The organism is Bradyrhizobium mercantei (assembly GCF_001982635.1).
In the GTDB taxonomy this organism is placed as follows: domain Bacteria; phylum Pseudomonadota; class Alphaproteobacteria; order Rhizobiales; family Xanthobacteraceae; genus Bradyrhizobium; species Bradyrhizobium mercantei.
On sequence record NZ_MKFI01000016.1, the window covers coordinates 1 to 42,153 of the forward strand.

Below are 42,153 nucleotides of genomic sequence, written 5' to 3' on the forward strand. Positions count from 1 at the left end.
CTTCCTGCTTCAGCACGTACGGGTACTGTGCTGAAATTCGGACCACCGCTAACTTGATATCGGGGCGATGCGCAATGTCCGCGACGCTTCTCAAATGCTTCGGATTTCCGGGGAGAACATATAGTCCGATCTGGGCTGCGTAAGTGGGCGTCGAAAACACCACTGCTTTGCAGGCGGCTTCAGTAATACTGAGGCCAGCCCCAACGTAGTCGAATTGACGGCTCTGCAATCCAGGGATCATGGCGGTCCATTCCGTGAGCGCCGGCGTAAGCGAAGGCAGGCCCATGGCGCTGAGCACTATGTTCTGCAGATCAACCGAAGCTCCTGTCGCCTTCCCGTCCGGAGATATGATCATGGAGGGGGGGAGCGACGCCAGCGCCACCTTCACTTGTCCGGCTTTGCGGATCGAAGCGAGAAGAGAATCGTTCCCTTGTGCAAACGTGGGAAATCCATAGACCAAAAGTGTGAGTAGGAAGACGGGCAACGAGAGCTTTGCTATCGCACGCAAGGCATCTCCTCCTTCAGATTTGGCAATGCCGATAGCAGTATCGTGAGCGAGACCGCTTCGGCGAAGCCAATACCAATTTCGGATCTGTAAATACCAAAAAGGCATTGATGCGAGTTCTGATACAGCTAACCAAGTGCACGGAATGCAGGGGCTTTTTCCGGCGAGGCCGTGTGAGCCTAGTGTTCGCGTTCAGTACAAGGGCGTCACCCCCGGGCACTCGTGAGCACAACCAAAAGATTGCGCCGAACTGCTAGGCCCTGAAGGTCAATCTTGTTTCGCAACAGACAGACATCAGATAATCTTGTCACTTCGTGGCAGTACCAGCCGCGGTCTGAAAATGAGCCTGCCGCGGCGGAAGTTGGGAAGCAGGACTGGGCTAAAGGCTCTTTGAGCGTAAGCATACGACGAAGGCCGCCTGATTGACATGCGCGAGGGCACGGTTCCTCTATGATGGCGTTGCGTGAAGGTCAGGCAGCTTTGGCGTAGAAGATTCATTCCCAAGCCGGCAAGCCCGTGCAGACGCGACGCGGGAAGCTCGTCTTCGGAAGCCGTACTTGAAGCGGATGGTCATCTGCTCCGAGGTGCGGCAACCAGCGTGACATAGCGCTCGACGCGCGCAAGCATGCCGGCTGCAAACGTCGCAGTTACAACAGCTGCGTCATCGGCGCAATCGTGTAGCCGCTGTTGTGATCATCGTCAGCATGACGACGGCACGGTGGCGCCCCGCTAGTTGCCGAAGCTCCAGTTGCGCCTTTCCAATGCGATGCCTCTCAATGCGTGTCTCAGCACAATTGTTGGAAGCGGGACGAACTCGTCCCAGCGTCTGAGCATGTAGTTGATCGGCTTTAGGACCTCAGAGGAGCACGAGATGCTTTCGCGCTGACGCAGCAACCAGGCGTGTCCTTGAGAAGCGACTTGCCCTTTTCCTGGCGTACGGCGCGCCATCCGTCGGCGCTCGGTCACGGCGGCTTGGCATCGCGCTTCCCCGAAGGACAAGCGCCGACTTGAGCATCAAGTTTGATAAGATGCTTTTGGACCGTGCAATCGGATCAGTTACCTTTACGCAACCAACGGCCAAAGAAAAGGTCAGGGGCGTCCGCTTTTCTCTAATCCAGTACTAAATAGCCCGCAGACAGATCAGAGATCGGTCGTCTCGCCGACCAACGACGTAACCTGAGCGCACGTCGCATCATTGCGCACCTTCCTGACAATTTCGACATACGGCACCGGTGGAGGACATGGCTTAGTGTCAATCACGCGTAAGCGGTCGGATGCAATTACCGGCTCAAGATTCGGCGCGGCAGGTAGCTGATGCCGCGTCCGACGATCGTCAGAGCCGCAATTGCTGAGGGCTGTTGCCCGGCAGTGTGCTAACGATCTCGACTCCGTGCTCGCGAATGACGTCGCCCAGCCCAGGTGCATTCGCCTGATTAATGATTGCGTGCTACGTGATCTCCTTCAATGACATTGAGCACGCAATCGGGGTATACCCTAGCCTTGCACATCCAAGCTATTGAACAGCTCCCAACGAGACGACGTGTAAATTCCGACTGTGAAAGATGTCTGGAACGATCGCGAGATCTAGCCGCTCCTGCTCGACACCTGCAACAAGCTCGGCGCTAGTGCTGACAATTGGCTCCAGCATAATAGATGCCGCGAGGCGCCTTGCCCGGTGAGCGAGAGCATGCAGACACGTCATGGCCGTAAGTTCGGTTGTGCAGATCCGAAACGCCCTCGACACCTGTGACGATTAGTTTCCAAACGTCAGGAAGCGGCTTTGCGGCGAGAGCATTTCTTGCGTAAGGACGAGTCATTGCTCTCCTGCTTACGCCAGGTGAATCTTTCTCCAACCGCGGTTGAGAGCATCACGCCCAGAACTGCTCGTGGATCCGCTCGGAAATTGAAGAGTGCGTAGTTTGAGGTGGTGACCCGTTCGAGAGCTGACAATTGACCAATAGAATCCTTGCTTCAGAGAAAGCATCTTACCACCAGCGGAATTCAAGTGGACGAAAGGGGCTTCTCTTTCATAAAGCGAAAATGTCGCGAGCTGTTAATTCGGTTTACGAACTGCGCGCGAGAAGTCAACTTAGTCGCCCGGAAACGACGCTCGCTTTCGAAGGATGAGAGGGATCATGTTGCTCGCCGATAGGCTAGACCTCATTTAGCCATCGCCCATATTGCCGCGCTCGAGGTCTCATTGCTGGCGACGATTGCATTTGCAGCATGGTGGGTGGCGAGCCAGAATTCGTAGCGCCGCCCCGTTCTTCGAAGCAACGCATCGCGCCATGTTCCGTCGCTCAACTGACCGGCGACGTGATTCGTGTCGTCCTCGGCCCGTAGGACGATTTCTTTAGCTCAGATCAGATCGAGGTTTTCTGTACGAGCCCCTTGAATGCCGCCTCACAGGTGCAACACTGATCCATGGGTGAGCTACAACACCGCGTCGGACGGAATTGTCATGGGTGCAATTCAGTTAGCGACGGGCAGCCAATGGTTCTTATGGCGGATAGGCAGCCCGACGGGCGGCGACCCTAAGATGTTCTGCAGGTTCAACCCGGCGGTCAGCAAACAAGCGCTGAACGCCATGCCGGCGACGTTCAGAGGCCTAAAACTTCGCAAGCGAACCGAGGTGACGCTGGACAATATTCCCCGCGAGCGAAGCTCGATGGTTAGTGAGATTGCTTATTATGGGCGATAATCTCGCTCAGCAATGTATCCGCTGGTACGCTATATGAACTACCTTGGCCAGTTGGTTAAAGCGAAAGTACAAGCGCTTCCATCACCGTTTAGAACTCGCCCGTCTTCCTGGAGAAGATCGCGTGAGAACCGTAGACTATTTGTGCACTGGCGACGCGTTGACGACAAGCTTGCCTGATGGGAGCCGGTTGAGGCGAGCGTCTCACGCCCGGCTCTGCGAGAGGCTGGAGGGCATACTCACTCGACAGCACGACGTTAAGGCACGGCCGGATGCAAAAAGGGGGAGCACCAGCAGATTTATTGGCCGGTCGCGCTGCGGGCGAACCACGAAAATCCACGCAATCGATGACGCTAAAGGCCATATCCTTTGCGTCCCTCTGACCCGCGTGAATTATCCAAATCCGCATTCCAACATGCGTCATCCTCGGCCGTTGTAAGTTTAAGGTACCAGATAACGGAGCAACAATGCTTATCTGGTATCGATTTCTCGCGAAATGGTATTGGCGATCCGAAAGCCAACTCGCGTAGCTATTGTTTAGTTCAAAAACCAAACGAAAAGTGGTCGAGATGGCCTTCCTCCCAGTCCTATCCTAGCCCCGAGCAAGATGAGGCCGTTGGAACCACCGTCATTGTCGCCGACGACTGTTGTGGCTGATCCCGAGGAGAGCACAGTCGCGAAAAGCAACTATACCAGGGGATAGGCCATGTACGAGTTCAGAGAAGAAACCCGCGCGCTAGTAGATCTTGTTCGGAGGATTGTCAAAGATCACCAAATGCCGCTCGAAGCGCGCGTACTCAGAGGCGAGACGTTGACGCAAGCGGACTACCAACAGGGGCGTGAAGCGGCTCGTAAGGCCGGGCTGTGGGGGCTCCGGCTGCCCCCCGAATTCGGCGGGCCGAACCTTTCGCTAGTAGATCGACTCGCTGTCGTTGAAGAAAACCGCAAATGCTTAACGCCGATTCGATTTGGCGGTGAAGTCATCCCCAACCTTCTCTACGCAACGCACGAGCAGAAGACTCGCTATCTCGATCCATTCCTATCGGACGCCACGGCGATTTGCTTTGCGTTGACCGAACCTGGCGGTGGCTCTGATCCGGCTCGCAGCCTTTCGACCCATGCGAAACGGGACGATGATGGTTGGGTCATCAATGGATCAAAGATCTGGATAACGGACTTCGATCATGCAGACCGAGTGTTCGTCTTTGCTCGCACCAGCAAGGAGAAAGCTGCTAATAATATCTCGATGTTCGCGGTCGAGAGGGATAACCCCGGTCTCATCGCGCGCCCGGTGGCGATGCTCGGCGTTGGGCACGTGACGCATCAGCTCACGTTCGAAGATTGCAGGGTTGACGACATTGCGCGCATCGGCCCGGAGGGAGCCGGATTCAGGGATGCTCAAGATGCCCTAAACCCAATGCGTTTCGAAATTGCCGCAGTCGCCCTAGGTATAGCTCAGCGCTGCTACGAAATGATGGTGGATTATGCCAAACAGCGCGTAGTATTCGGAAGCTCACTTAGCGAGAAACAGTCGATTCAGGCAATGATCGTCGACTCTTGGATCGAAATACAGCAGAACCGTCTTATGATGTACACGTGTGCGGAGAAGCACGATCGCGGCGAGGATACGCGTATCGGAGCAGGCGTGATGAAGATGACGGGCAGTGAGATGGTAGGCCGCGTGATCGACCGCGCAATCCAGATCCACGGCGGCGCAGGCTGCACGTACGAAAGTCCACTCGCGCACTGGTACGACAATCAGCGTATGGCGCGAATCTATGACGGCGCGTCCGAGGTGCTCAAGTATCGTGTGATTGCTAGGCATCTATTGGCATGACGTGGGCTCCAGAATCTAGTCTGCAGACGGTGAATCACCGCTTCCGGTTGAGCGACCACGAGGACGCCGTCCGCTAGGGCGTCGTGCACGATTTATCGCCTGGTCACAACGATGATGAGGCTGACAAAGTTAGGCCGTGTAGGCCTGAGACCGAATTTCAAACGATGACGACGAGTTCGAGTTCAAAAAAATGGAGAGGCGAGTGAGCGAGGCGTCCCAGCGGATCCTAACCGAGCGTCGCGGCCCAATACTGATCGTCGCATTTAACCGCCCCGAGGTCAGGAATGCCGTCGACTTCGATTCGTCGAAGGCAATGGAAGTCGCAATGGATCTCCTCGACCGGGATGACGAGTTGTTCGTCGGTGTCATTACTGGCGCGGGCGGCAATTTCTCTGCCGGTGCGGACCTGAAGGAGGTGGCCAAGCACGGTCCGATTCCGCAGCTTGCCCGGGGTGGTTTCGGAATCCTCAAGCGCCCGCCGCGCAAACCGCTAATCGCGGCGGTCGAAGGTTACGCGGTTGGCGGCGGTTTTGAGACGTGTCTAGCATGCGATCTAATTGTGGCAGCGCGCAATGCGAAGTTTGGTCTACCCGAGGTCAGACATAATGTTTTGGCAACTGGGGGCGGACTTTTCAGGTTACCGCGCCGCATACCATATCACCTCGCTATGGAGCTTGCACTCACCGGTGCATTCAAGGACGCGCCCTATTTGGAACGATTCGGCTTTGTGAACCGTCTCGTGGAGCCAGGAATGGCGCTTGATGAGGCCATCAAGCTGGCCGGGTCATTGCTCGTAAACGGACCGATCGCGTTGGCCGCGAGCAAGGAGATCATCTTCCAGTCTTTTGACAACGAGGACGACTGGGCAAAGCAGATGCCGATCGCCAGAAAAGTCCTAGATGCTGAAGACACGCGCGAGGGGCTGAAAGCGTTCGCTGAAAAGCGCAGTCCAGTGTGGAAAGGCCGGTGAGGGACTACTGCCTTCTAAACGGCGCCGTTTGTCTTCGGCTTGAACTCTAGGTTGTCTAATTTATGTCCGGCTCGACACCAAACCAGCTGAGGTACCGCGTAGCGAATGCGTTGCGCAGCATTGAGGCGCTGGAAGCCAAATATGAAAGCGTCACCGTCGGACAGCTGGTTTCTCTGCGGGCACGCACACATGGTTCGACAACGGCTATCGACGTGTTCGAACGTGGCGAACGCGCGACCTACTCCGAGATGGATACTCGATCCAATGGGTTTGCCCATGCTCTTCGCGCATTCGGAGTGCGAAAAGGCGACCGCATCGGAGTGATGCTGCCCAATCGAATTGAATTCGTTATCCTATGGTTCGCAGTCGCAAAGCTTGGGGCGGTAATGGTCCCGATCAACATGCGCTACACACCTAGAGAGGTCGAATACGTTCTCAGCGATACACAGGCTAGGTTCGCTGTCGTGGACGAAACTGCATGGCCGGTGTTCTCCGCGATGGATCCGTGGCCGAAAGATTTGGGCGATAAGCGAGTGCTTGTTGTTGGACAGATGTCTTCCCGCGGAGCTATCGTTACCATCGATTCCTTACTCGAGAGCGTCGACGATTCGCCTGTGAACGAAGAGGTTGGCGCTGACGATCCGGTAATCATCCAATTCACTTCGGGGACGACGGGCTTTCCGAAAGGCTGCATATTGACCCACGAAGTCTTAAGCGTTGCTTCGTACACCAACGCTTACTTGGATCGTGAGATATACGAGAGGTATCTTAGTTGGGCGCCTGTCTTTTATGCCGAGGGGCAAGGACAGATTTTGAAATCATATCGACGGGGCGGGACGCTGTACTTGGCCCAGAAGCTCAGTTCGACCCGCTTCGATGATTGGCTTACCAGTTACCATATTCAGTGGTGCGCCATCCCAGAGCAGATCGCCCGCCAATTGGGAAACGTTGCCGCCGCGTCCACAAGTCTGAAGGAGGTCCAGCAGAATCTTGGATGGAGTGCTAATTCGATATGCCAGTTCCGCAGGCAGCTTGGCGTCCCTGGCTATCATGTCTACGGAATGACCGAAATCGGATGGGCTACTCGGACCCCCAGCGACATCGACGAGATGGACACTTCTAGCTCTGTGGGAATTCGCGCACCTTTCCGCGAACTGCGACTGGTCAACGACGATGGTAGTCCCACGCCGGTTGGCGAAGTCGGCGAACTGTGGGTAAGGGGTCGTGGGATCTTCAAAGGATATTGGAACAATCCTGAAGCGAATGCCAAATGTTTCGAAGGCGGATGGTTCAAAACCGGCGATTTATTCCGGTGCGATGATCTCGGCTTCCATTGGATCGTCGGACGGAAGAAGGACATGATCCGGCGCTCGGCCGAGAACATCGCCGCACGTGAGGTGGAGGCCATTATCCGCGAACTTCCCGAGGTAGCGGATGTAGCTGCCGTTCCTGTGCCCGACGAAATGCGAGGCGAGGAGGTCAAGATCTACGTGGAGGTGAGAGCGGGCGGGGCGGCAGACGATGCGCTGGTACAGCGCATTCTGGAGCATGCTCGTGCGCGCCTGGCTGTCTTTAAGGTGCCGCGCTACGTGGCTTTCATTCCGGCTCTACCAAGAACCTCAAGCGACAAAGTGCTCAAACGGGAGTTGATGGCCGTTCCCGATCCGATCACTGGCGCTTACGATAGCGACGAGAAGCGCTGGCGCTGAAGTCGCTGTTTCGATCAGATTGTCGCAAGCGCCCTGCAGGCGAGAGTCGCACTTCATGGGCTCGATCAGTGAGCATTCCAATAGGAGAGAAAGTCGAAGAGCATGCCCGAACTCCTCAAGCCTGATCTTTATGCCCTGAAGGGCACCACGTCCGCCCCCGAACGTCCGTCTCTCAAAGGAGGGAAGTGCGCGCACTGCGGCTTTGTCTTCTTTCCGATGCAAGGTTACGGCTGTGAGGTTTGTGGACGAAGCGGCGATTGCTTGCAGTCACTCGCTCTTCGCGGCTCTGGAAGTCTGATCGCGTCTGCAAGGGTGCACATGCACAACCCCGTTCCAGCGGCCGCAATGGCTGATGTCAAACCTCTCGAGGCTCCTTTCACTGTCGGTACAATCAAACTCGATGATGGGCCGACGATCCGCACTCTCCTGGTCGATGCCAAGGAACGGGCTCTGAAGCCTAGACAAAGGATGATGAGCAAGCTGGTGCCAGTCGGCAGCGGTGCCCGCACAATTCTCGATCTTCGCTTCACACCAGCTTCGTGATTACCAAGCAGGTCCTAGATCATCATGGGTAAGTCGCTCCGGGACTTGCGTCCTGTCTATGTTGTCGGCGTCGGCTGGCACCGATATCAACGTCCAAGTGAGACGCCTTACGTCGCGCTCGGGCTGCATGCCATCCGGCAGTCTCTGGCGGACGCCGGAATCGCGTGGACTGATGTCGATACATCGTATGTCGCAACTGGCTTTCTCGGCATGGCACCGGGGCTTCCGATGCTGCGCTATCTCGGAGCCTCCGGACGACCACTGGTGCACGTCGAAAACGCCTCGGCCTCAGGTTCGGCCGCGTTCCGACATGCCTGCATCGAGGTGGCAGCCGGAGTGGCGGATGTTGCTTTGGCCGTCGGCGTTGATAAGCCAGATACCGCGCGTCATGTTCGCACCGGCATCTCTAGTTTAGCCGATGATGCAATTGCGTTTTTCACCCATTACGCGTTGTTGTTGGATCAATACACGCAGGAACATGGGGTAACGCCGCAGGATGTGGCGTTGGTCGCAGTTAAGAATCATCGCAATGGCGCGCTCAATCCCAATGCCCATCGCCAGCAGGAGCGCTCACTCGATGAAATCCTCGGCGGCAAGCTGCTGTCAGGCTCGCTGACTCCGTTACAGTGCTGCCCTGTCGGCGAGGGTGCGGCGGCTGCGATCATCGCTTCCGAGGAGGGCATCAAGCGGCTCGGCATCAATTCAGGTCGCGCAATCCGCGTTGCTGCTTCGGCTGCTTGCAGTGAGCGCGCCGGGCTGGCTGGACCTGCCGACGTGACGCTCACGCAAGACACTGTGGCCGACGCTCTACAGCAAGCGGGGCTCAAACCGCAGAACGTCGACGTACTCGAAGTACACGACGCATTTACTATCGAAGAGCTCCTGTATCTTGAGGCGACGGGCTTCTGTAAGCCCGGCGAGGCGGTTCAGCTGCTCAAGGAAGGTGCCTTCGAGATAGGCGGAAAGATGGCCGTCAGTGCCTCCGGTGGCCTGATCGCCATGGGTCATCCGGTCGGACCGACGGGCATCGGGCAGATCGGTGAGATCACGATGCAGCTTCGGAGCGAAGCCGGTTCACGTCAGCACAAGGGCGCGAGAGTCGGATTGGCTCACATGATTGGCAACGGCCCCATCTGTTACGCGCACGTGCTGCAGAAGCCATAGGTCACGGCTGCGCTGCGGCTGATACGTCTCTGGAAGGAAAGGAAGTAGCGCATATGAGCAAATCTTGGACTCTAAAAGCAACGGGGTACGTGCATGAGTGACATCTTGGATTTGGGAGGCCGAATTGCCTTCGTGACTGGAGCTGGCCAGGGCGTTGGTCGGCAAATTGCACTCCACTTGGCTGGGCACAATTCCGGCGGAGTTGCGGTGAATGACTATGTGCTCGACCGCGCCGAAAAGGTTGCGGAAGAAGTTCGTGCCGCCGGCGGAAAGGCGTTGGCCATACAGGCCGATGTGACAGACCTAGAGAGCGTGAAGGCGGCCGTAAAAGTGACCGAGGAGAAGCTCGGCAAGATCGGCGTCCTCGTCAACAACGCAGGCAATTTTGGTGCGACGCCACATGCCGACGCTGAGAAGCCGTTCTGGGAAACCGGACCGGACGCCTGGAACAGTTCGATCGGTGTCAATTTTTACGGCGTGATTAACTGCACCAGTGCGTGCGTGCCCGGCATGATTGCGCGCGGCGCTCCAGGCCGCATCATAACGATCATCTCGGAGGCTGGCCGCTACGGCGACGTAGGGTTGGAAGTATACGCCGGCGCAAAGGCCGGAGCGGCTGGCTTCATGCGGGCGGCAGCGCGTGCGCTCGGCCGCTACGACATCACCGCCAATTGCGTGGCGCTTGCGGGAATGGCGACGCCGCCGGTCGAACAAAACATGAAGGCTGATCCCGAGCGAGCCAAGAAGGCATTGCAGAAGTATGTAATTCGTCGTCTCGGCCGTCCTGACGAGGTCGCGAGCATGGTATTGTTCCTAGCCTCTAACGCCGGCAGCTACGTTACCGGCCAGACGTACGGAGTCAACGGCGGCTTCGTCTTCGGGCTGTAGGGAATGGGAATGAGCTGGGCATTTCAACCAATTCCGTTGGCGCGGATTGCAAGGGGGCGGCCTAAGACGGTCCGCCCCGCAGGTTCCTCGCGCATCGGGATCGTGAGTTGGACGTCGAGCAAATTGTTGACGGCGACCTTTTCTCTATCTGCCTCGGATTATTCTGACCATATCAACGACCGTCCATCACGGAAATCGTTGGCCGAATGCCAGCTTGAGTTCTACATGCCGGTGATTGACAGGGCGGCCACGACCGTCGAACGTTATCGGGCCTTGACCGAGGTGCTAGACGAATTCGCCTGTCTCTTGAGAAACGTTAAGGTTGCCGATCAGCACGGAAAGCCGCTCGCCGCTCTGCCCAACTTCGCCGCTACGAGGTCGACCGTATCACCACTGTGGGAGCTTAACGATCGTCTCCATTGCCGCGAGTGTCCCGGCGTGGGTCTAGCCAAGCTCGAGGTCGATGGAGAGGCGATCTTTAGTAGCAGTGCGGCGTCGACAGGCTTCCCGGAAGACTTTATGCGCGTCGCCGGAGAGCTTTAAGAGCGGCGATCCTGAAACATAGAGGCAAGGACGATGGATTTGGGGTTCACTGAAGACGAGCTCGCCTTTCGCGACGAGGTCAGGGCATTCTTTCGCGCGGCAGTTCCTGCTGATATTCGCGAGAAGCTTCTCGCCGGCGCACATCCCAGCAAAGACGATATGGTGCGTTGGACGCGAATCCTTGCCGCGAAGGGGTGGGGTGTGCCTCACTGGCCGGCCGAGTATGGCGGTACGGGGTGGAGTCCAGTCAAACAGTATATCTATGTTGAGGAGATGAGCCAAACGCCTGCGCCCGCGCCGCTCCCGTTCGGCGTGAATATGGTGGGACCGGTCATCTACACCTTCGGCAACGAGGACCAAAAGAAGCGCTTCCTTCCGCGCATCCTCACACTCGAGGACTGGTGGTGCCAGGGCTTCTCCGAACCAGGGGCGGGTTCCGACCTCGCTTCGGTCAAGACGCGCGCGGTGCGTGACGGCGACCACTACATCGTCAACGGACAAAAAACCTGGACGACCCTTGCCCAATTTGCCGACTGGATCTTTTGCCTCGTTAGGACCGATCCAGCGGCGAAGAAGCAGCAGGGCATTTCGTTCCTCCTGATCGACATGAGGTCGTGCGGCATAACTGTGCGTCCGATCCAGACGCTTGACGGTGGGTATGAAGTTAACGAGGTCTTCTTCGACGACGTCCGAGTGCCGGTCGAAAATCGCGTCGGTGAGGAGAATCGCGGTTGGGATTACGCTAAATTTCTGCTCGGCAACGAACGCTTCAACATCGCCGGCGTCGGGATTTCAAAGGAGCGCATTTGCCGCATCATGGACCTCGCTTCCCGGGTCCGTTTCGGCGGCGAGCGGTTGATCGATCAAGCTGATTTCCGAAAGAAGGTCGCCGCAGTTGAAGTCCGCCTGAAGGCGCTCGAGATCACTCAGCTTCGCGTCCTCGCTAACGAATCGAAACGGCAGAAGGGCACGCAAGACCCGGCAAGCTCGATCCTCAAGATCAAGGGCGCAGAGATCCAACAGGCGACTTCGGAGCTTCTGATGAACGTCGTCGGCCCTTATGCGCTGCCTTATCAATCGGAGGAGGATTTCGAACGCCGCAATGAGCCACCGATCGGTCCCGACTGGGCGGCGACGATCGCGCCTGCATATTTCAACATGCGCAAGGTATCGATCTATGGCGGGTCCGACGAAATCCAGAAGAATATCATCGCCAAGGTGGTCCTCGGCCTCTAACGCTTTTGGATCGTGGATTTAATAAAGCCGCGAAGTGCCTAATTTTGTACGAGATTTGGGGCCGCTGCCACGGCTCGGTTCTTCAAGGGGAATTCCGGAACATGGACTTTGATCTTTCTGAGGAACAGCGGCTTCTGAAGGATAGCGTCGAGCGGCTGATGCTCGAGAGCTACGGCTTCGACGAGCGCGGGAAGTATCGTTCCGAGCACATGGGCTTCAGCGAGGCAATGTGGGCTCGCTATGCCGAGCTCGGGCTTCTCGCGCTGCCGTTTTCAGAGGAGTATGGTGGCTTCGGCGGCGGCGCAGTCGAGGCTATGATTGTCATGGAGGCGTTCGGCAAGGCGCTGATCCTCGAACCTTACTTCGCGACAGTGGTGCTTGCCGGCGGTATTTTGCGGCACGGTGCAAGCGAAGCGCAAAAGACCGAGCTGATCCCGGCGATCGCCGCCGGGCGTATGAAGCTCGCTTTCGCTTATGCCGAACCGCAGTCCCGCTATGACCTGTTCGACATTGAGACGCAGGCGAGAAAGGACGGTGATGGTTGGATCCTCAATGGCACCAAAGGTCTCGTCCTGCACGGCGCTGTTGCCGACAAGATCATCGTGTCGGTGCGTACTGCGGGCAGATCGCGTGACAAAGACGGAATCGCCCTCTTCTTAGTGGACGGTAATGTACCGGGCCTCGTGCGCCGCGGTTATTCGACCCAGGATGGCCTGTGGGCAGCCGAGATGACGCTAAATAATGTGCGGGTTAAGGCGGACAACGTTATCGGCAATCCGGCAGACGCCTATCCAGTCATTGCACGAGTGGCGGACGAGGCGATTGCAGCGCTTTGCGCGGAGGCGATTGGCTGTTTCGCTGCAATGCAAACGATCACGCTTGACTACCTGAAGACACGCAAACAGTTTGGCGCCACTCTTGGCTCCTTCCAGGTTCTGCAACACCGGGCGGTCGACATGTTTATCGAACTGGAGCAGTCGTGCTCCATGGCCATGTATGCCACGATGATGGCCCGCGAAAACGGGACTATGGAACGTGAGCGGGCGATTTCAGCGGCGAAGGCCCAGATCGGCGAGTCTGCTAGACTGATCGGCACTCAGTCGATCCAGCTACATGGTGGTGTCGGTATGACGATGGAGTACCGTATCGGGCACTATTTCAAGCACATCACCATGATCGACACGCTGTTCGGCGACGCAGACTATCACCTACATCGGCTCGCCGTTCTTGGAAGCATCATTCGCGAGAACGCTTGAGTGACGACCGCCGGATGTTCCGAAAGCCGGTCAGAGGGAAGAAGCAGCGCAGCGCAATGATGAGGAGAGGAATGAATGATCGCCAAGAGTTCGCAGGCAGTGAGGATGTACGAGTCACGCGCCGTTCGGCGGCACTAATAAAAGTCGAACGCCTTCTGGAGAACATGTCGACATGTTTTCAACAGAAAGCCGATCTGAAAGAACTCCATGACTGAATCGCAAGGCGTCGAAGCCTTCCACCAGCTCGAACTCAACACCGGGCGCTTCCTGATCCAGCGTTGTACTGGGTGCGGCAAGCACGTGTATTACCCGCGCGAGGCCTGTCCGCATTGTGACAGCACATCGCTCGACTGGATCTCACCAAAAGGTGGTGGCACCGTCTACGCGGTAACCACCGTCCGGCGCAAGCCCGCAGAGGGCGGAGACATCAACGTATCTCTAGTCGACCTTGACGAAGGTGTGCGCCTCATGGGCCGAATCGACAACCTTGCGCCCGGCGCAGTGAGTATAGGCCAGCGAGTGAATGCACGCGTGCAAGTCAAGGATGGCAAGGGGCTGGTCTTGTTTGATGCAGTGGATGGAGGTGCGTTATGAGCACCTTAAGGGGCTTGCGCGGCAGTGCCGCAATCGTGGGCGTCGCTACTTTCGGGAATGGGCTGTCGCCCGGGTTTACCGACATGGAGCTGCTCGCACGGTCGGCCCACGCAGCCGTCGAGGATGCCGGGCTGAGGATGAGCGACATTGATGGCCTATGCACCGCGAGTGGAGGTGCGTCGATGTGGCCGCTGCCGGTCATTGAGTATCTGGGTCTGAACCCCCGCTACATCGACGGCACCATGCTCGGTGGCTCGAGCTTCATCGCACACCTCCTGCCCGCGATGCAGGCGATCCGCTCGGGCCAGTGCAGCGCGGTTCTCGTTTGTTATGGCAGCGCTCAGCGCACGAGCACAGTCGGTCGCCGCGAAATGGGCCAACTGCGCCGCTTCGTCGATCCGCAGCCATATGAGTACCCGTATGAACCGATGCTGCCGGCTTCGGCGTATGCCTTGGCCGCATCGCGTCACATGCACGAGTTCGGCACTACGCGCGAGCAGTTGGCGGACGTCGCCGTCGCCGCGCGGGCATGGGCCCGTCTCAATCCGGATGCCTTTATGCGCGCCCCGTTGACACGCGAAGACGTCTTGAAGTCTCGAATGGTGTCGGAGCCGCTCAGCGTACGTGATTGCTGCCTCGTGACGGACGGCGGCGGTGCATACGTACTGGTGAGTGCTGAACGAGCGAAGTCGCTGCCGAAGAAACCAGTATATGTGCTTGGCAACGCGACTGCCGTGTGGAATCGGCAGATATCGTCGATGCGCGACCTCACCGCCACGTCGGCGAAGCAATCGGGCGCTGATGCATTTGCGATGGCAGGCATGAAGCCAAGCGACATCGACGTGCTCGAACTCTATGACGCATTCACGATCAACACCATTTTATTCCTGGAAGACCTTGGCTTTTGTCCGAAGGGCGAGGGCGGGCCCTTTGTGGAGAGCGGAATGATTGCACCAGGAGGTAAGCTGCCAGTCAACACCAATGGGGGCGGCCTGTCGTGCACGCATCCTGGCATGTACGGTATTTTTGCGCTGATCGAGGCCGTGCGGCAACTGCGGGGCGAGGGCGGCGATCGTCAAGTGATAGGCGCGATGACGGCACTGGCGCATGGCAACGGCAGCACCTTGTCCAGCCAGTCTACCGCTATTTTGGGAACGGCCGAGACACTATGATCCGCCACCTCGCTGTTTTCATAATTCCATAAGTCGGTCTTGCGCATCTCTGGAAAAAAATTCCGCGATGCGAGGGCGGACGACAGCGATGAGCGGGCTCCGGGCGCATCAGTCAGGGCTAGAACCTTTGGCTTTATTCGCTGGGCCTTCGGCCGGCTACGCGCTCACGTGTGACCGACTAAACTGACCGGCTCGGAAATATCCAGCGCGTCCTCCTTCAAGCAAGTTCCGGGTCCGGACGATATCGTGGCGTTCGCCACGGATCATGTCGTACCAGGTTTTTGCTATGGCCGGTCTCGCGCACGATCTGCTTGATCGGCGTTCCGCCTTTTCGACAGGCCCAGGATAGTTGCGTTGGTCTCTTCGTGGCGCAGATAGCCCTCTACTGGAGGCGCTCGGCCGCGGTGAGCAGTTTGGATTCGATTGTCGTTGCCCCGATCGCGCTGCGGATCTGAAGCATCGATTTGCGGACGGCATCGAGGAAGGCCCGACTGGCGTTCTCCATTAGATGCCACCGACCCGCGACCTGTACCGCCTGCGGCAGGTCCTTTGCCGCAGCTTCGCCATCCCCCATCACGGTCACGGGCAATGTTCGTGATCGTGGGATGAGCAGCCAGCCAGGCTTGGGCGGTCGCGGGCTCACGATTCGGCAGCAGCGTTCCAGATTGCAGATGATGCTGGCATATCGGTGATTGCGTCGCCAAGCCCATCATCGATGCCTATAACCCTGAGCGGGTCAGCCGGCGGGCGGCTGCGGCGTGGGACCACACGCAGCAGCCTGTCTTTGCTCACCGGTAGCATCAGCCGCTTTGCGAAGCCTGCTGCTGGTCGACCGCCAAGCGCCAGGCCGAGGTGGTGGACGATAGAGTCCAGTCTCGCCGTGCGTCGCGCCGACGCAGCCAGGACGCCTTCGGCGAAGCGCTCGGTGAAGATTTGGTGCCACCACAGGACAGCCTCGCAGCGGAAGCGGCAAGCGATCACCAGGAGGTCTACAATCCGTCCCAAGCGGAAGATCGGTCACGCGCCGTCGATAGCAGCCTATGCCGAGTTGTCGGTGACCAAGGTTTCTCTTGAATGGGGCACTCCATTTGTTTTACTACTTGAGCGAACCGCCAGGTCAAATAGATGAGCAACGACGCTGACGGGGCGAACTCGATGGTACGGGGGCTCTGTAGGTTTGTAACTATCCTGAAAGGGGGCCATTCGACGCGGACGTCGAAAAACCGTTCCGCACGACGGACACAGACCTGCCCATCGCAACTCTCGAGATTCCACAGGCACAGTCGAAGCCGCAATCCCGAGGTCTAGAAGTTTAGACGATCGGTACAGCTATTCGTTGTTTGATCTCCGTTGCCTCTTTTCAATCGAATGATGACGCCGCGTCGAGTTCCTGGGCGCATTCCATCACCTAGTATGTCATTAGCGCGCCGAGGCGGTTGGCTCTTCCGCAATCGTTTCGGTGAGCACCCTACGTCCTGGCGCCATTAGAGCAGGTTCAAACGAAATTGTGCTTTGAGCCATGGCAGCTGGGCTAATGCGAGGAACCGTCTCGCCATGCGCGGTCACCCTCAGCAGCGAACTGAAGAGAAGGAGCTTCCTTGGCGCACCTTCGCTCGCAAGACACGGAACTGCCGCGAGGCCGGGTCGCCATGCAACCAAAAATGTTATGCTTGGCTGGCAGACTAACCCGTCGCAGGGCCATCGCGTTCGGAGATCTCAATAGCGCGATCTACCATCTGACCACAGAGCCCAAGGTAGTTTGCCGGATCGCAGTAGTGCAGGATCTTTTGCTTGCCGCCCAACGCCTCGACTACTTCAGGCACTCCTGCCAAAATGTCTGCGAGCTGCCTTTTTCCTTCAATCGCGAATCTGCAGGCATCGTATACGATGTCGTGCGCCTTCTGGCGTCCAAGCGACGGGGCTGCAGCCATCATTACAGCTTCTGCGACAATGAGACCTGACGTCAGGCCAAGATTGTCCCGCATACGCTGCTTATGAACGACAAGGCCAGCGAGCATAAACTTCGCACTGGCCAGAGAGGCGGCCGTCAGCAAGAAACTCTCCGGTAGAGAAATCCACTCGAGGTGCCAGGGCCCGGTCGCGCGTTCGAAGTCATGAATCATGCCGTCGAGCATCGCGGCCACGTGTTGGCGCACAGATTTTGCTGCGGCCAGCATCAGTTCGCTTGAGATCGGGTTGCGTTTCTGCGGCATCGTGGAGGAGGCTCCTCGTCCGGGAACGAAGGGCTCTGACAACTCTCCGAATTCTGTGGCCGACATCACCATGACGTCTGTCGCGACCTTGCCCAAAGTGCCGGTAATCAGGCCCAATAGACATGCGGTTTCTGCAATTCCGTCCCGCGCGACATGCCAAGTTATGGGAGCTTGGTGAAGTCCCAGTTCCTCGCAAAACAGTTTCTGCATCTCAAGGCCGCCGGGTCCCACTGATGCAAGCGTTCCTGCCGCACCGGAAAATTCGCCTAGGAGGACACGGGGAAGGGATTGTTTCACACGCTCGATGTGGCGATCTATCGACGAGAGCCATACCGCGGCCTTATAACCAAAGGTGACCGGCAATGCCTGCTGCAGATGGGTTCGCCCGGCCATAGGCGTGTCGCGGTACTTGCGAGCCATCGAAACCAAGATGTCGCGCAATTCCTCAAGATCCCGCAGAACGACTTGCAACGCGGCGCGGATCTGCAACACATTCGCAGTGTCCATGATGTCTTGCGTTGTAGCTCCCCAATGGACGTAACGCCCTGCTTCGCCGGCAGCGACAGCGAGCTGATGGACGAGGGGCAGGATCGGATAACCGACAATCTCTGTCTCGTGGCGAAGTTTGTCGAAATCGATGCGAATATCTTTGGCAGCCGATTGAATAGCTTCTGCGGCCGCTGCCGGAACGACATTCAGTCGAGCCTGCGCGCGGGCGAGCGCGACTTCGACCTCGATGTACCTGTCGACCAGCGCCTGGTCAGAAAAAATGCCACGCATTTCTTCAGTACCAAACATGCCTCTGAAAAGAGCCGAGTCGAAAACCGTACTTCCCACGTGATGCTCCATCATACGAAGTTGCTCGTCTTGACTTTCTAATCCGAAAAAGCCATCGTTTCAAATATCGACAATATGTTCCGGAAAACGGAATGGAGGGCGGACGTCGAAAGGCTTGAGGCCTTCGAGTCACATCGGCGAGCTTGGTTCAGACGGGACAGTACGCAGCCTCTCATCCTATTTGGGGTCGGCAATGAACTTCGACAGCAATTCAGACCATGAAGCGCTACGCGACAGCGTGCGTGAGTTTTTCGAACGCGAGCTCACGGAGAATCAGATCCGGGAGATGGATCGGTCTCGGAAGATCCCGCAGACACTGTGGAAACGACTTGCAGAACTTGGTTGGCCGGGCTTCACGGTGCCGACGGAATATGGAGGGAGTGGCGGCGACGTGATGACCAGCGCCATTCTCTGCGAGGAAATCGCTCGACACTTTCCATCGCTCGCAAACTATTGGGTAATCACTTCAATGGCTGTTCGCGTGCTCAGCGAGTCCGCGAACGAGAAGATTCGGGCGGAATACCTACCAAAATTCGTCACGGGCGACTTTCTGATGAGCTTCGGGATGACGGAGCCCAGCGGCGGTACGGATATTATGGGCCTTAAGACTCGCGCCTCGCTCGAGGGTAACGAATGGATTGTGCGCGGTCAAAAGCTCTACACTTCACTGGCAGACGACGCTAAAGCGATCTTGGTTCTGTGTCGAACAGCGCCTCCCGAGGGAGGTAAGCGGTCGCGAGGATTATCACTAATCCTCGTTCCAGTGCCCCAAGAAGCGGTAAAGATTCGACGTCTCGAGCTTATGGGGCAGCGGGCCGGGTGTACGTGCGAGGTGTTTCTTGATGACGCAAGGGCGCCAGCCGATGCAGTGGTTGGCGAGCTGGGCAGAGGATTTCATACCCTCCTTCGCACACTGAACGACGAGCGGATCATCTGCGCGGCATTGTATGTGGGTATCACCGCAGCAGCATTGGACCTGACCGTCCAGTATGCGAAGGACCGCATGGCATTTGGGCGGCCGATTGGCGCATACCAAGCCGTCCAGCATCCGTTGGCCGATGTCGCTATCGAGCTGGAACAGATACGGCTGTTGACGACAAAAGCAGCCTGGTTGCATGCGAACGGCCGCGAATGCTCTTCGGAGGCGGCCATGGCGAAACTCGCCGCAAGCGAAGTCGCCATCCGGGCTACTGATCGTTGTATGCGCGTGCTCGGCGGCTTCGGCCTCGTGGAGGAATCTCCGCTTGAGCGTCTCTTTCGGGATGCACGGCTGGGGCCGTTCAGCCCAATTTCGAACGAGATGGTTCGCAATTTCATTGGCGAACGGCTTGGCCTTCCTCGCAGCTACTAGGGAGTGCTGCACCTAATCGATCGAAGCCGTGTGGCCGAGCGTTAAGGCCCCGCTCCCGCAACGTTTGAACAAAAAGAACCTCTCATGAGTGATGAGAGGGGGGCGCGAAGCCTTCCAGCAGCTTGAACTCAATACGAGCAGCCTTCTGATCTAGCGTTGTTGTTCTTACAGTAGGCATACATACTATCCACGGGAGTCGTTTCCCCACTGCGGGGGAGTGTTTTTCGTATCGACTTCTTCGGATGGTATCGGCACGGTCAATGCGGTTACGACTGTGCGCCACAAGCCGGCGGAGGGCGGCGCTATGAATGTCTCGCTCGTTGATTTTGACGAGGACGTTCGGTTGATGAGCCGCGTGGAGAATGTCCCGACCGATACCGTCAAGATTGGACAGCGTGTCAGGACCGCATTCGCGTGGACGTCGGGAAAGGCCTAGTCGTGTCTGATAGCATTGAGGGAAGGCCAGACGTGAACTCGCTGAAAGAACTGCGCGGCAATAGTCTGTATTGCAACGTTCGGCAACGGCACGTCGCCGGGCTTCACAGATCTGGAATTGTCGGCTCTTTTGGCACGCGCCGTCGTTGCCGATGCGGGCGTGACAATGAAGTCGAGCGCTGGAGCCTCGATGCGGACTATGGCGGTCATCGAATATCTTGGACTGAAGCCGCGCAACGGCACGGTGCTTGGAGGCTCAAGCTTCGCCGCACCATCTGTTGCCGGCGATGATGGCGATCAAGTCAGGTCGGTGCACTGCAGTGCTCGTCTGTTATGGAGTACGCGTCCGGCGGGCGCCGTCTTGTCTGACACGCTGTAATTCGCCAAGCGTGTGACCTTACGTATGGTCCGGCCGCGCGTTGCCAGAAGATTCGTCGAATTGGCGGCGGCGGTCTTGCATCAATGTATCCGGCCTTTGATGGAGCGATTGTGCTCCGGGCCATCATGGATATCAGCGCGCGTGCGTTCTGATTAGTCTACAGGCCTCGAACGGGGCATTAAGGTCACCAGTGTTCGCACACGCTCGGAAGACCGATCCTCCATTTTGTCTTGTCTTCTCGCAGACCTCGGCTGGAGACCGTTGATGCGGCTATGTCATCGCCTGCTCCTGATATTGCGTAGTTCCTTTGTTCGGACTAAAGGGCCGTTCCTTCGTCCCGGCCCGCAGAACGTCGGTCGCGTCGCGCGCAGGGGCGGTCAAGGCCGGCCGTCGCTCTTGGCTTACGGCTGACTGGACGTCGCCAGGCCGCGCCTTGACAGCGCCGAGCACGGCGGCGAGGATCAGGCCGGTCGGGCGTCTGCATCGCCGATCCTCGTCATCTCGAAGGCGCGTCTTTTGGCCAGCACCGCCCAGGCGATGCGGGCAAGTTTGTTGGCGAGCGCGATTGCGAGCACATTGTGGTGTAGCCGCTTCTTGGCGGCTTCGATCCAGGTCGTAAACCCGTAACGTTCCCAGTTTTTTATCCTGACCAGCACGACCCATGCCGCTTGTACGAATAAAACGCGCAGGTAGCGATTGCCACGCCTCGAGACTTTGCCAAGGATCGTGCGGTCTCCCGTCGAGATCTGTTTGGGCACCAGTCCAAGCCAGGCGCCGAAGTCGCGGCCTTTGGAGAATACGTCTCCAGTGCCGATCGCGGCCACCATGGCGCTCGAAATAATCGGCCCGATGCCAGGCACCGTCATCAGGCGCGAACATGCCTGATCTTGACGGGCAATTGCTTCGATCTCTTCGGAGAGACCATCGATGCGCTGATCCAGTCGGCGCCAGTCGACTGCCAACTCCTCGATGACACGCAACATGCGTGGCGACAGGGCATCGGTGCGCGTCGCAAGAATGGTGGGCAGTTCTGTGCGTAGGAAGCCGATGCCCTGTCGCATGGAGATCCCGCGCTCAAGCAAGAAGGCGCGGATCTGGTCGATGATGCCGGTGCGTTGCGACACCAGTCGCTCGCGCACACGATGCAACGCCTGCAGGTCCAGCTGCTCCGCGGTCTTGGTTGCGACGAACTTCATCGTCGGGCGCTGCACGGCTTCGGCAATCGCTTCGGCATCATTGAAGTCGTTCCTCTGTCCCTTGCTATAGGGGCGGACGTATTTGGCCGGCATCAACCTTGCATCGTGACCAAGCGATGCGAGTTTGCGGCTCAGGTGATGTGCGCCGACGCAGGCTTCCATGCCGATGAGGCAACGCGCCATATTGGCGAGCCGCGCTTCCACTTGGCCGCGCGACCACTTTTGCCGCAGCACGATGGCGCCGCGCGTATCGTGACCCACGACGTGGAACGAGTTCTTACCGATATCGATGCCGATCACGGCGATCGCGGTCTTCGGTGTAGAAATGGTGTGGCTCCTTGTCTTTGGCGCCCCTTGCCAGCTTCGTTTACTGGCGAGGCAGGATCACGGCCGGACCATCCCATTAGTCTTGCTTTAAGGTCATCAGGCGATGCGGGTCGAGGTTTTGGGCGGGCTGGAGCGTCGGCGGCGTTGGTCGCAGGATGACAAGGCACGGATTGTCGAGGAGACGCTGGCGCCGGGTGCAAAGGTGACAGCGGTTGCGCGTCGCAACGGAGTAGCGGCCAGCCTGGTGTTTACCTGGCGTCGACAAGCGCGGACGTCCGAGCAGGTCCTACCGTCTTTTGCGCCGGTGCAGATCGCCGCCACGGAAGCGGAGGAAACTCCGAAGCTTTTACCTGCGGGTGATAGCCGAGGGCGGTCTGTGGTGGCCGCGCGTATTGGATTGATCGAGATCGACCTTGGCAACCGGCGACGCATCCGAGTGGACGCGCACGTTGATCCGGAAGCGCTGGCGCGGGTCCTCGAGGTTCTTGAGCGCCGATGATTGCCATACCGGGTAATGTGCGGGTGTGGCTTGCGACCGGCCACACCGATATGCGCCGCGGCTTTCCAAGCCTTGCGCGGCTGGTCCAGGAGAGCTTGAAGCGTGATCCGCATGCCGGCGATCTCTACGTGTTTAGGGGCCGCCGCGGCGACCTGATCAAGATCATCTGGCATGATGGCCAGAGCGCGTGTCTGTTCACGAAGCGGCTGGAGCGCGGCCGCTTTTTGTGGCCGTCAATGGCGGACCGCGTGGCGACGATCAGCGTTGCGCAGCTCTCTTATCTGCTGTCCGGCATCGACTGGCGGATGCCGCAGGCAACCTGCGTCCACAGGCTTCCGGTTAAATCGAGCGGGATTTTTTGCAACGAATATGGTTGATTCGTCATCGTGACGACGCCCGCCGATCAGCTTCCCACCGACCTTGCCGCAGCACACGCGATGATCCTTGCGCAGCGCGAGAAGTTGACGCTGGCCAAGAGCGAGGTAACCGTCGGCCGGCTGGAGATCGAGCGACTGAAGCTGATGCTGGCCAAGGCACGGCGCGAACAGTTCGGGCAATCTTCTGAGCGTGGCAAGCTGCTGGTCGAGCAGCTCGAACTCGGCATCGAGGATCTTGAAGAGACCCAGGCGGAGCAGGAAACCAAGGCCGAGCGCAGCGCCGGAAGTCGCTAAACAGCAGTGCGCGCAAAATCCACGGCCGCCGCGACGTCCGTTGCCGGACAATCTGCCCATCGAACGCGTCGTCGAACCCGCGCCTTGCGTATGCGGCAAGTGCGGCAGCGAGCGACTGCACAAGCTCGGCGAGGTGGTCTCGAAGACCCTGGAATGCGGGCCGCGGCGCTGGAAGATTATCGAGCATGTCCGGGAGAAGTTCTCCTGCCGGGATTGTGAGGCGATCACCGAGGCGCCGGCGCCCTCCCATCCGATCCCGCGAGGCTTTGCCGGGCCGAGCCTGCTGGCGATGGTGCTGGTCAACAAGTTCCTGCTGCACCAGCCACTGAACCGGCAGAGCAAGACCTATGCCCGCGAAGGAATCGAGATCGACGTCTCGACCCTGGCGGATCGGGTCGGCGCCTGCGTGGTGGCGCCAACCTCAAACCGGCCGATATCGATGTTCTGCAACTCTATGACGCGTTCACAGTCAACACGATCCTGTTCCTTGAGGACCTAGGTTTCTGTCCAAAAGGGGCGGAAACGGTGCGATTGGACCGGGCGACTAACCTGCCGGTGAACCCGAACGGAGGCTGGGGTCTCGTGCACGCAGCCCGGCATGTACGAAATTTTAGCGTTGATCGAGGCGTCCGCCGGTTGCGCTGCGAATGCGGCGATCGGTAGGTTAAAGCGGGCAAGGACTGCGCTGGCGCATGGCTGCACTCTCTTCAGCCAACCCACTGCGATCTTTGGTACGGAAGAAACTGAAGGAATGCTTTGCTGAAGGCTCACCATCGGCAACAGATAGCGGGAACTACCCAAGTCCGTTTATCATTTCTATTCAGCTCAGCGAATGGGGTTCTAAGTGGGAGCGGTGGGAGCCCTATTCACGCGATCTAATCCGATCGAATGATGCGGGCCTGTCGCGATCTGGGTCCCTTTCAGGCGCTCGCCAATCGAAAGCGAAGATGCAAGGCTTAGCGCCGCGTCCTGCAGCGCCGTCAATCGCTTGGTCATTTCTTTGTTAGTGATGCGCTCAACGGGCCCCGTCATTGCCACCGCATAAAGCACGCTGCCGTCTGATAATTTGACGGGAACTGCAAGCGCAGCATGACCTTCGTCAATTTCTTCAATGCACGTGGCATAACCCTCCCGGCGGATGTTTGCATACTGCTTCCGTATCCACTCCATGTCGTTCCTGGTCTTGGCCGTAAGAATAGGCAGTTCGCGCGATAGCACGCGTTCGACTAGACCTTCTTCCTGGAACGCCATGATAGCTTTGCCGGAAGCGGCCGCATTGACTGGCATCTCGTAGCCGGGCTGCGCATACCCCCGCCATCTGGCGTCAGGAGAGAGCGAGGACGCCACGACAACCTGCGTGCCTACCAATCGTGACAGATAGCACGTCTCTCCGGTTTGCTCCGTCAATGCACGCAAATGTGGACTCGCAACGGCCGCAAGCCAACCGTCGTCAGCGGCCGTATGAAACATTTTGATCAATCGATCGCCTAGCTCGTACGGCCTATTTCCCCCGCCTTTCGCCATGCCACATCTTGCCAGGCTTTTCAGCAAACGATGCACGGTTGGCTTTGGAAGTTCGAGAAGGGCAGCGATATCAGCAAGCCTCAGAGATCCTGAAAAGGCGGCAAGCATTTCCAGTACCTGGACATAGCGCTCGAGCGGGCCGGACGCATCTTTTTCTTTTGTAGCGTACATTCTCGCACCTCCGCATCGCATATCGGCGCCTTGACTTTCACATGACGATGGTATCAGATAGCGAGACAGAATTCCATAAAATGAAACGCGCGTCAAACGACGGATTGCAGGAAGAACGCGACAGAAACTCCTGCAGTTTAATGTTGAGGGCGGGCGCTGTTCTTCTTGCGGCAAAAGCGGAAGCAAAGCAGATCTATATCGGCGCAACCGTGCCGTCGAATCCGACTGGCAAGGTCGAGCGTGGCAAACTGAAGGATCTTGTTACGTCTTGGCTCAAGGAGCCGCTTGGATGAGGAAAAAGTTCGCGCTGCGCCAACTCATTCTACTCCTGACTACCGGTCTGACCGAAACTGCACGAGAACTCTCATGACAATCACTGCAATTCAGGTGAAAGACTTTCCTTGGTATGACTACTCGAATTACACCTTCTCGCTGGGCTTGAAGACTTCAGTATCGACTTACCTGTCAGGACATACCGCGTCTGAATTCGATGTGGCGGCCCGTCGCATCGTAGTGCGTGGAAGCATGACCGAGCAGGTCCGAACGATTTACGCTAAAGTGGCGACCATTCTCGAGGGAGGCGGCCTTGGCTTAGGTGACGTAACCCGGATTGTTGAATACGTTCGCTCTGATGCCCTCGATCGCTATGCTGAAGTGACCGCGGTCCGCCAGGAACTCTTCAGCGACGATCAGATCGTCGTTAACACGGTGCCGGTGAAGAGGCTACTCAGACCCGAAGCTTTCATTGAGATTGAGATCACCGCCTTGCCGGCTGAAGGTGCGACCCATAGCGCCGTGTTCCTCCCAACAATTTTGCCGCTGGACAAAAATGGCGATGCCATGGCCGTAGGCGACGTGGCGGCGCAGACGGAATGCATCTTAGAACGGGCGTCGACTATGCTTAAGACGCTCGGCCTTGGACTCGATCGTGTGGTCAAGACTGCAACCTATATGACGCCCGCCGCACTCAAAGACTACGACAACACTCAGAGCGTCCGTGCGTCCCGGCTCGGCCCTGTGTTTCCTACAGGCGTGGAAGTCGTCGTGCCGAGCGTGTCGCACCCGCAGGCTCTGGTCCAGTGCGACATAATTGCGACGCGTGAAAAGCCGCTTCTAATCAACCCTGGCTGGAGGTACTACGACGGACTGCCACTGAGCCCAGCAGTCAAGGCCGGAAAAATTCTGTACATGTCCGGCCAGCGCGCGACGGATCGCAACACAGGCGAGGTGTTGTATCCGGGAGATATCGTGGCGCAGGCCGACAACATCTATGGGAACATTCTGACTCTGGTGCGCGCGGCCGGCGGCGAGGTTCGTAATATCGCCAAGACTATCGAGTATGTGACGACCGCATCTTTGGATCGCTATCGCGATATCAATAACGTCCGTGCCAAGGTGCTTCCCAAGCCGCTGCCCGCCTCGACGGGGCTGATAAGCGAGAGGCTGCTGCGGCCGGAAATGCGGCTCGACGTCGACGCAATTGCAGTCTTGGATTGAGTGATGCCGTTGCTAACTGACGAACTCAAGTTGTGGATCGGACGTAAGCCTCCGCCGCTGCTCGCCAGGAAGTGCTGCGCGGGTATTCGCCGGCAATCAACAACGTGCCGGTCCGGGCCGCTTCTGCAGCCTACGACATCATCGCCACACGCTATGCGCCGCAGCTTGTGGATGTGCCGGATGGTTGCGTTATCGGGCCCTTTCTTACAGCGCCGGCGTTACGGCGGGGTGACTGCTGTACAAGTCGGGCTTCGGTTCGATGGACCTTGAAAAGGAGCAATCCCTGCACGGAGGAAACCGGTTGGCAGAAGCTGACCAGATCTACGACAACATCTTTAAAGTAATTGAGGTCGCTGGCGGGCGGCCCGCCAATGTGATCAAAACGGTGGAATATCTGACCATCTGGGGCGTCGAGGACTACAAGCGCATTTCCGAAGTGCGTGAGAAACTTCTTGCGGAGCCATACCCGGTAACGACTACAGTGGCTTGTGACAAACTTGTGCGCCGCGAACTCCAACTCGAAGTCGTCCCTTTCGCGATTTTGGACTAGACCAATGACCTTGCTCACGGACGAACTTATTAAGGCCTGGGTTGGCAAAAAAGTTCACTATGAGGCGCGCGAGGAGCTCAGTCGGGCCTCGATCCGCTACTTCGCGCTCGCGCTAAGAGATGAGAACCCGCTGTACCTGAGCGACGAGTTCGCCAACGCGATGGGATATCCAAGCGTGATTGCGCCGCCCACCATGGTAGTCGAGACGTGCCAATATGCGCACGCCATCCCTGACGAAACGGGGTACATCGGTCATGAATGGCGCATCCTCAAGGAAGGCTTTCGGACGATCCGAGCAGGTAACGACTACGAGTTTTTTCGGCCGGTGCTCCCGACAGATCGCGTTTCGGTGACATGGACGCTCGAGAGCTTAGAAGAAAGGCCATCTGCGCGTGGGGGCACCCAACTATTCGTGGGTTCCGTCGGTCGATTCTACGACGATAGCGGACACCTGCTGGCCGTAAATCGCGAGACGATTGTTCTTCAGCCAGTGAGGCCAACCCAATGAGCGACGCGAGGGATGAACTTACCGTCACCGTAGGGCAAGAGCTGCCCCCCCTTATAAAGGCTTTCACCGCTGTCGACCTGATGGTGTATGGTGCCGCAACTTGGGACTGGTATCGCATGCATTACGACGAGGTCGCGGCCAAGACTTCGGATTTCCGCGGTGTGTTCGTAGATGGCCAACAATGGGGAGCAATCTTTGCACGCCAGGCCGTAGACCATCTGGGACCCTGCAGTTTTGTGACCAAGATGAGCTTGAAATACAAGGCAATGGCTTTTGCCGGAGACACCGTAAGCGTCAAAGGCACTATAGCCGAAATCAAACAAGAATCTAGACGCACCACGATCGTCATCACCCACGAAGCGAGGCGCGGTGACACCGTACTTGCTTCCGGCCGGACTGACGTGCTCGCCTCGAGAAAGTGAAGGTTCAGCCGTGAAAATTGGTCGCCAAAGGGCCCCAGACCAATCGATCTGCAATCCAACGCAGATACTATCATTGTTCGCGGGCACGATCTGCTGTCGGATCTCGGTGAAAAGATATCGTTCACTGAGCACATATGGTTGTTGTTACCGGCGCGCTCCCAAACGGCGGCCAGCGTCGGCTGCTTGATGCAGTCCTCGTTTCAATTGCTGGAGCACGGCATCGTCCCCGGTGTGCGGGCGGCTCGCACGATGCTGTTTCTCCAGAGGCTCTGCAAGGTGCCGGTGCCCCGGAACTGCTAGGATGCGGGCCGGTCATACTCGGAGCCGCGGAAGCCGGGCTCTTAGATGAGATCGTGCAAGATCAATCGAAAGAGGGCGGAGACTTCGAGGCCGCTGCTACCCGGATCACGCGGTACCGAGAATCCCGCAGCAAATGGGATTTGGGCATCCACTGCACAAGACGGCCGACCCGTGCGCCGGGTAGTGGCGACACGATTGCGTCGATGACGCACCTGTTGTGTCGGCGACGTTCGCAGCCGGCGCGCTTTCGCGCGTCGATCGCAACGTGGCGTTGATTCCCGCACCGAGAGACAGAGATGCATCCGGCCCAAAGGCGGCATGTCCAAGTTAGGTCGATCACGCATGGGGCGAGAAAAACAAACTGTGCAAGATACCGGTCCCTGGACGGAACGAAGACGATAGAATTGCGGCGCCAGATCCCTGAACTCGCCAATAGCGAGCGGCTCTGGATTCATGCAGCACGCCCGACAGCCGCCGTAGTCGGAGGCGCAACCATAAGCGATGTTAACCGGGCGCATCCGCGCACAATCTGGCAGAGCAGGGGATAGCACGGGCGTGACTACGGTCGTTCATAGAGTATTTTAATGGCGTCCACGAGGCGGTCGCGATCCTCTTAGCCGCGGTTAAGCGCGTCGGCCTCATCACCATTGAAGAACTGCGAGAGATCCGGGATCGCTTCCATCCACCACAGGTTATGCTACGGATGACCAACGCGGAAGCTAAACCGTTGGAGCGGCTCGCCAGGAATGACCGCTCCAGCGTCTTGGTCACATCTCACCGATCTTCGCCAACCGCGATCCACCGCAGCAGGCACGGTTCGTGGAGCCTCGATGACGACGTGCTCGCGTTCGATGTCATCCGGCCGTGGTTCGCACAGCGGCCGCTTGCACATGAAGAGGCAGACGTCCTGCGTTTTCGCCGCTGCGAGCTGCCCGGCAGGCCATCTGCGGTCACGACCTCCATGCGAGCGACGCGACACAAGATGAGGCGGCCGTCCCGCATTACCATTCACGCCACTGGCCGCGACTCATGGCGCTTATCATCACAATCGCGCGCTTGCACCGGCGCTATGATCTATTCGCGCTCAAGGCCGCTGGCGGGCGCGCATCTGGGGTTAACTCCGACCGGTCTTGACGGCGCCGCGCCTCCTTGCCCAAGGCTGCGGATACCGAAGCGAGCGCGCCGACACCAGATACAACTTAAGAATGATTTTAACTCGAGCCGATCGGGAGGTCGTGCTTGGCCTGTACCTGAGGGTGACTTGAACCGGTCAAACTTTGCGATCGGAGCTCAAGTCTGGATTCTAGTTTCGCGGGTTGTTGGCAAGAAATGTTTCCCTCGAGCGGCCGTAGAGCCCGCGACAAATCCCGCCGGCCGACGAAAGGTCATCAATTCCAAGTTGGTATCGATCCTTCCAAAATTGGTATTTGCCTAGGCGCGGGGCGCTTTATTACCGTTCAAAAAGAATTTATTGATCAAAGGGGTAGCGAAGGGCATGCACGCGAGATCAAGCTTCCTCCTGGCGCTCCGAGGCGTGCGCGCAACAGCGCTTACACTTCTGGCCATGTCATGGGATGAAATACCCTTGCGACTGGATGGCGACCGTTTCGAATTGGTGAGCGTCGACCTCCGCGCGGGCTGCCTGCTGGCGGCTAGCTTTGGAATCCGATCGATCGGGCGCGCTAGCGGAGTGACGTTCTAGATGTCGGACATTCGTCTCGAGGGGATATCGAAGCGCTACGGCGATTTCGCGGCGGTAGACAAGATCGATCTCGCGGTTTCGCAGGGGGAGTTTGTCACCATTGTGGGTCCGAGTGGGTCGGGCAAGACGTCTCTGCTGTCGCTGATCGCCGGGCTCCAGCAGCCGACGGCGGGACGTATTTTGATCGGCGGTCGCGATGTTACCAACGCGGCTCCGCAGGCCCGCAATATCGGATTGGTATTTCAGTCGTACGCCTTGTTCCCGCACATGACGGCGATAGAGAATGTACTCTTTCCCCTGGGCGTGCGCGGCATCAGCGGCTCGCAGGCGCGCGACCGGGCGCTTGAGGCCTTGAGGCTCGTGCAGCTTGAAGGGCTTGGCGATCGGCGTCCTTCGCAGCTCTCGGGTGGTCAGCAGCAGCGCGTAGCCCTCGCGCGCGCCGTTGTGTTCAAGCCCGACATCCTGCTCCTCGATGAACCGCTAGGCGCGCTCGACCGCAAACTGCGGGAGCAGTTGCAGATCCAGCTAAAAGAACTGCAGCGCGCTCTCGGCGTGACAACCATTCTGGTGACGCATGATCAGGAGGAGGCGCTGTTGCTTTCTGATCGCATCATGGTGCTCGACAAGGGGTGTCCGCAGCAAGTCGCGACACCGGCCGAATCCTATCTGAGGCCCGTTAACCGTTTCGTGGCTGAATTCCTCGGGAGTGCAAACTTCGTCGGCCTCTCGGACGGCCGCTGCGGGCTCTTACGTCCTGAGCGCGTGCGCGTGGCGTCGAATGGTGAAGGCAAAGCGGCGCGTGTCGTCGAGGCGATCTATCTCGGGCAAGCTGTGCGCTATCATTTGGAGACGGATGATTTAGGGTCCCTGTTGGCGATCGCGCCGTTCCTCGACAAGGCCTTCGCCAAGGGCGAATGTGTGGTTGTTTCGTGGGACGCCGCCGACCTATGGCCATTAGCTTAGGGTAGCTCAAAGGAGTTCGTAACAGGAGGGTGGAGATGATCAATCGGCGGCGTTTGTTGGGTATGGCTGCGGTCGGGGTGCCGGCCATCAGCATTCTGCGAACACGGAGCGCGAGCGCGCAGGCCAAGGAAATTCGCGTGGCGGAGGACGGTGGCGTCGCCACGAAAGCTTTCCAATCGGGTTTCGTCGAGCCTTTCACCAAGAAGACCGGAGTTAAGGTCACGCTAGAAAGTCCAAATCCTCTGGGTAAGCTGCGCGCCATGGTCGAGGCCGGACAGACCGGCACCGTTTTGTATACCGGCCTCGGCTCGGTTAACATGCTGGCTGCCAAGCGACTCGGACTGATCGACCCGATCGATTGGGGGGCCGTCGATCCGGCTCCTATGTACCCGGAGGCCAAGAAGGATTACGGCTTCGGCCACCAGTACTTCTCTACCGTCATGGCGTGGAATGCTGTCGTGAAGGCTCCTAAGAGTTGGGCTGACTTCTTCGACGCGAAAGCCTTTCCTGGCAAGCGCGCCTTGGTTGATTTGCCTCAATACAGCCTGCCGTTCGCCCTCTTGGCGACCGGCGTGCCCGTCGACAAACTGTATCCGCTTGATGTCAATGCCGCTTTCAAAAAGCTCCGTGAATTTAAAAGCCACGTGTCGGTGTGGACGGCGACGACTCCACAAGGCCCGCAGCTCTTGCGGGACAACGAGGTGCAGTATGCCGTCTGCTCTGGGAGCAGAGTCGTTGGCGATCCCGCTTTGGGCATGACCTGGGATCACGGCAGGCTGGATGTCGGCTATGCATGCATCGTCAAGACTTCTAAGCCTGAGGATCGTGTGGCGGCATACAAGCTTTTGCATGAGATGTCGTTGCCTGAGAATCAAGCCAGATACGCAGAGATCTTTCCGGTTACTGGCCCCAATCCCGATCTCGATCAGTATCTGCCCAAGGATAAGCTCTCGACGTACCCGGCCAGCAAGCAGAACAAAGCGGTACAATGGCTCGAGAACCCTCAATGGTGGAACGAAAACGGCGAGGCCATCAATAAGAAATGGCAAGAATTCAAGCTCGGCCTGTGACCGCAGTCGGTTTCCGTTTTACGAACCATGACGTGTAACTTCGAGAAGGGAGGCGTAGGCCTGATGTTGGCCGGATCAAGATCTGACAGTCTCAAGGATTCGTCTCTGGGAGTTTCGCCCTCTACCGTTCATCAAGCGGTAGCCTCACCCTCTTGCGGAGAAGGCGCGCTTCTCGTAACCCGCTCTTCGGGCTACCACTTCATCGTGCCTGGCTTCGGCTTCTTAATTCCCCTTCTGCTGCTGATGGTCGTCGTGTTCGACGCGCCGATCGTCTACATGCTGGCACTCGCCTTCTGGGATAAGGCGCAAGGGTTCACATTGGGGTACTATGGAGACGTATTTGAGGCTCCGGTCTATCTGCGGGTCCTTGCCAACACCGTGCGCATCTCAGTGGTCGCTACGATTGTCAGCGTCATCATTGGCTATCCGCTAGCGCACTGGATCCGCGGCTTGGGCCGTCGCGCCAAGATGGTCGCGCTTGCCTTGGTAGTGCTGCCGTTCTGGGTCAGTGTTCTAGTGAGGACCTACGCTTGGATTGTCCTTCTTGGGAATGACGGTCTCGTCAACCGCGCGCTCCAGTGGCTGGGGCTAGTCCAAGCCCCCGTGTCATTCCTCTATAACGAACTCGGGGTGACCATTGGCATGACCAACGTGCTCCTGCCACTCTTGGTGTTGCCCTTGTACGCTGCGATGGCTCGCGTCGACGACCGGCTGCTGCAGGCGGCAGCCTCACTTGGTGCCCCGCCGAGCACAATTTTTTGGAAGGTTTACTTCCCACTGACGCTGCCCTCGTTGGCGGCCGGTACATTGCTGGCCTTAATCTTATGCCTCGGTTTCTACATTACACCGGCAATCCTGGGCGGGGGGCGTGTTCCAATGATCTCCAATGTACTCGATACGCTGATCAACGTGTATCCGAACTGGGGGCAGGCATCGGCGATCTCGACGATCCTCTTGGTCGTCACGCTGCTCATCTTTGCAATCTATCGCCGTATAGACCAAACAACGTCGACGAAATGAGTATAAAGAGGGTCACATGATCGGTAGTTCGATCTGGGCACGTAACATCCTAGCAGCGGTAGGAATCTTCGGCCTTGGCTTCCTGACAATCCCACTTGTGATTATCGTCCCGATGTCGTTCTCCTCCGCGACGGCGCTGACCTTTCCGCCGCCCGGGCTCTCGCTGCGCTGGTATGATGCATTCTTTGGCGACGGGCGCTGGATGGACGCGATGCGGACGTCGATAGTGCTGGCCTTGATCTCGTCGATCGCGGCGCTCACGCTCGGCGGTCTTGCGGCCTATGGCTTGCGCCGTCGAGCCGTCGCTGGTGCCAGCTTAGCAGAGGGCAACTTCATGGTGCCCCTATTCGTACCAACGATCATCACAGCCGTAGCACTCTATCTCGGCCTTGCCAAAATGGGCCTGTTAGGCAGTTTCCTCGGTCTGGTTGTCGCGCATACGATCCTCAATGTTCCAATCTGCGTGATGGTTCTTGGTGTGGCCATTCGCGAATTTGATCCGCGTCTTGAGCAAGTAGCGTGGAGCCTCGGCGCATCGTGGCTCCTTACAATACGTAGGGTCGTTTTACCCAGTCTGGCACCCAGCGTTTTTGCGGCATGGATCTTCGCGTTCATTGGCAGCTTCGATGAGGTGATTGTGACCTCGTTCATCGCCGGCGCGTATGAGACCGTGCCGAAGGTGATGTTCAACAAACTGATTCTCGAAGTGGATCCGACTATCACCGCCGTCGCAACTTTGCTCATCGCCTTTACGGTCCTGGCGTTAGCAATCGTCGCGGTCGTTCGCGCTCAATCGGACAAGTTGAAGTCATCGGTGATCATGCAGTAACAACGCTTCTTTGAATAAGGATAGCGAGTACGACTCACGATCTGCTCTTGTGGCATCACTACAGTTCCGGGTGCACTCACGGTTACGCTCATCGCTGCGGCCGACATGTAAGTTAAGAGGAGAACCAACGTATGATGGTGCAGACGGTGACTGGAAAGATTCCCGTCGAGAGCCTAGGACGCACACTGATGCACGAGCATCTGTTGATCGCCTTTCCTGGCGTCTGGTTCGATCCGCTTGTGAAGTTCGACCGTGCGGAATTAATCAAGGAGGCAGTCCGGCGGCTAGTGCAGTTGCGCACTGAGTATGGTGTGCGCACTTTCGTCGACCCCTGTCCGATCGAAACTGGCCGCGACGTCACCCTGATGAGGGAGGTTTCTGAAAAGTCCGAAATGCAGATTGTCTGCACCACTGGATTTTATTACGAGCACATGGGAATGCCGATCTACTGGCGCGCTCGCACAGTCGATGAGATCGCCGAGTTATTCGTCCGCGAGATCACCCACGGCGTCGCCGAAACCGGCGTGAAGCCTGGCGCGATCAAGGTCGCGACGGGGGCGCCCGTGGTCACTGAGCAGGAGAAAAAGTTTCTAGCCGCAGCCTGCATCGCACAAAAAATTACCGGTGTGCCTATCATCACTCACACGACCGAGGGGTGCGCTGGGCTTGAACAGCAGGAGCTGTTCGCAACTGGCGGCGTTGCCGCCCATCGCTGCCTGATCGGCCATTGCTGTACCAGTCCCGACTCCACCTACCATCGCCGCATCGTCGATGCTGGCTCTTACATTGGTTTTGATCAAATCGGTATGGATGGTTACCAGCGCGACGACGTTCGTGCCGATAGCGTAGCAAAGCTCGTGCACGGCGGTTTTCATTCGCAGGTCATCTTGAGCATGGACCGCATCTGCGGCCGACTCGGGAGGTTCAATCGCCAGCTCACTGCCGAGGAGATCGCCAAAAACGAGCAACTGAAGTCGAAGGGGCTCTATCAGGCATACACCTACCTCTTTACCGACTTTATCCCTATGCTGCAGGCCCGTGGTGTCAGCTTGGCGGACATCAATTCGATGCTGGAGGATAACCCGCGACGGTTTTTTGCTGATGAGGTTCCGACACAAAGGGTGGCAAGTTAGGCAGCGTTGGTCGAGCGCAGGGGCGGTGCGCGGTTCTCGCGTTTCGTAGAGGTAAGGAAAGCTAAATTTGGACTCCCGTCATTGCGACGCAGCGGCTAACCAGCAGCATTCGCCTGGTGTTCGAAGCGGAGAACGCGGTTGCGACAACCCGCGTATCTTGGCGGCAGTCAGATGGCGAAAACGAACCCAGCAGCTTGCGGCGTTTCAACGCTTGGGTTCTCCAAGTTCGAATGGGGGAGGATCCTTCCGCAGTATTGCTGGATCGCTGGAGAATAAAGCCACTAGCCCGTCGTGGTCTTCATCGAAGGCCGAAATTCAACAAAGTCAGTGAAAATGTCTATGGACGTAGTCAGGTATGAAATCCGCAATCGCATCGCACTGGTGCTGATCACAAACCCGCCCGTCAATGCTATCTCGCCCGAAGTTGTATCGGACTTGCGCAAGGCGTTAGACGCCTTCTATGCCGATGATGAAGCCGAGGCACTCGTCATCCATTGCGAAGGACGAACTTTTATGTCGGGCGGCTATATTACGAGTTTCGAGTCGCCCGATTTCGATACTCGGCCATTTAGTTCGCTGCTTGCGCGGCTCGACGCGTCTCCACGTCCAGTTATTGCAACACTGCACGGGAGCGTCCTGGGCGGCGGATTGGAATTGGCCATGGCCTGCCACTATCGGCTAGCTTTGTCGGAGACCCGTTTTGGCATGCCGGAAGTCAAACTTGGACTGCTGCCCGGTTCGCAGGGGACGCAGCGACTCCCGCGCCTGACTGGAGTGCCGCTCGCTCTCGATCTGATCTCTACCGGCCGATTCATCTCCGCGCAAGACGCACTCGCCGCGGGTATCCTCGACGAGATTGCGGATGGAGAACCACTTGCCCTCGGAATTGCAGCGGCCGAACGCCTGGTCGAAGCTAAGGTTCCGGTGCGACGCTCAAGCACCTTGAAAGTCTCTGCCGACGCTGCGACTGAACAGGTTTTGGCCGTCGCGGCGACCAATGCTGCAAAGAAGCCGTCCTACCCTGCGCTTGGTGCGATCGTGCGGGCCGTCCAAGCGTCCGTGGATTTGCCATTTGAAGAGGGCGAAGAGGTGGAGGCCCGTGAGTTCGATAAGCTGCGCTCGAGCGGCACCTCACAAGCGCTCCGGCATTTGTTCTTTGCTAAGCGCGCCGCGGCCCGTATCCCTGGATTGCCACGAGAGGCTCGCGCGCGCGAAGTACGTTCTGTGGGTATCGTCGGTGCCGGCACCATGGGTGGTGGCATTGCCATGAACTTCGCTAACATCGGCCTCCCCGTCGTGATCGTCGAGACCACCAATGAAGCGCTCAAACGGGGCCTCGCCATCGTGCGCAAGAACTATGAGGCGAGCGCCGCGAAGGGCAAACTGAGCCAGGACCAGGTAGAATCCCGTATGGGCCTGCTGAGCGGATCAATTGACTACACGTCATTGGCAAACTGCGACCTTTTGATCGAAGCTGTATTCGAGAACTTACAAATTAAGAGGGACGTCTGTGCACGTCTGGGTAAGGTGTCCAAGACGGGGGCGGTCATTGCAACAAACACCTCGACCCTCGACGTCGACGTTCTCGCGGAAGCAACAGGCCGGCCTGGCGACGTGGTAGGCATGCACTTCTTCAGTCCTGCGAACGTGATGCGCCTGCTTGAAGTCGTGCGTGGTGCCAATACTGCACCAGATGTGCTGGCGACAACAATGCAGATTGCACGCCGAATCGGGAAGGTCCCGGTCGTGTCGGAAGTCTGTTATGGGTTTATCGGAAATCGAATGCTCGAGCCCTACATGCGCGAGGCAGAGTTTTTGTTGCTCGAGGGTGCGGAGCCACAACAGATCGACAAAGCCGTCGAATCATTGGGTATGGCCATGGGGCCTTGCCGGATGTCTGACCTGTCCGGAGTAGACATCGGAGCAAAGGTAATCAACGGCCGCTTCGACGCGGGGGAGTTGCCATTGGACCCAAGCTATCGTGTGGTCGCGCGTAAGTTGTTCGAAATGGGCCGCTACGGCCAGAAGACTCAAGCTGGCTACTACCGGTATGAGGGCCGCACTTCGCTGCCGGATCCCGAAGTTACTCGCATATGTGCGGAGTTGGCACATCAGCGGGGGATCGCGCGCCGCGCCGATATAACGGGCCAGGAAATCATCGAGCGGCTGATGTACACGCTCATCAATGAGGGCATCCAGATTCTTGACGAGGGCATTTCTTACCGGCCCGGTGATATCGACGTTGTGTGGACGGCGGGCTATGGCTTTCCCGAACATCGGGGGGGACCGATGTTTATGGCGGACCAGATCGGATTGTCTGAGATTAAGAATACGCTCGATCACTACGGTCGCGTACGAGGAAACCAGTTCGGCTATTGGAGCCCCAGCAGCCTTTTGTCAGCGCTCGCGACCAGCGGCCGGCCCATCGGCGCCTGGACCAAAGGGTGAAAGCCCGTTGATGTAGTAGCAAATACACCGAGTAACAGGACACCTCACAATGCGCGAAGCAGTCATCGTTTCTACGGCACGAACCCCTATTGGGCGCGCCTTCAAGGGCGCGTTCAACAACGTCAAGTCGCCAACACTTCTCGGCCATGCAATCCGGCATGCGGTCGCGCGTGCTAAGCTCGACGGGGCGGAAATCGAGGACGCCGTGATCGGATGTTGTCTTGCCGCGGGCACGTCGAGCATGAACGTCGCTCGCCTTGGCGTGCTCGCCGCCGGACTGCCGGTTGAGGTTTCGGCCCAGACCATCGATCGTCAATGTTCTTCGGGACTGGTAGCAATCGCGACGGCCGCTAAGCAGATCATAGTTGACGGCTTGAATGTGGCGGTAGCGGGCGGTATCGAGAACATCTCTGCTATTCAAAACGAATACTACCAGTGGACCGCCCGCACGCAGGATGACTCTGTGCGGGCGCAGGCGCCCGAGATCTACATGCCGATGCTGCAGACCGCCGAATTCGTTTCGAAGAAGTACGGCATCAGCCGCGAGACCCAGGATCAATACGCCTTGCATTCACAACAGCGCACCGCTGCCGCCCAGCAGGCCAAGCGACTCGATGCGGAAATCGTTCCGCTTACGACTACGATGGCAGTGCTGGATAAGGCGACGGGACAGACGAATTACAAGGAGGTTACGCTCACTACCGACGAAGGAAATCGGCCGGATACAACCTTCGATTCCTTGCGAGGACTGAAGCCCGTTATTGAAGGTGGGGTTATTACGGCGGGCAACGCGAGCCAACTTTCCGACGGTGCCTCGGCCTGCATTGTCATGGAAAGTTCGCTCGCCGAGAAGCGGGGCCTACAGCCGCTCGGGATCTATCGCGGCATCGCCATAGCTGGTTGTTCTCCGGAAGAAATGGGGATCGGTCCGATTTACGCCACTCCGAAGCTACTCAACCTCCATGGTCTGAAGATTGCCGACATCGGCCTATGGGAACTAAACGAGGCGTTTGCTTGCCAAGCTCTCTATTGCCGAGACTATCTCGAGATTGATCCCGCAGTCTACAATGTAGACGGTGGAGGAATTTCAATCGGCCATCCCTATGGCATGACCGGAGCGCGGTTGGTGGGCCATGCTCTCATAGAGGGTAAGCGTCGCGGTGTGAAGTATGTCGTGGTCGGTATGTGCGTGGGAGGTGGAATGGGCGCTGCCGGCCTGTTCGAGGTCGCGTGAGCCGTTTCAGGTATGGACGCCACGAGAGATGCTGGTTGATCGTTTCAAATGGGAGTAGAACCCCGGCGTAAATGGATTCGGTCGGTCATACGCGAGTTCTACCTGCGCACGCGCTCGCTTGCAGCATAAGCATTACTCGCACCGCTCAACGATTTTGCGTTCGCTGGTTGCGAGTCTCAGCGACTTCTGGGCTCTACGGAGCACAGACATCGTGCTCCCCGTCACGCCGATATTTCATGTAAACGCGTGGGGCGTGCTGTACAGTGCACTGAATCTACGTGCTGATCGTGTTCCCAGGGACGCAATTGCACCGACACCGGCTATGGGCGCCCCGACGATCTGGATGATGTGATGCGGACCTTCGAGGCCGCACCGAAACTTCGCCTGTTTGCAAGAGATCGTGCGCGTGCGGCGACCAAGACGAGTTGCAGTGGGACGGTAAGACGGTTGGCGAGATTCAGGCGCGCGGCCCATTTGTTACGGGTTTCTACCGCGAAGTCTCGGTTGCACCAGATCAATTTACCGAGGATGGTTGGCTGCCCACCGGGACGTCGCCTTGGTCGACTCACTCGGTTTTGATTGCACAAGGGACCTATAGTCCGGCGGCGAGTGGATTAGGTCGGCTGATTTCAAGAGTGCGTTGATGGATGGAGCACTCGGCAGTTGCCAAAACAACGATGATCGCGATACCTAACGAGAAATGGAGCGAAAGGCCCCGCGCGCATCGTACTCAAACCCGAAAAGCAAGCGCAAGTTAGAGAACTCTGATGACGTATAGCTTCGCGAGATGACAATTGCCCGACCGCTACGAGTTTACTGGCGCAGTTACGAACGTCGACGGGGCAAGGTCTGCAAAATAATGCTACGCGAGCGGTCCCCAAGGTGAGGGACGCCAAAGCAGTTGAAGACGGCAAGCAACATGAAGATCTTAATGCCGTAGAGTGGGTGGTCGATTACAACGTCAGTCCGCGTCAAGCGCGATGAGACGGGCGTTGAACTCGCCAACGTCAAGATGTCGATGAACCATGGACGAAATCGCGGTCGAGGAAGTGCTGCGCTTGAAGAAAGGCGGTAAGGCCACCGAGGTCGTGGTGGTCTCTATTTGACCGGCGCAGGCCTCGGAGACGATCCGCACCGGTCTCGCCATCGGCGCCGACCGCGGCACCCTGATAAAGGTGAACGGCAATGTTGAGCCGCTGGCGGCCTGCAGGCGTTAAGCTGAAGGGACTGGCGATCGCATGTGAGGTTGGTCAACGCGCCCCGCCGCCGTCTTTGTTAAGTTCGGGGTTTCTGCCAAGGTCCGTGAGTTCATGGAATGCAAAATGGCATTGCCGTCGGCAGGCTTTGCGTTCAGTACAAACCGGTCACCCTTGGGGCATTCGTTAGCACAATCAACCCCTTGCGCCGAACTACTAAGCGCCGAAGGTCTTGCCCTTCTTTCGTCTAGCCTTATACTTGATAGATGAACATCAGACAATTCCGTTACTTTGTGGCAGTTGCAGAAGCTCTCAGCTTCGGGAGGGCCGCCCGCACTTTGAACATGAGCCAGCCGCCTCTTTCGAGGCGGATTGCCGATTTGGAAGCAGAACTTAGCTTAAAACTCTTTGACCGTACCAGCAAGAAAGTCGAGCTGACACCAGCGGGTGAGGCGTTTCTGCCGCATGCTCGGGAAGCTATCCGACTATTTGACGCTGCGTTGCGAGTGGCACGGTCGCTGTCGCCAACTCGGTCACGGCAGCTTGCCATCGCGCTTCCCCCCGAAACTTCGCGAAACGTCTTGTCGGGTCTCATAAGCCGCCTGCAGCAGGAACAGCTCGAAGTGAATGTTCTCGAAGCCTACACAGCGGAGCAACAACGACTTTTGGCGGCTGGACAAATAGAGGTCGGGGTCCTTCGACATCCCTTTGACAAGCGTGGGCTCCACGTATCACCGCCGCTCGGGCAGCCTCTAGGCGTAATCATGGACGCAAGGCATCCACTCGCCAAACTTAACGTACTACAACTCCACGATTTGAGCCCTTATCCGCTCGCGCAGTTTCCGCGTCATGTCGGGCCCGAGCTTTACGATGAAATATTGGATTTGTGCCGCGCCGGCGGTTACGTTCCCTCGCGTATTCTACAAAGCGGGAGGATGACAGCGGCATTTCTCAAGACCCAGTCCGCAGTGACACTTGCGGCGGCACCTCTTCTCAAGCGACGGGGCGAAGCCGGAACAAAGGAGTTCGTCTGGAGACCTTTGGAGGGGGCGCCAATCTATTGGTGGACATCGGTGGTCTGCAGAGCAGATGAATATGTTGGAGTAACGCGCGTAGCTGTCGATGGGATATTTGATTGTTTGCAGAAGCATGAAAATTGGCTTCCTGTGCCCCCTCCAACTTCAAGTCGATCCGGCGGGCGTAAGGGTAAAGAAGTTTCTCCGAGTAAAGCGAGGCACTCGTAAACTCAGGGTTCCGCTCGCCTGCTAACGAATATCAGCTACTCTGACTCACCCATAGTTGCCGAGCTATGCTCTAATGTCTTTATACGGAAACATATCCTGAGTTTTTTAGATCGTTGGCGCATTCCTTACTGGAGAAGAGATCGAGGAGTTCGCCGACCTTTCGCCAAGTGGCCTCGACGTCACGAGGCTGTTCGCCTCGCGCCAGGTGTTTGAGTTTGGCGAAGACCTCTCGATCGGGGAGAGGTCGGGACTGTAGGGCGGCAGAAAGAGCGGATGGGCTCCGGTGGCGCGGATGGCGTTACGCGCCGAACTGCCCTTGTGATTGTCGAGGATGACGACCTCGCCCTTCGCCAGGATAGGTGCCAGCACCTGTTCTACATACAGGGTGAACAGCTCACCATTGATGGGGGCGTCGATGATGTTCAGCGATTCGTTCACCCTTGTGGAAGATTTCGACGGCGCGCGGTGAGCCGCACCTCGACCTTTACCTCGGCTCGCGCGAAGCGATGCGGGAGGCTGTAGTAATGCTTCTCCACCTGTGGTAATCGACGCTAACGCGGCGGATCCGCCACTCAGCGAGCACATACGGGCTCGCGGGCAAGGGCTTGAGCGCCGGCCGGTTGATCTCCTCAAGCAGCCTACGACGCGTTACGCCGAGCCACCGGATCGACCGCTTCCCGTTGAGCCGCGTGAGCAACTCGCCGATCGCCACCTTGACCTCGGTGAGGCTGTGGAAGGTGCGATGGCGCGGGCAACCGAGCAGCTAGCGCTCCACGACGAGCACGGCCTGCTCGACCTTGGCCTTGTCGCGCGGCTTACGCGGCCGCGCCGGCAACACGGCGGTGCCATAATGCGCCGGCATCACCCCATAGATGCGATTGATCTGCGGGTCGTAGAGGCACGCCGTGACGAGCGCGACCTTGGTGTTGTCGGGCACCAAGAGCGCGGGCACGCCGCTGATCGCGGTGAAGGAGCCGACGTGGGCGCTGATCCAGTCGGCGAGGCGTCCACGTCGCCTAGGTGTGGTCTGTCAGGAGGTTGTCCATCTGGTCTGAACCGAGGAAGCTGAGGTTGCGAAGCTTCAGTGTTCCAAGGAGAGACCAGATGAACGTGCACAAGAATGCGCCTTTGACGCCCAAAGGTCGAGAGGCGATGGTCCGAAGCGTGGTTCAAGGCGGGCTAAACCAAGCTGGCGCGGCTGAGTTGTTCAATACGACGCCGAAGTCGGTCGCCAAATGGGTCAAACGGTACCGCGCAGAAGGTGTTGAGGGGTTGCGTGATCGCTCCTCAAGGCCCCTTTCATCGCCAAGCCAAACCCC

38 protein-coding genes and 6 pseudogenes are annotated in these 42,153 nt (G+C 58.0%); 34 read left to right on the forward strand and 10 right to left on the reverse strand.

Translation table 11 applies throughout. The features are described 5' to 3' along the window. A partial coding sequence (locus tag BI327_RS39945; RefSeq protein ID WP_143271789.1) for a transporter substrate-binding domain-containing protein occupies positions 1-613 on the reverse strand: 613 nt, incomplete at its 3' end. 577 nt (positions 614-1,190) lie between these two features. Continuing rightward, positions 1,191-1,461 (reverse strand): annotated as a pseudogene (locus tag BI327_RS43440) (IS66 family transposase); the annotation flags it as partial. A 1,472-nt stretch (positions 1,462-2,933) separates the two neighbouring features. On the opposite strand from BI327_RS43440, the gene BI327_RS39955 reads away from it, so the two are divergent. The 13 genes from BI327_RS39955 (at position 2,934) to BI327_RS40010 (ending at position 15,115) form a co-directional block, all read left to right on the forward strand. Beyond that, on the forward strand, positions 2,934-3,206 hold the full coding sequence (locus BI327_RS39955) for a hypothetical protein (RefSeq protein ID WP_143271791.1): 273 nt from the start codon (positions 2,934-2,936) through the stop codon (positions 3,204-3,206). 703 nt (positions 3,207-3,909) lie between these two features. Then, positions 3,910-5,040: an acyl-CoA dehydrogenase family protein gene (locus BI327_RS39960; protein WP_076867131.1), complete on the forward strand. Its 1,131-nt coding sequence runs from the start codon at positions 3,910-3,912 to the stop codon at positions 5,038-5,040. 202 nt (positions 5,041-5,242) lie between these two features. Then, positions 5,243-6,010, forward strand: a complete 768-nt coding sequence (locus BI327_RS39965) for a crotonase/enoyl-CoA hydratase family protein (RefSeq protein WP_210191249.1) — start codon at positions 5,243-5,245, stop codon at positions 6,008-6,010. Between the two features lie 62 nt (positions 6,011-6,072). Next, positions 6,073-7,719, forward strand: coding sequence for a class I adenylate-forming enzyme family protein (locus tag BI327_RS39970; RefSeq protein ID WP_076867133.1), 1,647 nt, complete (start codon positions 6,073-6,075; stop codon positions 7,717-7,719). Between the two features lie 102 nt (positions 7,720-7,821). Next, positions 7,822-8,262, forward strand: a complete 441-nt coding sequence (locus BI327_RS42135) for a Zn-ribbon domain-containing OB-fold protein (protein WP_076867134.1) — start codon at positions 7,822-7,824, stop codon at positions 8,260-8,262. Positions 8,263-8,286: 24 nt separating this feature from the next. Continuing rightward, positions 8,287-9,426 carry a thiolase family protein gene (locus tag BI327_RS39980; protein WP_076867135.1) on the forward strand — a complete coding sequence of 380 codons (1,140 nt, stop codon included), beginning with the start codon at positions 8,287-8,289 and terminating at the stop codon, positions 9,424-9,426. A gap of 93 nt (positions 9,427-9,519) precedes the next feature. Next, entirely contained in the window at positions 9,520-10,314 is a 795-nt protein-coding gene (locus tag BI327_RS39985; RefSeq protein WP_076867136.1) for an SDR family NAD(P)-dependent oxidoreductase, read from the forward strand. A 9-nt stretch (positions 10,315-10,323) separates the two neighbouring features. Beyond that, positions 10,324-10,857, forward strand: coding sequence for a hypothetical protein (locus BI327_RS42140; protein ID WP_143271792.1), 534 nt, complete (start codon positions 10,324-10,326; stop codon positions 10,855-10,857). 33 nt (positions 10,858-10,890) lie between these two features. Further along, positions 10,891-12,093: a pimeloyl-CoA dehydrogenase large subunit gene (pimC, locus tag BI327_RS39995; protein WP_076867138.1), complete on the forward strand. Its 1,203-nt coding sequence runs from the start codon at positions 10,891-10,893 to the stop codon at positions 12,091-12,093. Positions 12,094-12,194: 101 nt separating this feature from the next. Next, complete coding sequence (locus BI327_RS40000) at positions 12,195-13,349, forward strand: acyl-CoA dehydrogenase family protein (RefSeq protein ID WP_076867139.1); 1,155 nt, start codon at positions 12,195-12,197, stop codon at positions 13,347-13,349. Further along, complete coding sequence (locus BI327_RS42145) at positions 13,346-13,564, forward strand: hypothetical protein (protein ID WP_143271793.1); 219 nt, start codon at positions 13,346-13,348, stop codon at positions 13,562-13,564. The genes BI327_RS40000 and BI327_RS42145 overlap by 4 nt, the downstream gene beginning before the upstream one ends. Next, on the forward strand, positions 13,557-13,943 hold the full coding sequence (locus tag BI327_RS40005; RefSeq protein ID WP_076867140.1) for a Zn-ribbon domain-containing OB-fold protein: 387 nt from the start codon (positions 13,557-13,559) through the stop codon (positions 13,941-13,943). The genes BI327_RS42145 and BI327_RS40005 overlap by 8 nt, the downstream gene beginning before the upstream one ends. Next, positions 13,940-15,115: a thiolase gene (locus BI327_RS40010; RefSeq protein ID WP_076867141.1), complete on the forward strand. Its 1,176-nt coding sequence runs from the start codon at positions 13,940-13,942 to the stop codon at positions 15,113-15,115. The genes BI327_RS40005 and BI327_RS40010 overlap by 4 nt, the downstream gene beginning before the upstream one ends. A 228-nt stretch (positions 15,116-15,343) precedes the next feature. On the opposite strand, the pseudogene BI327_RS43895 reads toward BI327_RS40010, so the two are convergent. Further along, positions 15,344-16,148, reverse strand: a pseudogene (locus BI327_RS43895) (transposase); the annotation flags it as partial. A 649-nt stretch (positions 16,149-16,797) separates the two neighbouring features. Then, positions 16,798-18,180 carry a class-II fumarase/aspartase family protein gene (locus tag BI327_RS40025; RefSeq protein ID WP_210191250.1) on the reverse strand — a complete coding sequence of 461 codons (1,383 nt, stop codon included), beginning with the start codon at positions 18,178-18,180 and terminating at the stop codon, positions 16,798-16,800. Positions 18,181-18,358: 178 nt separating this feature from the next. Here BI327_RS40025 and BI327_RS40030 point away from each other — a divergent pair, with 178 nt between their 5' ends. Beyond that, positions 18,359-19,516 (forward strand): acyl-CoA dehydrogenase family protein, encoded by a 1,158-nt coding sequence (locus BI327_RS40030; RefSeq protein ID WP_076867144.1) that lies wholly within the window; start codon positions 18,359-18,361, stop codon positions 19,514-19,516. Positions 19,517-19,733: 217 nt separating this feature from the next. Beyond that, positions 19,734-19,952, forward strand: a complete 219-nt coding sequence (locus BI327_RS43860; protein WP_076867145.1) for a Zn-ribbon domain-containing OB-fold protein — start codon at positions 19,734-19,736, stop codon at positions 19,950-19,952. Here BI327_RS43860 and BI327_RS42855 read toward each other — a convergent pair. Next, complete coding sequence (locus BI327_RS42855; RefSeq protein WP_167386938.1) at positions 19,949-20,161, reverse strand: hypothetical protein; 213 nt, start codon at positions 20,159-20,161, stop codon at positions 19,949-19,951. The genes BI327_RS43860 and BI327_RS42855 overlap by 4 nt on opposite strands. Positions 20,162-20,791: 630 nt before the next feature. Beyond that, a complete protein-coding gene (locus BI327_RS40040; protein ID WP_083742417.1) occupies positions 20,792-21,853 on the reverse strand; it encodes an IS110 family transposase in 1,062 nt (353 codons plus the stop codon). 103 nt (positions 21,854-21,956) lie between these two features. Here BI327_RS40040 and tnpA point away from each other — a divergent pair, with 103 nt between their 5' ends. The 4 genes and pseudogenes from tnpA (at position 21,957) to BI327_RS43865 (ending at position 23,686) form a co-directional block, all read left to right on the forward strand. After that, positions 21,957-22,352 carry an IS66-like element accessory protein TnpA gene (gene tnpA, locus BI327_RS40045; protein WP_076867147.1) on the forward strand — a complete coding sequence of 132 codons (396 nt, stop codon included), beginning with the start codon at positions 21,957-21,959 and terminating at the stop codon, positions 22,350-22,352. Between the two features lie 23 nt (positions 22,353-22,375). Beyond that, on the forward strand, positions 22,376-22,729 hold the full coding sequence (gene tnpB, locus BI327_RS40050) for an IS66 family insertion sequence element accessory protein TnpB (protein WP_394329918.1): 354 nt from the start codon (positions 22,376-22,378) through the stop codon (positions 22,727-22,729). A gap of 60 nt (positions 22,730-22,789) precedes the next feature. Beyond that, a pseudogene (locus BI327_RS43900) lies at positions 22,790-23,438 on the forward strand (IS66 family transposase); the annotation flags it as partial. A gap of 29 nt (positions 23,439-23,467) precedes the next feature. After that, entirely contained in the window at positions 23,468-23,686 is a 219-nt protein-coding gene (locus tag BI327_RS43865; RefSeq protein WP_394329920.1) for a thiolase C-terminal domain-containing protein, read from the forward strand. Between the two features lie 177 nt (positions 23,687-23,863). Here the strand turns inward: BI327_RS43865 and BI327_RS40060 are convergent, their stop codons facing one another. After that, positions 23,864-24,718: an IclR family transcriptional regulator gene (locus tag BI327_RS40060; RefSeq protein WP_076867149.1), complete on the reverse strand. Its 855-nt coding sequence runs from the start codon at positions 24,716-24,718 to the stop codon at positions 23,864-23,866. A 41-nt stretch (positions 24,719-24,759) separates the two neighbouring features. Here BI327_RS40060 and BI327_RS42150 point away from each other — a divergent pair, with 41 nt between their 5' ends. The 5 genes from BI327_RS42150 to BI327_RS40090 all read left to right on the forward strand — a co-directional run bounded on the left by BI327_RS42150 (position 24,760) and on the right by BI327_RS40090 (position 27,695). Beyond that, on the forward strand, positions 24,760-25,011 hold the full coding sequence (locus BI327_RS42150; protein WP_143271795.1) for a hypothetical protein: 252 nt from the start codon (positions 24,760-24,762) through the stop codon (positions 25,009-25,011). Between the two features lie 73 nt (positions 25,012-25,084). Then, the gene (locus BI327_RS41245; protein WP_083742419.1) at positions 25,085-26,215 is read left to right on the forward strand and encodes a RidA family protein; all 1,131 of its coding nucleotides are present in this window, start codon (positions 25,085-25,087) and stop codon (positions 26,213-26,215) included. Between the two features lie 235 nt (positions 26,216-26,450). Continuing rightward, positions 26,451-26,765, forward strand: a complete 315-nt coding sequence (locus tag BI327_RS40080; protein WP_283807841.1) for a RidA family protein — start codon at positions 26,451-26,453, stop codon at positions 26,763-26,765. Between the two features lie 4 nt (positions 26,766-26,769). After that, the gene (locus tag BI327_RS40085; RefSeq protein ID WP_076867151.1) at positions 26,770-27,273 is read left to right on the forward strand and encodes an FAS1-like dehydratase domain-containing protein; all 504 of its coding nucleotides are present in this window, start codon (positions 26,770-26,772) and stop codon (positions 27,271-27,273) included. Beyond that, positions 27,270-27,695: a MaoC family dehydratase gene (locus tag BI327_RS40090; RefSeq protein WP_076867152.1), complete on the forward strand. Its 426-nt coding sequence runs from the start codon at positions 27,270-27,272 to the stop codon at positions 27,693-27,695. The genes BI327_RS40085 and BI327_RS40090 overlap by 4 nt, the downstream gene beginning before the upstream one ends. A gap of 1,053 nt (positions 27,696-28,748) precedes the next feature. Here the strand turns inward: BI327_RS40090 and BI327_RS42925 are convergent. Then, positions 28,749-28,932: pseudogene (locus BI327_RS42925) on the reverse strand (IS66 family transposase); the annotation flags it as partial. A 765-nt stretch (positions 28,933-29,697) separates the two neighbouring features. On the opposite strand from BI327_RS42925, the gene BI327_RS40105 reads away from it, so the two are divergent. The 9 genes and pseudogenes from BI327_RS40105 to BI327_RS43870 all read left to right on the forward strand — a co-directional run bounded on the left by BI327_RS40105 (position 29,698) and on the right by BI327_RS43870 (position 40,834). After that, positions 29,698-30,660 (forward strand): ABC transporter ATP-binding protein, encoded by a 963-nt coding sequence (locus BI327_RS40105; protein ID WP_076867154.1) that lies wholly within the window; start codon positions 29,698-29,700, stop codon positions 30,658-30,660. Between the two features lie 35 nt (positions 30,661-30,695). Further along, on the forward strand, positions 30,696-31,730 hold the full coding sequence (locus BI327_RS40110; RefSeq protein WP_083742420.1) for an extracellular solute-binding protein: 1,035 nt from the start codon (positions 30,696-30,698) through the stop codon (positions 31,728-31,730). A gap of 204 nt (positions 31,731-31,934) precedes the next feature. Further along, positions 31,935-32,750 (forward strand): ABC transporter permease, encoded by an 816-nt coding sequence (locus BI327_RS40115; RefSeq protein WP_210191251.1) that lies wholly within the window; start codon positions 31,935-31,937, stop codon positions 32,748-32,750. Between the two features lie 16 nt (positions 32,751-32,766). Beyond that, on the forward strand, positions 32,767-33,579 hold the full coding sequence (locus BI327_RS40120) for an ABC transporter permease (protein ID WP_076867156.1): 813 nt from the start codon (positions 32,767-32,769) through the stop codon (positions 33,577-33,579). 131 nt (positions 33,580-33,710) lie between these two features. Next, positions 33,711-34,712 (forward strand): phosphotriesterase family protein, encoded by a 1,002-nt coding sequence (locus tag BI327_RS40125; RefSeq protein WP_076867157.1) that lies wholly within the window; start codon positions 33,711-33,713, stop codon positions 34,710-34,712. 339 nt (positions 34,713-35,051) lie between these two features. Continuing rightward, positions 35,052-37,160: a 3-hydroxyacyl-CoA dehydrogenase NAD-binding domain-containing protein gene (locus BI327_RS40130; protein ID WP_076867163.1), complete on the forward strand. Its 2,109-nt coding sequence runs from the start codon at positions 35,052-35,054 to the stop codon at positions 37,158-37,160. A gap of 49 nt (positions 37,161-37,209) precedes the next feature. Continuing rightward, complete coding sequence (locus tag BI327_RS40135; protein ID WP_076867158.1) at positions 37,210-38,394, forward strand: acetyl-CoA C-acyltransferase; 1,185 nt, start codon at positions 37,210-37,212, stop codon at positions 38,392-38,394. A gap of 919 nt (positions 38,395-39,313) precedes the next feature. Continuing rightward, positions 39,314-39,605 (forward strand): annotated as a pseudogene (locus tag BI327_RS40140) (electron transfer flavoprotein subunit beta/FixA family protein); the annotation flags it as partial. 251 nt (positions 39,606-39,856) lie between these two features. Further along, a complete protein-coding gene (locus BI327_RS43870) occupies positions 39,857-40,834 on the forward strand; it encodes a LysR family transcriptional regulator (RefSeq protein ID WP_076867159.1) in 978 nt (325 codons plus the stop codon). 105 nt (positions 40,835-40,939) lie between these two features. Here BI327_RS43870 and BI327_RS43875 read toward each other — a convergent pair whose 3' ends face one another. Then, positions 40,940-41,272 (reverse strand): transposase, encoded by a 333-nt coding sequence (locus BI327_RS43875; protein WP_159450530.1) that lies wholly within the window; start codon positions 41,270-41,272, stop codon positions 40,940-40,942. Further along, positions 41,247-41,837 (reverse strand): annotated as a pseudogene (locus BI327_RS43465) (Mu transposase domain-containing protein); the annotation flags it as partial. The pseudogene BI327_RS43465 and the gene BI327_RS43875, both read right to left, overlap by 26 nt. 101 nt (positions 41,838-41,938) lie before the next feature. Here BI327_RS43465 and BI327_RS40160 point away from each other — a divergent pair. Beyond that, positions 41,939-42,153, forward strand: a 215-nt coding sequence (locus tag BI327_RS40160) for a helix-turn-helix domain-containing protein (RefSeq protein ID WP_143271742.1), incomplete at its 3' end; no start/stop codon positions are given.

Bases quoted from the DNA above. Each gene is read 5' to 3' on its own strand.
- BI327_RS40000 (WP_076867139.1), top strand. From the start codon at position 12,195: ATGGACTTTGATCTTTCTGAGGAACAGCGGCTTCTGAAGGATAGCGTC.
- BI327_RS39970 (WP_076867133.1), top strand. From the start codon at position 6,073: ATGTCCGGCTCGACACCAAACCAGCTGAGGTACCGCGTAGCGAATGCG.
- BI327_RS40085 (WP_076867151.1), top strand. From the start codon at position 26,770: ATGACCTTGCTCACGGACGAACTTATTAAGGCCTGGGTTGGCAAAAAA.
- BI327_RS42150 (WP_143271795.1), top strand. From the start codon at position 24,760: ATGACGATGGTATCAGATAGCGAGACAGAATTCCATAAAATGAAACGC.
- BI327_RS40090 (WP_076867152.1), top strand. From the start codon at position 27,270: ATGAGCGACGCGAGGGATGAACTTACCGTCACCGTAGGGCAAGAGCTG.
- BI327_RS40130 (WP_076867163.1), top strand. From the start codon at position 35,052: ATGGACGTAGTCAGGTATGAAATCCGCAATCGCATCGCACTGGTGCTG.
- BI327_RS39960 (WP_076867131.1), top strand. From the start codon at position 3,910: ATGTACGAGTTCAGAGAAGAAACCCGCGCGCTAGTAGATCTTGTTCGG.
- BI327_RS40010 (WP_076867141.1), top strand. From the start codon at position 13,940: ATGAGCACCTTAAGGGGCTTGCGCGGCAGTGCCGCAATCGTGGGCGTC.
- BI327_RS41245 (WP_083742419.1), top strand. From the start codon at position 25,085: ATGACAATCACTGCAATTCAGGTGAAAGACTTTCCTTGGTATGACTAC.
- BI327_RS40025 (WP_210191250.1), bottom strand. From the start codon at position 18,180: ATGATGGAGCATCACGTGGGAAGTACGGTTTTCGACTCGGCTCTTTTC.
- BI327_RS42135 (WP_076867134.1), top strand. From the start codon at position 7,822: ATGCCCGAACTCCTCAAGCCTGATCTTTATGCCCTGAAGGGCACCACG.
- BI327_RS40125 (WP_076867157.1), top strand. From the start codon at position 33,711: ATGATGGTGCAGACGGTGACTGGAAAGATTCCCGTCGAGAGCCTAGGA.
- BI327_RS40030 (WP_076867144.1), top strand. From the start codon at position 18,359: ATGAACTTCGACAGCAATTCAGACCATGAAGCGCTACGCGACAGCGTG.
- pimC (WP_076867138.1), top strand. From the start codon at position 10,891: ATGGATTTGGGGTTCACTGAAGACGAGCTCGCCTTTCGCGACGAGGTC.
- BI327_RS40005 (WP_076867140.1), top strand. From the start codon at position 13,557: ATGACTGAATCGCAAGGCGTCGAAGCCTTCCACCAGCTCGAACTCAAC.
- BI327_RS40110 (WP_083742420.1), top strand. From the start codon at position 30,696: ATGATCAATCGGCGGCGTTTGTTGGGTATGGCTGCGGTCGGGGTGCCG.
- BI327_RS40060 (WP_076867149.1), bottom strand. From the start codon at position 24,718: ATGTACGCTACAAAAGAAAAAGATGCGTCCGGCCCGCTCGAGCGCTAT.
- BI327_RS42855 (WP_167386938.1), bottom strand. From the start codon at position 20,161: ATGACCGCCATAGTCCGCATCGAGGCTCCAGCGCTCGACTTCATTGTC.
- BI327_RS43870 (WP_076867159.1), top strand. From the start codon at position 39,857: ATGAACATCAGACAATTCCGTTACTTTGTGGCAGTTGCAGAAGCTCTC.
- BI327_RS42140 (WP_143271792.1), top strand. From the start codon at position 10,324: ATGAGCTGGGCATTTCAACCAATTCCGTTGGCGCGGATTGCAAGGGGG.
- BI327_RS40105 (WP_076867154.1), top strand. From the start codon at position 29,698: ATGTCGGACATTCGTCTCGAGGGGATATCGAAGCGCTACGGCGATTTC.
- BI327_RS39985 (WP_076867136.1), top strand. From the start codon at position 9,520: ATGAGTGACATCTTGGATTTGGGAGGCCGAATTGCCTTCGTGACTGGA.
- BI327_RS40135 (WP_076867158.1), top strand. From the start codon at position 37,210: ATGCGCGAAGCAGTCATCGTTTCTACGGCACGAACCCCTATTGGGCGC.
- tnpA (WP_076867147.1), top strand. From the start codon at position 21,957: ATGCGGGTCGAGGTTTTGGGCGGGCTGGAGCGTCGGCGGCGTTGGTCG.
- BI327_RS40120 (WP_076867156.1), top strand. From the start codon at position 32,767: ATGATCGGTAGTTCGATCTGGGCACGTAACATCCTAGCAGCGGTAGGA.
- BI327_RS39980 (WP_076867135.1), top strand. From the start codon at position 8,287: ATGGGTAAGTCGCTCCGGGACTTGCGTCCTGTCTATGTTGTCGGCGTC.